Origin of the sequence: Enterococcus canis NBRC 100695, assembly GCF_001544375.1 — a bacterium.
Classification (GTDB): Bacteria; Bacillota; Bacilli; order Lactobacillales; family Enterococcaceae; genus Enterococcus_H; species Enterococcus_H canis.
The window spans coordinates 171479-229149 of sequence record NZ_BCQJ01000001.1 but is presented as its reverse complement, the minus strand read 5'-3'; the positions used below and the strand labels follow the sequence as shown (position 1 = coordinate 229149).

Here is a 57671-nt window from a genome sequence, read left to right as displayed (position 1 = left end):
CTAATCAAAAAACAGTAAAAATCTGTGAAAATTGGTACACTCCCTATGGAAAGCACTAGTTTTCTGTTATCATGCATGGTATAGTAATTACTTGCATAAAAAGCGATAAAGCTAGAGTTTCACACGCTTTTCCAGTATAATTGATGGGAATAGAAGTAAGGAGGACGAACAATGTCCATGTTTTTAGATCAAGTAACGATTGACGTAAAGGCCGGCAAAGGCGGCGACGGAATGGTTGCTTTTCGTAGAGAAAAATATGTTCCAGACGGAGGGCCTGCCGGCGGTGACGGCGGTAAAGGCGGTAGCGTCGTTTTAATGGTTGATGAAGGGTTACGCACTTTGATGGATTTTCGTTATAATCGACATTTCAAAGCGCAGCCAGGCGAAAATGGCATGAGTAAAGGGATGCACGGCCGTGGTTCAGAAGATACAATCGTCAAAGTACCACAAGGGACAACAGTTCGAGACGCCGAAACAGGCGCTCTACTAGGCGATTTGATTGAGAATGGTCAAACGTTGGTGGTTGCTAATGGTGGTCGCGGTGGTCGCGGAAATATCCGTTTTGCTTCGCCACGAAATCCAGCACCAGAAATCGCTGAAAATGGCGAGCCTGGGCAAGAACGTAAAATTGAATTAGAGTTAAAAGTTTTGGCGGATGTCGGCTTAGTTGGTTTTCCATCTGTAGGGAAATCCACCATCCTTTCCGTTATTTCTAAAGCCCGTCCCAAAATCGGTGCTTATCATTTTACTACACTAGTTCCCAACTTGGGTATGGTAACCACCAGTGATGGCCGCAGTTTTGTTGCGGCAGATTTGCCAGGACTGATTGAAGGGGCTTCTCAAGGCATTGGCTTAGGAACACAATTCTTGCGCCATATCGAACGAACTCGTGTCATTCTGCACGTAATTGATATGAGTGGCATGGAAGGTCGCGATCCCTATGAGGATTATTTGGCAATCAATAAAGAGTTGGCTTCCCATAACTTACGTCTGTTAGAACGTCCACAAATCATTGTTGCCAACAAGATGGATATACCTGAGGCGGAAGAAAATCTGAAGAACTTCAAAGCAGCTTTAGCCAAAGAACACGGCGATGATGAATTTAAGGAAGGTATTCCAATCTTCCCAATTTCTGGGGTGACCCGCAAAGGGATCGAACCCTTGCTGAATACCACAGCTGACCTATTGGAAGTGACACCAGAATTTCCACTTTATGAAGATGAAGTGGTGGAAGATACTGTTCACTACGGCTTCCAAAGTGCGGAACCCGAATTTGAAATTTCTCGGGACGCAGATGCTACTTGGGTAATCTCAGGTGAACATATCGAACGTCTCTTCCAGATGACTAACTTTGACCATGATGAAAGCGTGATGCGCTTTGCCCGTCAATTACGCGGTCTTGGCGTTGACGAAAGTTTACGACAACGTGGTGCCAAGGATGGCGACCTCGTTCGAATCGACAGTTTTGTCTTTGAATTTGTTGACTAACAAGATAAACATGAACCCGCTGTTCTTTAATAAGAATGGCGGGTTTTTAGATGTTATCTTTTCCTATTTACCGTGAGACTTGTTACAATGAGGAAAAGAGGAGGAGATTCCATGCCAAAACGAGTGATTATTTTGGATTTCGAAGTATCCAGTCAAGCCTATCAAGCCTTTTCTGAAATTAAACGGCTACAGGTTGCTGGACAAATCAAGGGTGAACAGATGGCTGTCGTGACTCACGAAGATAATGGCAGTCACAAATTTAAGATTGAGGACTTTCTAGATTTCACTGGTAGCAACAAATCTTCAACCGGTGGTTTGATTGGTATGCTGATTGGCGTATTAGCTGGACCATTGGGAATGCTGCTTGGCTGGTTTGCCGGTGGGATGATTGGGGCCAGTCGTGATGCCAAAGAAATCCGCGATGCCCAAACGGTCTTTGAATTTGTAACCAATAAAATTGGTGAAGGAGACACTGGTCTGATTCTGATTGCGGAAGAAGATGACAATCGACCATTAAACCAATTAGTCATGCAAGAATTAGGCGGAGAAATTACTCGCTTAGACTATGAAGAAGTTGAAACGGATGTTAAAGCCGCACAAGACGTGGAAGCAAACGCTAAAAAGACTGTGACCAAGGACTGGCAAGACAAACATCCACAGCCTGAAGTTAAACCAGATGATGCAAATACAGAGGAAAAATAGAAAACGAACGCTTGAAATTTCTTCAAGCGTTCTTCTTTTTGAGAAAACTTGCTCTTTCGTTTGCTTTCAACGGTTTTTTCACCTAAAATTAGGAAGAAGAAAACAGAAAGTCAGGTAGGATATGGAATTACAATTTTTAGGGACTGGCGCAGGCGTCCCCGCCAAACACCGCAATGTTAGCAGTGTGGCGTTAAAGCTATTAGATGAACGAAATGCCGTATGGCTTTTTGATTGTGGAGAAGGTACGCAACAACAGATTTTGCATACTTCGATTCGCCCACGTAAAATAGAAAAAATCTTTATTACACATTTACACGGCGATCATATTTTTGGATTGCCCGGATTACTAAGCAGTCGTTCTTTCCAAGATGGCACAACACCGGTGGCGATTTATGGGCCAAAAGGTGTCGAGACGTTTGTAAAAACAGCCATGCGTATTTCAGGAACACGTCTCGGCTATCCGATTCAATATGTAGAAGTACCGGAAAACGGTGGTGTAATTTTTAAAGACGAACAGTTTACAGTGGAAACACTTCCTCTGGCGCATGGTATCGCCAGCTTTGGCTACCGAATCATTGAAGCGGACCATGAAGGGGAATTACAAGCGGAAAAATTGAAATCCTTAGGGGTCAAGCCAGGTCCCATTTATGGAAAAATTAAGCGTGGGGAACAAGTTACTTTGCCCGACGGTACCGTTATTAACGGTAAAGATTTCGTTGGTGCAAAACGCCGCGGCCGCATTGTGACGATTTTAGGTGATACTCGGAAAACACCGAATAGTATTAAATTAGGGCTCAATGCAGATGTAATCGTCCACGAAAGTACCTATCGTAAAGATGAAGCCCAGATGGCCCATGCACGGTTCCACTCAACAAGTAAGCAGGCGGCTGAAGTCGCGGCCGATGCCAATGCCAAGCAGTTGGTTTTGACCCACATTAGTTCTCGTTACCTTGCCAAAGAAGCCCAGGAGCTTGAAAAGGAAGCCCGCGCTCACTTTGAGGCAACAACATTAGCTAAAGATTTTGATGTTATCGAAATTCCATTTCATGAGGAGGAAGAAAAATGAAGATTTTTCAAGAGTTGACCGATAAAATCGTAGTAATCACGGGCGGTTCTTCTGGTTTAGGTGAACAGATTGCCTATGAAGCTGCCGCAAAAGGCGCAATTGTCGTGGTTTGTGCCCGTCGCATCCAATTGATTGGGAAAGTAAAGCAACGTTGTATGGAAATCAGTGGGAAAGAAGCGTATGCCTTTCAGCTGAATGTGGCGGAACCTGATGATATTGAAGAAGTATCTCAAAAAATCTTAACAGAAGTCGGCGTGCCAGATGTTTTAGTCAACTGTGCAGGGTTTGGCTCATTTGAAGACTTTTTATCTGTAGACATGGCAGCGGCTTATCGGATGTTTGAAGTCAATGTCTTAGGAATGATGGTTCTGACGCAAAAAATGGCGATTGAAATGGCTGAAAAGGGTGCGGGCCATATTATTAATGTAGCCTCAATGGCGGGCAAAATGGCAACCGCAAAATCCACCCTCTATTCAGCTACTAAATTTGCTGTGTTAGGCTTTTCCAACGCCTTGCGTCTCGAATTAAAACCACTGAATATCGGCGTGACAACTGTCAATCCCGGCCCAATCCGGACAGAATTCTTTGATCAAGCGGATCCAAGTGGCGATTATTTGTCTTCCGTTGACTGGGTTGTATTAGATCCAGAAAAACTGGCACGTCAAATCGTGAAAAAAATGGGGACTACGACACGGGAAATCAACAAACCAGAATTGTTGGAGGTAGCAGCTCGCTTCTATACACTGTTTCCTCATATTGGTGATTTTTTAGCCGGTTCATTATTTAATAAAAAATAAGGAGAGGAAATTGTGTGAAAAATCAATGGCGTGTGATTGTTGGGTTTATTTTGGTTATTGTGGTTGTGCTATTTGCTATTTTTAATAATCAGCAAGTTCCTGTCAGCTTTGGGTTCACGGAGATACAGGGTCCGCTGATTCTGATTATTATTGGTTCAGCGCTGATTGGCGCTTTGATCGCTATCTTGACGGCCTCCACTAGTCTATTTAGACAAAAAAAGACCATCAAAGAGCAAGAAAAGGAAATTGCCTCATTTAAAACAGCAAATGAAGCAAAAATCCACGAAGAAGTACAAAAGGTGCAAAGAGAGTACGAAAACCGAATTGCCGAGATACGGGCAACCTACGAAGCCCAATTAGCGGACAAAGAGAATGCGCTGAATCAGCTGACGATGCGGAAACGCAACAATGAACAGCTAGGCGATACACAACCGCTAGATTATTATGACTAACGCAGGGAAGGGAAAATCAAAAGATTTTCCCTTCTTCTTTAGTTTTGGGAAACTCTTTGCTATAATTTCTTGGTTAGGAGTGAGCATGTGAAACTTGCAAAGTATCATTGGCTATTTAATGAAGAACCAGTTTTGCCAGAGGATTATCTTCAGGCAACGGCTGAATTTAACGTGGATCCATTAGCCGCAAAGATTTTGTGGAACAGAGGGATTCAAGAGCCAGAAGCAATTAGAAAATTTTTTCAACCACAGGTAGAGGATTTATATGATCCTTTTTTAATGCATGATATGACTAGAGCGGTTGAGCGTCTGCAACAAGCTGTTGCAGAAGGCCAACGAATCTTGATTTATGGGGACTACGATGCAGATGGGATAACCAGTACAACTGTCATGAAAGAGACCTTAGAATTGATTGGTGCCGAGGTCGAGTATTTTCTGCCTAATCGCTTTTTACAGGGGTATGGACCCAACTTAGCGGTTTATAAAGAAAAAATTGCCGAAGGTGTCCAACTAATTGTAACCGTAGATAATGGTGTTGCCGGTCATGAGGCCATCGCCTATGCCCAGTCACAAGGGGTAGACGTTATCGTCACTGACCATCATGAATTACCGCCAACACTGCCAGAGGCCTTCGCAATCGTTCACCCGCGACATCCAGAGGGAAACTATCCTTTTGGTGATTTGGCCGGTGTGGGGGTCGCTTTTAAAGTTGCGACAGCTTTGTTAGAAGAAGTACCCCAAGAATTTTTTGATTTAGTGGCAATTGGAACAGTCGCAGATTTAGTTTCTTTGACAGACGAAAATCGTATTTTAGTCCAATTTGGCTTGCAGGCAATGCGCATGACCGAACGACTGGGACTAGAGGCGTTGCTGCGCGCTGCAGATATCAAGAAATCTTCATTGTCAGAAGAAAGTATTGGCTTTGGTATCGGTCCGCGCCTAAACGCTTTAGGTCGCCTTGGCGAGGCGGGGCCAGGTGTGGCACTACTAAGTTCATTTGACGAAGAAGAAATCGCCACAATTATTACTTTTATTGAGCAGCAGAACGAGGCCCGCAAAGACCTGGTACAGACGGTCACTGCTGAAGCTATGGCTCAAGCGCTCACTATGACTGACCCAATCTTAGTGTTAGCACAAGAAAATTGGCACGAAGGCATTCTAGGTATTGTCGCGGGAAAAGTCTTGCAACAAACTGGTAAACCAACAATTGTGTTATCCGTTGATCCAGAAAAAGGCACGGCCAAAGGTTCTGGTCGAAGTGTTGCAGCGTTTAATCTTTTTGATGCCTTGAATAGTCGTCGAGAACTCTTTTTGCATTTTGGCGGGCATCATATGGCTGCTGGCATGACGCTCCCCATTGAGAAAGTGGCAGAATTACGCCAGTTTTTAAGTGAGTATGTCTACCAGGAAGAAATCGACTTTACACAAGGACAAGAATTAGTCATTGACGAACGACTACAAACAAGTGAAATTTCTATCCCGTTAATTGAGACAGTTCGTAAATTGGCACCTTTTGGCACAGACAATCAAACGCCGAATTTTCTTATTGATAACGTCGCGATTAAACAAGCAAAACAAATTGGCGGTGATCTCAGTCATTTGAAATTAGTGGTGGGGGATGAAAAACTGGATGCGATTGGTTTCTCTTTTCCTAACAGTGCCCAAGAATTTTCAAGTGATGCTGAGAATGCCCTCGTTGGTCAGCTCTCCATAAACGAATGGAATGGCAATCGTAAGCCGCAACTGATGCTGCAAGACTTTGCGGTTCGTGGCTTACAGCTTTTTGATTGGCGCGCAAAAAATGAGCGTCCCGCAAATCTTTTGATGGAGCGCACGGCTTATATCGTCTTTAATCAAGAACATCGACGCGCGGTACCTGAGAATGGTCAAATAGTAACCCCTGAGGAGCTGTCCGCTTTGTCGTGGTCAGATTTCCAACAATTTGTCTTTGTTGATTGTCCCAGTGATCCCACCCAATTGAAAGAAGTTGTACAGCAATCAAGCTTGGATCGCTTTTACTTGCTTTGTCTATCAGATGATGCGTACCTCAATGGTGTCGGTACCAGAGAGCAATATGCACGACTTTTCACCTTTATTAAGCAGCAGAAGCAATTGGATGTTCGTTATAAAACAGGGCAGATCGCTCAATTTTTAAAGATTCCCGAAAAACTACTGATTTTTATGATTCAGGTGTTTTTTGACTTGAAATTTGTTACAATAGAGGATGGCGTGCTTACTAGCATCGAAGCGCCTGCAAATCAGCCTCTGACCAACAGCGGCGTTTACCAAAAACGATTACAACAAATCAAATCAGAGGAGTTCTTACTGTACTCTGATATTCACACGTTACGAGCATGGCTTTTAACGAAGGAGGAAAATAACAAATGAATTTAGACTTAACTCAGTATATTGCCAGCATCCCTGATTATCCCGAAAAAGGAATCGTATTTCGCGATATCTCACCATTAATGGCTGACGGAGCGGCATATCGTCAAGCAACGCAGGAAATTGTCAATTATGCTAAAGAGAAACGCATCGACATGGTTGTTGGACCAGAAGCACGCGGCTTTATCGTGGGCTGTCCAGTGGCCTATGAATTAGGCGTCGGTTTTGCACCTGTCCGTAAAAAAGGGAAATTACCCCGCGAAGTAATTGAAGCGGAATACCAAAAAGAATATGGCGTCGATATTTTGACCATGCACAAAGATGCCATCCAACCAGGACAACGCGTCCTGATTTGTGATGACTTACTAGCAACCGGTGGTACGATTGCTGCAACCATCGAACTAGTAGAAAAATTAGGCGGTGTCGTTGTAGGCTGTGCCTTCTTGATTGAATTGATGGACCTACATGGCCGTGATAAGATTGAAGGCTATGATATCATTACGCTGATGGAATATTAATCAGATTAGAGCTATCTTGTAGAGGGACGCCCTTCTTCTATAAGATAGCTCTTTTTTTGTTTGATTTGTGATTTGTTGAACAATAAGGCGAAGTTTGCCGAATTAATCTGCAAAATTTGCCATTTTAATAAAAGGGCTTACAAGTTAAGATATTCTTGTAAGCGGGAGGTTCATTATGAGACAAGAAAGATTGATTCGTTACTTAAGTGAACACGAAATCGTGTCAGTTGATGAATTATTAAATGAATTTCATATCTCAGTTCGTACTCTAACCAATGATATCCGGTTTGCTAGTGAACTTGGAGAATCAAAAGGCTTTGCTATTAAACGAATACGAGGACGAGGCTATCGTTTAGAAGTGACTGAGGAAGATACTTTCGCAAGATTCATTCAAGAGATGGAGGTTGAAAACAGTACGAGTGATGATCCAGAGAAGCGTTTAAAAAATTTAGAGTTGACTTTATTGTTCCAAGAAGACTACATCACGCTCCAACAACTAGCAGATTTAATGGAAGTCAGTTTAACTACAATAAAACAAGACCTTAAAAAAACGAACGATTTCTTCACCGCTCAACAGTTAAAGTTACATAGTAAAGCACATTATGGCATCAAGGTAATCGGAAATGAACGAGAAAAACGCCAAACGATTATCGCCCTTTTAAAAAGCAATCTTGAGGTTCCCGTTTCAACCATGCAATACCAAACATTTGAAGCGAATTTCGATGAAGAGAAAATCCGTGCTTTCTTAACCGCTGCCATTGATCGTTATGATTTGAAAACCAATGATGTGGTTTTTGCCAATATTGTCCAACACCTAAAACTGTTGGCTTTCCGTATTGCTCAAAACAATTTAATTATCGAAACTGTTCCTGCAAATCTGGAACCCAGCTCTACAAAGTATCGTGAGTTTACGGAAGATATTAGCGAATTTTTAGCTGAGACCTATCAGATCCAGCTACCTGAAAGTGAAAAGGACTATTTATTAGAGCAATTACGAGGCAAGATTACCGTGTTAGATGATGAGGAAAGTAATCAACGGTTGCGGGCAGCTATCGCAGGGGCTCTAAACCAACTAGATGAAAAATATAAAACGCGCTTTAGTAAAGATCTGGAGTTGCAGAATGCATTATTGCTGCATGTCTCCCCATTACTTCAGCGATTGTATACAGGTCATCAACTGGATAATCCCCTAATTGAAGATATTTATACTCGTTACGCCAACGTGTTCAATTTAGCAATTGAATTTATTGCTTCATTGAATGCAGATTTAAATACCACTATTAGTAAAGATGAGATTGGCTATCTGGCCATCTACTTTACTGCCAGTCTAGAAAAACAATCAGCTCAAGAGCTGGAACAATATCGCAAAATTGCAGTGATTTGTGCGACTGGTGGCGGGGCCTCCTATCTCTTAAAGGTTACTTTGGAGCGGCTCTTCGCGAATGCTAACGTGGAAACATTTTCTGCCATGGAACTGGCGAAAATTGATCAAAGTTATGACCTAGTCATCTCTACAATTCCGTTAGAGAATCCACCTGCTAAGATTCCCATTGTTTACACCAAAGCGGTGTTAACTGATGTAGAAATCCGCAAGATTGAGCAGGACTTAAATCTATTACGAGAAAATAAACTTCAATCAGTGGATGTAAATCAACGACTGCTACAGCTTTTTCGACCAGAATGGTTTGGCATCACAGATAAAGATTATTTAACAACGTTGAAAGATACCGCAATTACCTTAGAAAACGAAGGAGCTGCCGAAAAAGGCTTTTCCGCAAGTGTTTTGGAACGTGAAGAAATGATCGACACCATTTATCGCAATGGCGTGGGTGGTCCCCATCCGATGGAGGCTATGGCGATCCACGAAGGTATTGACGTTCGGCTTTTTCGCCCTAACCAACAATATCAAGGTAAACCCGTCCGAATCTTCTTTTTGATTAACATTGCAAAGGGACACTTGACACTGCATAAAGAAATCAGTCACTTATTAATTCGCATGATGGAAGATCAAGAATTAGAACGACAACTGACAAAAATAACGAATTATCAAGAATTTATGATGTATGTGACACATCTATTAGAGAAAGGACCACGATGATGACTGAAAATGAAATGAATATTTTTAAAATAATCTCTGCCTCTGGCGATAGCCGTGGCGCTGCCTTTGAAGCTTTACGCGCTGCTAGAAAAGGCGACTTCGAGGCAGCTGAAAGCAAGCTGCAGGAGGCCAAGGAAAAAAGTATTGACGCCCATGATGTGCAAACAAAACTGATTACGGCCGAGATTAACGGTGAACAAACGGATTTAAGTCTTTTGATGGTACATGCTCAGGATCATTTAATGAATAGCTTACTAGCAAGAGATTTGATTGAAGAAATGATTGAAATGCTGAAGGAACAAAAAGGGTCAACCCTAAATATCAACTAATTGGAGGAAGCAAAAATGAAAACATTATTAGTATGTGCAGGTGGTTTTTCAACCACTATGATGATGGAAGCTATGAAGAAAGTGGTAAAAGAATCACAAAAATTGGCAGAGGAAGATTACCCAATGGAAGCCATTGGCGTAGACAAGTTAGACCGATATATCAACGATTATGACGTGATTTTAGTAGGGCCTCAATTAAGTCATAAATATGATTACATCAAAGGGGAAGCTGAGAAAGTCAATAAACCAACTGTGTTATTGACTTCGGACATTTATGGTTCAATGGACGGTGCGACCGTCATGAAACAAGCCCTAGTTGCTTATAGAAAACAACAATTAGCACAAGCCTAAGGAGGAGAAAAATGGAAAAGCAGAGTAGTTTTGAGAAATTAGAGAATTTTATTCGCAAAACATTGGTACCGGTTGCAAATAAGGTAGATAGCAATCCTTATTTAACGGCAATCAAAAAAGGGATGGTCGTGATGACTCCCGTACTATTGTTAGGTTCGATTGCGGCTATTTTTCCGTCAATCCCGGAATTTATTAAAACAGCAGCCGTTGCCAATTGGTTTGAAACATATGGGTATATCTTTGGAATTATTTCGAAAGTTTCGTTGGGATTAGTAGGGTTGTATGCAGTGTTAGCCATCTCTTATTTTCTAAGTGAAAGCTACAAGTTGTACACGGTTGGTTCAATGATGCTATCCGCCATTGCTTTTCTGATTGTCGCGATGGATGTGGACGAGAACGGAAATATTATTGCAAGTTATTTAGACTCTAAGGGCTTATTTACGGCTATCTTTGTTGCTATTATCACGGTAAAAATTTATCAATTCTTTACAAAGCATAAGCTTGTGATCAAAATGCCTGAGGGTGTGCCTGACTTTGTGTCTAGCTCCTTTGAACTGATTACGCCAACTGCTACGATTGGTGTATTGTTTATTGTCATCCGTACTTTAGTCGACAGCATGACTGGTGGCGTATTGTTGCCACAAGTGATTATGAATGTCTTAGCACCAGCAATTGGCAGCCTAGATTCTTTATGGGTTATTTACCCAATCCTATGTCTGCGTCTAGTTTTCTGGTTCTTCGGGATTCACTCAGCTGTTTTGTCACCAATTTTGTCACCAATCGCTGTGCAATACCTTTCAGAAAACATCGCTGCGCATGAGGCAGGCCAACCATTAACCCACGTAATCACAAATGGAACCTTATCAGCCTTTGCAAACTTTACTGGTTCTGGCGTTACGATTGGTTTAGTCTTAGCAATGCTAATCAGTAAATCAAAACGTTATAAAAAAGTTGGGGCCGTTGGATTACTGCCTTCACTATTTGGGATCAATGAGCCAGTATTGTTTGGGGTGCCGATTATCCTTAACCCAGTATTGATGATTCCGTTTATTTTTGGCGGAGCTTTCGTGGGAATGTTACCAATGATTGCAATGAAACTTGGTTTACTAAATTATCCAATTTTTGATCCGCCATATGTTCCGGTCTTTATGGAAGGCTTTTTAACCGGCTTTGACTGGCGTGCTATCATTATTCAAGTTATCCAAGTCGCACTTTCTTTTGTCCTTTACCTGCCATTCTTTAAAGTACTAGAAAAGCAAGAACTAGAACAAGAACAGAAAAATGTGGAAGCACATCATACCGTATTATCGGATGAAGATGCCGCTTTATTAGGCGATATTGATTTTTAAAAAAGGTAGGAGGTCGGGTGGCAACATCTGGCCTCTTTTTTTAGAGAAGAGGGAAAACATGCGTATTGAAATTTTACGACAAAAAATGAGGGAAGACGGCTTAGACCTGTTTCTAGTAACGGATAAAATCAATCGTCGCTACTTAAGTGGCTTTACTGGCTCCAATGGTTTATTAGCCATTACCCTCACCCGCACAGTTCTATTCATAGATGGACGCTATACAGTACAAGCCAACCAACAGACTAATAATGTTGAGATTATTACCGTTGCGGTGGGGCGTAGTCTCTGGAACGAATTACAGCAGTTCAATGAGGAAAAACATTGGGGTTATGAGGCTAGTACGATTAGTTTAAGTACCTATCAGCAAATGCAGCAAGCTGCGCAAGAAGTCCGGACAGAACTGATTGCTACTCGCAATTTGGTTGAAAGTATGCGAATGCTTAAAGAGGAAACTGAGATTGCGGCGATGCGTGTGGCAGCGGAACTAAGTGATGCAACCTTGCATCAAGTACTAGATTTGATTAAACCAGGAATGACCGAGCTAGCGTTAGCTAATGAGATTGATTACCTTAGTAAAAAACTTGGCAGTGAGGGACCAGCCTTTGAAACTATTGTGGCCTCTGGTGTGAGAACTGGCCAGCCTCACGCCCATGCCAGCCAAAAAGTCATTGAAGCCAATGAATTGATTATGATTGATTTTGGTTGCATCTATCAAGGTTACTATTCGGATATTACCCGTACATTTGCGCTAGGTAATGTGGCAGAAAAGATTGCGGCGACTTACCAGACTCTGCAAAAAATTCAAGCGGAGGCAATTGAAACGATTCGTTTAGACGAACCATTGTCCGCCATTGATCAGCGAGTTCGAAAACAGCTGGCTAAATCTGATTTGGACGCTTACTTTACGCATAACCTTGGGCACGGCATTGGGTTATCTTGTCATGAATATCCAACCGTTGGACCTGAAGAGACGCAAACCGTTCAAGAATCAATGGTATTTACTGTCGAGCCAGGAATCTACCTACCTGATTTTGGTATTCGGATCGAAGATGATGTGTTAATCAGTGAATCAGGCGAAATAGAGTGTCTTACAAAATTTCCGAAAGAGTGGTTAGTTATATGATTAATACAACAGATCTGTTGCTAGAGCTGAGTAATCTACATGGAATACCTGGTCAAGAAAGACAAGTCGCTAATTGCTTGCAAAACTACTTGCCGGATAGTCAAATTGATGCCTTTGGTAATCTATATCATGGGGATTTAGCTTCGACTAAACCAAAAGTGGCGATTTATAGTCATATGGATGAAGTTGGTTTCTTTGTCAAAACCATCGATTCAAATGGCTTTATTTATTTTGAACCTATTGGTGGCTGGTGGTCACATGTGATTTTGGGGCAACGAGTACAAATCAATTGTCGCCGCAATGGTCGAAGGATTACAGGGATTGTCGGAACCTTGCCCAAAGGAAGTGTTATGGGCCAAAACGTTGTCCCAATTTCTGAGATGTATATTGATCTAGGGGCAGAAAGTAGAGATGAAGTTTTAGAAGCCGGCGTTCAACCTGGTGATATGATTACGCCGATTTCTACAGCAGAAATTTCCTTTAACCAGAAAAAAGTTTTTGGGAAAGCGTTAGATAATCGCGTAGCCTGCACGATTATGACCCAAGTTTTATTGCAAGATAAAAGTGAAAAAATAGCAGTAATTGGTGTGGCCACAGCACAAGAAGAAGCCGGAACTCGCGGCTCAAAAGTGGCTGCCCAGAAAGTAGCAGCGGACGTAAATATTGTGATTGATGTCGCCAATGGGAAAGATACGCCAGCTGCTGCCAATCCACCTACTCGAATTTTAGGGCAAGGTCCCGGGTTGGTATTAGCGGATAAAACGGCGTTAGCACACCTTAATCTGCTTGATTTTGTGAAGGAACAAGCGGAAAAGGCTAATATTCCTTTCCAATTTGATCTTTTCGGTGGCGGAGGGACGGATGCTGGTTCGGTACAGTTAACGAATGGCAAACCTACGATGGTTATTAGTGTACCTGTACGTTACTGTCATTCATGGAATTCCGTGGTGGCAATTCGTGACGTAGAGGCCGCCATTCAGTTAGTCAAAACGGTTATCAGCGCATTAAATCAGGGAGAAGGTGACTTTTTTGGCAAATTTTAATGAAGTCTCTTCCCGTTTAGGTACGTTTTCGACCCAGTGGGATTTTGTGCAAGATCGTTTTGGAGAAAAAGATTTATTGCCATTTTCCATTTCAGATATGGATTTCCCCATACCCGCTGGTACAGCGCAAGTCTTGAAAGAGGCAGTTGATAAGGGATATTTTGGTTATACACGCTGGAATCATATGCCGTTTAAAAGTAGTATTACTCATTGGTTCCAAAGTCAATTTATGACGGCGGTACCAGAAGAGGCCGTTCTTTATAGCCCTAGTGTCATTTATAGTCTATCCGTCTGTTTACAATTACTGAGCCAACCGCAGGATAAAGTAGTGACCTTTACACCTTGTTATGATGCTTTTTTCCACTGCATCAAACAAAATCAGCGTGAATTGATTACTTTTGATTTAACAAATGAGGCCGGAAACTTCACAATCGATTTTGAGCGGTTGGCTCAGGTTTTTCAACTGCAAGCACCTCGTATTTTCTTGCTCTGCAATCCCCATAATCCTACCGGCCGTGTTTTTACCGAACAAGAATTGTTAAAGTTGATTGCCCTTTGTAACGAGTACAAAGTCGCGCTTATTAGTGATGAGATTCATATGGATGTTCGTAGACCAGGATTTATGCATTTACCTATTCTAAAATACAAAGATTATTGTGAGACAGACCTAGTCCTACTTTCGTCACCGTCGAAAACCTTCAATACCCCCGGCTTGGGCGGTTCTTATCTAATCGTAGAAGCTGAAGCATTACGCCAACAATTTTTAGAGGTGTTAAAAGGACGTGATGGACTTTCCTCGGTTCCTTATTTAAGTTTACTTGCAACAATGGATTGCTATCGAAATCAGAGCCAATGGGTAGCCGAACTGAATCAAACCGTCGATGACAACTTTAGCTATTTAAAGACTGAGTTGCAAAAGGATCCACGTATCCAATTTACAATCCCAGAAGCCACTTACTTAGCTTGGATTGATGTCTCCCAGCTGCCAAGTACTATGGATGTCCTGCAAAACAAACTTATTCACGAAGAAAAAGTTGCTATTATGCGAGGGGATACCTATGGTGAGGCTGGGCAAGGATTTTTACGGCTGAACTTAGGCGCTCCTTTAAGCAAAATTAAAGCAGGTACAGCGAAACTGTTACGGGTAGCTAGTAGCTTGTAAAGAAAAAAGTCATTCATATCATCTTTTCAGACAATATGAATGACTTTTTTTACCGTTATCCCACATCGTGGTAACGATAATCATTTTGTTCTCTTTTTACTTTTGTGTAGTCATAGCGGCGCTCATCCCATAAGAACATCCAAATTAGCAACAGTGGTGCAATCAACAACAAGGCAGTCTGCCAACCTAAAGTGCCTAAAAAAATACCAATGAACAAAACAACAAAGAGCGCTCCAGCGCGACGAATGCTTTTCATTTATCTCACCTCAGTTAATTTATCGAACATGTGTTTGTATTTATATTATACGAATATACGTTCGGTTTGTAAAGTGAAATTTGAAAATTTTTGCGTATATATTTTTTCAGCTTGTAAAGTGACGAAAAAAGGCGAATAAAAAGCTCAAACAATTGTTTGAGCTAGCTGATATGATTGCGATACAAACCAACAACTTTTCCTAAAATAGCTACATTGGCAAGAATGATGGGATCCATTGTGTCATTTTCGGGCTGAAGGCGAATATGATCTTTTTCTTTGAAGAATCGTTTACAGGTAGCTTCGTCCTCATCCGTCATGGCAATGACGATTTCACCGTTTGAAGCAGCCGCCTGTTTGCGAACAATGACCTGGTCACCATCAAGGATGCCAGCGTTAATCATACTTTCACCACGAATGGTTAACATAAACAGACTATTTTCTTCAAATTTCAGACTTGGTGGTACTGGGAAAAAGTCTGAAGCTTCTTCTACGGCTAGAATTGGTTCACCGGCTGTGACTGTTCCAAGTACTGGAATAGCAGAGGGCTGAATCCCAATTTTTTTTCGTCCTTCATTGGTTAATTCTAAGGCGCGTGGTTTAGTGGAATCGCGGGTGATCAATCCTTCAGTCTCTAATTTCGAGAGATGACCATGGACCGTAGAGGTTGAGGAAAGGTTCACCGCCGTTCCAATTTCACGTACAGTCGGAGGAAATCCTCTGGCTTCTACTTGCTCATGGATATATTTTAAAATCTCGAGTCTCCGGTCATCTGATTTTTTAGACACGAGGAACACCTTCTTTCCTATCTTTTTTTATAGTGTAGCACATTACTAGTTATCTATCAAACGTTTGTTCGTATTTTGTGAGGTTGTTTTTTCCGAGAAGTTCCGCTAAGATAAAGGAGAAACTGGGGGTGACGAAGTGTTATCTGAAGAAAAAATGAAACGGATCAATGAATTAGCGAAAAAAGCGAAGGCAGAAGGTCTTTCTGAACAGGAAAAAAGAGAGCAAAAAAACCTACGAGAAGAATATTTGGCGACTTTCCGGCAAGGAATGCGTCACCATATTGAGTCTATGAAAGTAGTCGATCCTGATGGAAATGATGTCACGCCGGAAAAATTGAAAAAGATCCAAAAAGAAAAAGGAATTCATGACCGGAAGTAATTAATTGCAAGAAAGCGTTGCAATTTTGAATTAAACGAGCTAAAATGAATTAAGGTAAAAAAAACCTAAATTAGGAGGCTGATTCACTTGTTCGATACGATCGATCAACTAGGTGTGAATACCATTCGCACACTAAGCATGGACATGATTCAAAAAGCAAATTCTGGTCACCCAGGGTTACCAATGGGAGCGGCACCAATGGCATACGCTCTTTGGACGAAATATTTGAAAGTAAACCCTAAAACATCTACTAAATGGGCTGACCGCGACCGTTTCGTATTATCCGCCGGCCACGGTTCTGCATTACTGTATAGCTTATTACATCTATCTGGTTACCAAGTAACAATCGATGATTTGAAACAATTCCGTCAATGGGGTAGTAAAACACCTGGACATCCAGAAGTTCATCATACCGATGGTGTTGAAGTAACAACTGGACCACTTGGTCAAGGTGTTGCTATGGCAGTGGGGATGGCAATGGCTGAAACTCATTTAGCTGCTACTTATAATAAAGAAAACTTCAATGTAGTTGACCATTATACTTACGCAATTTGCGGCGACGGCGACTTAATGGAAGGCGTTTCGCAAGAAGCAAGTTCGATGGCTGGTCACATGAAATTAGGAAAACTAATCGTTTTATACGATTCAAACGACATTTCCTTAGATGGACCAACTTCAAAAGCTTTTACCGAAAATGTTGGGGCTCGTTTTGAAGCATACGGTTGGCAACATATCTTAGTAAAAGATGGCAATGATGTTGAAGCTATTGCAAAAGCAATTGAAGCGGCACAAGCTGAAACGGATAAACCAACTTTGATTGAAGTGAAAACAGTGATTGGCTTTGGTGCACCAAATGAAGGTACCAGCAAAGTCCACGGGGCACCTCTAGGAGCTGAAGGAATCAAAGTAGCCAAAGAAGTTTATGGTTGGGATTACCCTGAGTTTACCGTGCCAGAAGAAGTGGCACAACGTTTCCATGAGCGTATGATCGAAGACGGTGAAAAAGCTGAAAAAGCTTGGAACGATATGTTTGCAAATTACCGTAACGCATATCCTGAATTAGCTGCTCAATTTGTGCGGGCCTTTAATAATGAATTGCCTGAAAACTGGGACGCTGAATTACCTACTTATGAAGTAGGGTCAAGTGCAGCAAGCCGTGTTACAAGTAAAGATACTATTCAAGCACTATCCAAAGCTTTACCAGAGTTCTGGGGTGGTTCTGCTGACTTATCTGCTTCTAACAATACAATGGTAGCCGTAGAAAAAGACTTTGAACCTGGTCAATACGAAGGCCGCAATATTTGGTTTGGTGTACGTGAATTTGCTATGGCCGCTGCTATGAATGGGATTGAAATTCATGGTGGTACCCGCGTATACGGCGGAACTTTCTTCGTCTTCACTGACTACTTGCGTCCAGCGTTACGTCTGTCTGCTATCCAGAAAGCACCTGTTACCTTTGTGTTGACACATGATTCTGTTGCTGTTGGGGAAGATGGTCCAACTCACGAACCAATTGAACAATTGGCAAGCGTTCGTTGCATGCCTAATGTGCGAGTAATCCGTCCAGCTGACGGGAATGAAGTGGTAGCTGCTTGGAAACTAGCAATTGAGTCAACAGATAAACCAACTGTTTTAGTTTTAAGTCGTCAAAATCTACCGGTTATCGAAGGAACTAAAGAGCACGCAACTGAAAATGTTGCCAAAGGTGGTTATGTCATCTCACCAGCTAAGGGAGATACACCTGAAGGTATTTTGATTGCGACTGGTTCGGAAGTAGGTTTAGCGGTAGAAGCGCAAAAAGCGTTAGCGGAACAAGGTAAGGACGTTTCCGTCGTTTCATTACCAAGCTTTGACCTATTTGATGCACAAAGTGCCGAATACAAAGAAAGCGTTCTGCCAACAGCTGTAACAAAACGTGTTGGTATCGAAGCGGCTTCAAGCTTCGGCTGGGCGAAATATGTAGGAGACAAAGGAACAACGATCACCATTGATCACTTTGGCGCTTCTGCACCTGGCGATAAAGTATTAGCTGAATTTGGCTTTACAACTGAAAATGTTGTGAATGTCTTCAACACATTAGCATAATCGAAAAACTCTCTTGAAATTTGTACCGACTCCCAAAGTTAGACCAAAAATCTGACTTTCAAGGGTCGGTATTTTTATAACAAAAAAGTCGTCGAGTTTTGATTCTCGACGACTTTTTTGAAGATATTTTAATGAATATCACCAATGAGTTTTCGAATTGGCTTACGACCTAAGTATAGTAGTATACCGGCTACAACTGCGACGGTTCCCACGATACCATAGTAAGCACCTTCTGTACTTGGCGTATAGAAGCGCGCGATTTGTGCATTGATCGCTTGAGAAGAAGCATCCGCTAATAGCCAGATTGCCAAAGTTTGTGCTTCAAATGCTTTAGGAGCTAGTTTCGTTGTAACAGATAAACCAACGGGGGAAAGGCACATTTCACCAGCAATCATAATCAAGAAGCTAAAGACCAACCATAAAGGAGAAACGGGCTTATCGGTGCCCCAAAGTAAACTTGGGAACATCAAAAGCACAAAGGAAAGACCGGCAAGGACTAGTCCAATCGAGAATTTCACTTCAGTTCGAGGTTGTTTTTTACCTAATTTTGCCCATAACCAAACGAAAACCGGAGTCAAAATTACGACAAATACAGGATTTAATGTTTGATACAAGCTGGCAGGAATATTAATGCCAAAAAGTGTCCGCTGGGTACGTTCATCAGCAAATAACGCCAGAATCGAAGAACCTTGTTCCTCTAGTGACCAGAAAACAATAGCAGATAGAAATAGTGGAATATAAGCTAAGACTTTTTTCTTTTCTTCACCAGTCACATCTTTTGACCGCAGCATAGCAGTAAAGTAGTAAACAGGTAGTAAGATACCTAGCACACTAATAAAGTTGATAAAGAAATCAACAGACATATGGCCTGTTACAGCGGCTGTTCCAAAAATAACTGCTACTATAACTAGCGCAATGACAAAACGACGGAAAAATTTTGTACGTTCCTCACCAACAAGAGGATTGGTGACAACTTCACCGACACCTTTTAAATTTTTCTTGCCTTCAATATAGTATTGCAGCAAGCCGAAGAACATCCCAAAGGCTGCAATAGAGAAGCCTAGGTGATAATTAACTTCTTGACCTAGTGGGCCAACGATAAGTGGCGCCAGCAAGGCACCAATGTTGATTCCCATGTAGAAGATAGAGAAACCGGCGTCTCTTCTTAGGTCGTCAGGCGCATATAAGTGCCCCACCATCCCAGAAACGTTTGATTTCAACATACCTGTTCCGATAACGATCAATACCATAGATAGAAACAACGCCCCAAGGCCAAATGGTGTAGCCAAAACGATATGACCGAACATAATCAGGACGCCGCCGTAGAACACTGTTTTTCTTGAACCTAACAGGCGGTCAGAAATCCAGCCGCCGACAATACTAGACATAAAAACAAGTGAGCCGTAAATAGACATAATGGCAACTGCGGTGGGTTTATCTAAACCTAGACCACCGTTTGTAACGGCATCGTACATATAATAAAGTAAAATTGCCCGCATCCCATAGTAACTAAATCGTTCCCACATTTCGGTAAAGAACAGAGTAGATAGTCCTTTGGGCTGCCCTAAAAAAGTTTTTTCACGTTGCATTTGCAACACTCCCTCAACTAATACTGAAAAATTTCAGAAAATTCATAATGGATAGTTTATTCCTGAAATTGAAAAAATGCAAGGGTAAGTGTCTATCTTTCAGTGTTTATTCATTTTATCGTTTATTTTTTTACGGAAAAACAATTGTTTTCTCATATATAACGAAAATTGACTGCAAATCAACTGATAAAAATGAATGTTTATTAATTTCCTTTTGTAACGATTGCTAAGAGAAAAGTGAGGAGAACATAATAAATAAAAAATAAAGATTGGGGAAAATAAAAGAGAGCTTAGGAAAATACCTAAGCTCTCTTAACGACTTATCATTATATACTAGCGCCGCCGCCGCCGGAAGATCCACCGCCTCCGGAGAAACCACCACCGCCGCCGCCAAAGCCGCCGCCTCCACCGAAGCCACCAGAGCTGCCGCCACCACCCCAATAGAATGGGCCGCCAAAGCCGCCGCGACCACCACCACGTGGACCGCCACGACCGCCTCCGGTCAAGCTGGAAAGGACGAAAAGTCCTACTACTAAAAAGACAATAAGTAAACCACCAAAATCGCCACCATCATCAGAATCAGAATCCTCTGTGAGTTGATCAATTTGTTCTTGGTCTAGCGCATTTTGATCGGCAGGAAAATCATAGCGTTGATCGATCAAGGTCGTGACGCCATTGAACACATAGCGTAGTCCTTGATTGATACGCGCGGCATCCGTCGATTTTAAGTCGTCCTTAGCCTGTTGTAGCAAATTTCCAGCAATACTGTCAGTAATCGTATCCTCAAGGCCATAGCCTACTTCAATACGGACGTTACGATCACCATCATTTAGTGCATAGAGAATCAAAATCCCGTTGTCTTGATCACGATTCCCAATCTGCCATTTTTCGAACAGGTCGGGTGCATAGCTGTCGATACTGTCACCGTCTGTTGAATCAATTACTGCTACTACGACTTGGGGCGCTTCAGAAGTACTTTTATAGACCAGATTTTTTTGTTGAATCAACTCTTTTGTTTGTGTATCCATTACATTCAGTTGATCCAAATAAAAGCTAGTGGGTGCTTCTGGCAGCGATTCTGCCTGCGCAGTAAAGGGTAAGAAACAAACAGCGGCGAACAGCAGCGAGAACCATAAAAGAAATTTTCTCACGAGAATTAGTTACTAGAGTCGGTGCCGAAGTCAACAGTTGGTGCTTGATCGGCGCCTTCCTGTGCTTCAAAGTATGGCTTCTTACCTAAGCCCATCATATTGGCAAAGATATTTTTAGGGAAGGTCACAACTTGTTGATTGTAGGTTTGAACTGCGTCATTATACCGTTTCCGTTCGACGGAAATACGATTTTCAGTTCCTTCCAATTGCGTCATCAGTGTTTGAACATTTTCATTTGATTTAAGGTCTGGGTAATTTTCATTGATTACATTAATCAACGTCCCAACAGATTGATCCAATTGTTGTGCTGCTTCAACTTGTTCTTCTGAGCTGCCGGCTTTTCCGTATGCTTCACGTGCTTTGGCAATATCGCCAAATACCTTTTGTTCTTGATTCATACTTCCTTTAACGGAGTTCACCAAGTTAGGAATTAAGTCAGCACGACGTTGATAAACATTTTCTACTTGGCTCCAAGCAGACTCGACAGTCTGTTCCTGTTTGGCTAATCCATTATATTGGGTGACACCGAAGATGCCTAGTAACACAACGATCGCTAAGACGACGAGACCGATGTTTAACTTTCCACGTTGTTTCATTTAAACAACCTCCTTTATGGTTTAAATTGTAACATAGCTGTAATATAAAAATCTCATTCTAAAGACTGATTTTCGTGGATTTCTCGCTGATTTTCGCTTAATGAGCCTTTTTCAGATTTTTACAATTAGATGAAAACGAGTGAGAATAATTGTCTTTCTTCTTCTCAATCGATAGAATAGGACTATACGAGGAGGAATCGAGATGAGAGAAACGAGAAGTGCCCGTCATCAGAAGAAGGCAAAAAGTAAAGGGGTATGGGCTGCGCCGGCAGTGGGATTATTGGCGCTACCTTTTGCGATGCCTTTGACTTCACAAGCGACGGAATTAGGGACAGTAGAAACGACTAACCAAGCAGCTTTTATTCAACAAATAGCGCCCTACGCAATGGAAGTAGCACAGGCTAATGACTTGTATCCTTCTGTCATGATTGCTCAAGCGCTTTTAGAGACTGGTTATGGTTCTTCTGCTTTATCACAAGCTCCTTATTATAATCTATTTGGTGTAAAGGGCTATGACGGACAGAATGTTGTCTATTTGCCTACCTCTGAATATTTGAATGGCGAATGGGTCATCATGAATGAACCTTTCCGTCAATATTCGTCTTATTATGAATCATTCCAAGACCAAGCAAATGTCTTGTTAAGTACGATGTGGGGTGCAAACCATCATTATCAAGGTGTTTGGCGGAGCAATACAAGCAGCTATATGGATGCGACTGCTTGGCTGACAGGTCGCTATGCTACTGATCCAGGGTACGGCAGCAAGCTTAATTCCTTGATTGCATCTTATAATCTGACACAATACGATGGCGGTTATTCGGCACCAGTTGAAGAGACTGCAGCGGCAGAAGTTTATCAAGATGAAGCAACGACTGAAGCTGCTGATACTACAGTTGTCGAAACTGGTACAAGCGAGGTTGCGACAGTTGGTGGAACACATACTGTTGTTAGCGGCGATACACTGTGGGATATTGCGACAAATAATGGTTTGACTGTTGACCAGCTAAAAGCACTGAATGGTTTAACAGAGGATACGATCTATGTGGGAGAAATTTTAGCTTTAGGCTAAACCGGTAAGTCGTTTTCCAAAAATTATCTTATATCCTTCAAAAGACACCTAAATGGTGTCTTTTTTAGTTTTATGTTTTAGTATTTTAGATAAATTTATTCAAAAAACATAAAAAGCGAGAACTTGTATTTAAATCATAATAACAGTTATTTTATAACTTTTGTCATTATTCGGAATAAATATTTTTAGTTTTGGTGAATAGAGGACAAAGTATTGATTTTAGCAACTATTTCAATTGAAATGTGTGAAAATTTAGCAATTATCATAAAAAAGTCAACAACAAAAATAAAAAATATCAGTTATTTATAAGGTATAGTGTAAGCGTATTCAATAAGAGGAGGAGAAAGAATGAAGAAAAGCAAATTTTTGTATGTCTCTTTAGCTTCATTGACACTTGCACCGTACGTATCCGGGGTTGGATTAGCGGCCAATAGTTTAACAGCTCATGCGGAAGAAAAAACAGAAGCTACCGTTAGCAGCGAAACTGAGACTGTTAACAGCACTCAAGAAAGTTCACAGACAGAGATGAGTACTGAGAAATCTGAAGCCAGCTCTGAAAAAGCTACTGAAACTACTGAAGAGGCAACAACGACCTCTACTGAGTCCAAGAGTTCTTCAAAAGAGGCGAATCAAAAAGACGCAGAAGTCAAACCAGCTTGGAGTACGGCTTTCCAAGACGGTCAGATGGGTAGCTGGACGGATGTTGTGGGTGGGAATAAACGCACATTACAAGATGGCGCCTTAGATTTTATACGCGAAACTAGTAAGGGCAATAATTCCGTTTCACTTCTTCAAGATTCTCCTGAACAAGCCGATGGTGAAGTCGAAGCTGCTTTTAAAATAAAAAATGGGGAAGGGCGTGTAGGGGTCATTGTCCGTGGTGTTGATGCTGATCATTGGGTCTTTGTCGGCTTTAATACGGGTAAGTGGTTAATTGAAGTTCCTGGAGCATGGAAAGATGATATTACTGGCCCGGCAATTGCAGCGGATACGCTCTATATCTTAAAGGTTCGGTACGAAGGTGAAAAAATCACGATTTGGCTAAATGGTGAAAAATTCTATGAGGATACACCAACTTTAGCCGGTGGTAAAAAAATTCAGACCCAGGCAGGGCATGTTGGTGTGCGCAACTGGTATGACACCAAAACAATTTCCTATAATTACTTTAAAAATGGGGCAGTCGGCTCGATACCGGAAATTGTTCCCGAAATTATACAAGTTGATCCCGTCCACGTGTTCACTGAAATCGGAGAAGAACCAAGTCTACCAACACAAGTGAATACGGTCTACAATACTGGGGAACAGAAGAAAGCTGACGTTACCTGGGAACAAATTCCTGCTGAGAACCTTGAGAAAGAAGGTACTTTTACAGTCAAAGGTCAGGTGGCAGGTACCGAGATTCAAGCCGTAGCAACCGTTGATGTGGTAGGAGAAGGCGAACAAGAAGCCGGCGATGTGATTGGTACGAAGGAACTAAAAGCAGTCCTTGACCCAACTTTCCCACGGGTGATTCGCTATCAAGATGGCGAAGGGAACAAACTGTTTAGCGGCCAATCTGAAAAAATTAACAAAGTAGCTGTCAACGGGAAAAACTATGAAGCCACTGCTACCAAAGAAAAAACGAATGAAAATGATACAAAAGCGGTCTACCATGTAAACGTTGAAGAGCTAGGTTTGACCTTCGATACAGAATTCACAGTGGAAGATAATCAGGTTTTCCATATGAAACTTACAAATATTAAAGAAGCCGCGCAATTAATCAATACAATCTCCATTCCTAATCAAGGTTTGGTCTCAGTTGCTAGCACAGAAAAGGGCGCCGCTTTCGCTGGTGCTAAAATGAATACCGGTACCAATGCCAATAATGGCAACAAAAATGGTGATACGTTCCAAAACCTAAATCACTATTCTACTGAAGGTACGGACCCTTATATGTACGCATTTTTATCAAAAGATAAAGGAGCCGCTAGTATTTGGACTAACGCTTATGGTGATCAGACTGTCGATAACAGTGACAGCAGTCGTTTATACAAGCAAACAGCTAAAACGGACCGGGGGTATGTGACAAGTCTGTGGAGTGGCGCTTGGACTATCCGGCCATTCGGTGCACCGGCTAATTATAAAACAACAGATACACCTGAGTTGAAAATCAAGTTTTCTGCTGATTTGAATGATGATAAACAAGTTGACTGGCAAGATGCCGCAATTGGGTTCCGTGATATTATGAATAATCCAGTTGGTGCTGAAAAAGTGCCCGAACTCGTGAACCAACGGATTCCATTCAACTTCGCTAGTCAAGCTACCAATCCATTTTTAGATACGCTGGATGAAACTAAACGCATCTACAATTTAACTGACGGTCTGGGGCAAATGGTTCTATTAAAAGGCTATCAAAATGAAGGACACGACTCGGCCCATCCTGATTATGGACCAGTTGGGAAACGACCTGGTGGCGAAGCCGACATGAACGCTTTGGTAAACAAAGGACATGATTTGAATGCCATTTTCGGGGTGCATATCAACGCAACCGAATCCTATCCTGAAGCGAAATCTTTTAATGAAGAGCTAGTCAATGTCGATCAAGATCGTTGGGATTGGTTAGATCCGTCTTACGCAATCAACCAACGAAATGATGCTCTTTCTGGTAACCGTGGGAAGCGGTTAGATGAGCTGAAACAAAATGTGCCAAACTTGGATTATATCTATTTGGACGTTTGGGGTAATCAAGGAGAAGCCGGCTGGATGAGCCGCGAAATGGCTAAAGAAGTCAATGACCGGGGATGGATACTAGCCAACGAATTTCCAAATGCGATGGAGTATAGCTCTATTTGGAACCATTGGTCAGCTGAAAAAGCTTATGGCGGTACTTCAACTAAGGGATTCAATAGTAACATCGTCCGCTTCATTCGAAATCATCAAAAAGATACTTGGGTTATTTCAGATAATCCGCTTCTAGGAGGAGCAGAGTTTGAAGCCCATGAAGGTTGGGTCGGAAAGACAGATTTTAACAGCTATGAAGAGGTCACATTCCGTACCAATATCCCAACTAAATTCTTGCAACACTACCAAATCACAAATTGGGATACTACGACTGCTAAAAGTGGTCAAATCTACGGCACAATCAAGTTAGGCAATGAAAAAGGTAAGGTCGTTGTTACTCAAAATGAAGGGGAAGAACGGACAATCACCCTAGATGGCCATGAAGTATTAAAGGGCGACAGTTATTTGATTCCTTGGAATATTGAAGGCGAAAACAAAGCGTATCACTGGAACGAAAATGGCGGAACCACTACTTGGGACCTGCCAAGTGCGTTACAAGATAAAAATAATCTTCATGTTTATCAATTGACCGATCAAGGGAGAATTGATCTGGGTGGCGCAACCGTTTCAGGCAATCAAGTAACGATTGAGGCCAAGGCTAAAACACCATACGTGATTGCTGAAGGAGCCGAGGTCAAACAAGTAGAATTTGGTATTGATACACCGTTTAAGGACCCTGGATTCAACGGCAAAGATACTTTGCAAAACTGGGATGTATTAGCTGGAAAACCGCAAGTGACGCGTAATCCAAATGGCGATTATGTGCTTGAGCCAGGAAATGATGCGTTAGAAATGACACAGACATTGAAAAAACTTGAAGCTGGCGATTATAGCTTCTATGTAAATACAGAAAGCCATGGGCGTAAAGTCAAAGCTCGTATTCAAGTGAACAATAAGCTGTATGTTCGCGAATTTGAAAACTCAATGGTCCAAAATTATATTCAAGCAGATGTTAATCACACAAGTACTGCCTACCCACAATACATGCAAAAATTGCGGTTAGACTTTACTGTTCCAGAAGATGCGACTGTTAAAGTTTCTCTATTAGCGGATAAAGGAGAGGAAACTGCCCGTTTTGATGATTTGCGAATCGTTTCTCGCAACACTGAAGTTCAGAATTTGAAGAAGAACTTGGTTATTACTCAGGACTTCGAAGACGAACAAGCTATTGGATTGTTCCCGTTTGTCAAGGCTCAAGCTGGTGGTGTAGAAGATCCGCGGGTCCATTTATCTGAGCTGCATGATCCTTACACCCAATATGGCTGGAACGGCAATAAAGTCTCCGATGTGTTGGAAGGAAAATGGTCTCTGAAAGCCCATAAACAAGGGGCAGGTATGATGCTACAAACGACTCCGCAGAATGTCGCTTTTGAACCAAATGTGAAATATACAGTCAGCTTTGATTATCAAACAGATGGAGCTGATAATTTCTATGTAGGTAGTCTGGATCAAGAATTCACAGCTGGTAACGATGAAAATATTCAAAAAGTGAATTGGTCAAAAGATTCTATTTCTTCAACTGCAGCAGATGGCAAGACTAAGCATTTCAGCATGGATGTGACTGGTGCTGAAAGCGGCAAGACAACGGTTGGTATCTACACCAATGGTGGTGCGTACGACTTGATTATCGACAACTTCAAAGTTGAACGAGAAGCGACACATGATGTGAAACAGCTAGAAAAAGCAATTGCAGAAGCCAAAGATAGCATGAAGGACCAACCTAATATTGCTAGACTACGTCTATTTGCTGCGACACCGAAAAAAATCTACACAGAGGAGTCACTGGCAGTCTTAAGCCAACAGTTGCAGGACGCTGAAAAAGTCGCCAAGGATACTGATGCTTCACAACTAGAAATTGATGAGGCAACCAAGACATTGAATGAATCCATTGAAATGCTAGTAGTGGAAGGAACCGAGAACGACACAAGTGAACTAACCAAACTGATTGACCAAGCAAAGGACGTAACCCCATCTGAGGGCCATATCTTTACCGCTGAAAGTCTAGAGAAATTGCAAAAAGCTTTAGAAAAAGCGCAAGCAGTCTTAGGGAATGAAGCTGCGACTCAAGAAGAAATCAATCAAGCAACAACTGATTTAGCTGCTGCAATTGATGGTTTGGAAGAAACGGCAATCACTACTGATGTGGATACAAAAGACTTACAAGCAGCTCTTAAAAAAGCCAAAGAAAGCAAACCACAAACAGGCTATCAATACACCGCTGCCACACAAAAAGCTTTGTCCGCTGCAATCGCAAAGGCAGAAAAAGTTTTAGCGGATTCGCAAGCAACACAGGCAGCTGTTGATGAAGCAACTACGGCCCTTGAAAAAGCAGTCGCAGAGTTGAAAGAGGAAAAAATTAAGGACTCTAGTGAAGAATCCACTTCTTCTACGGATGATTCAACTGGAACAACAGATTCCTCAAGCAATAGTACAGATGATTCTACCAGTGGTACCAAGGACTCTACCGAAGCTACTTCAGACAGTCAAAAAAATGGTGCCGGCAGTAATGGATCCAACAATCAATCCAATCATCAAAATCAACAAAATAGTACGAATGTTACAGTGAAACAAGAGCAAAAAGGACTGTTGCCGCATACTGGTGAAAATCGTAGTATCAGCGCCCTAATTGCAGGGATTGGCTTGGCCTTATTGGGAATTGCTGGTCTCATCTTCTACCGGAAAAAATCAACAAAATAAGAAATTGCTCGCATATGGGCAGGAATTTCCTGCTCATACGTGAGTTTTAGGAAAGGGAGATCATCATGAAAAAGCAAAAACTTGTCTCGCTGCTGACACTTTGTTCTCTTAGCTGGACGAGCTTGGCACCCATGATGTCAGTCTATGCCAATCAGGAAGAGCAGGTTGAACCGACTATTACAGAGACGTCTGCCAAAGAAACGCAAGCGCCGACTGAAACGACAGCCGCCTCCAGTAATGACCGCGAGACAGCCAATGAAACAACAGAAACAACGGAGCCAATTGAAACAAGCGAGACAAATGATATAAATACCTCTGAAACGACGGGGACCAGCGTAATTGAAACCAGTGAAACGACCTCGGTCACTAGCGATAGTAGTGGTAGTAGCGCTGAATCAACGGCAACGACGGAAAGTACCACAGAGAGCACCCAATCAACAACAAGCTCGTCAACGCCAGCAGCCTCACATGATAGTTCTGAGAACAGCAAGCCCACAACTAGTGAGACTACTAATGATAGTAAGGGGCCTTCTGGGAAACCAGTAACTCCAACAAAACCAGAACCAGGAAAAAAGGAACCTTCAAAAGAAGGCACTGTATCCCAAAATCCTGCGATAGCTGACATTTCTGGGTTCGTTGGCGCGAAATCAGAGAGTTCAAAAAATGATATTCTCTTCTCAAACACCATTTTCGGACAATATGAGTTGCCGATGCTAGCCGAATTGTCCAACCAAACGCGCGGCGCTTTATTGTTTAGATTATTGAGTTTAACGGAAGATCAGCAAAAGGAAAAGAAGCTGTCCGTCACTAAACTAAGTAGTATTTACCGCGAAGTATTTCAGCTGGATAAAAAAGCCAAAGTAGTCTCCTTTGACAAGGCTCAGCCGGGTGACCTGCTTCAATGGCAAGAACCTAATAGCCGAGGTATCAAGGAAGGAATCTATTTGGGAAATGGCTTTTATTATGCTCAACCTATGAAAAAACAAGATAAAAAGCAACGTCTCTTTATTTTCTCATTGGGATTGCGTGAAAAGCCAGATACTGTTTGGAATGTGATTCAAAAGGCAGAGCTGACAAAGGCTGGGCAAAAATTTCTCCGAGAATATCCCGCGAACGTTGCCATCAAGCCAAGTAAAGAAACGCAGAGATTTATTGCTGAAATAGGCGAAACTGCCCGCAAATTAGGACAGAAGAATGATCTATTTGCGTCGGTAATGATTGCCCAAGCAATCCTGGAAAGTGGTTCTGGTCAAAGCAAGTTGAGCCAAGCACCGTTTTACAATCTCTTTGGAGTGAAGGGAAGCTACCAAGGACAAAGCGTTTCTTTCGATACTATCGAAGAGCGGACGAACGGTGAAAAATACCATATTACCGCGGCTTTCCGCAGCTATGGCAACTACCAAGGTTCTTTAGAGGACTATGTTGGATTATTACGTAAGGGAATTGACGGCAATGCTCATTTTTATCAGCCAGCTTGGCGATCTCAAGCTAAAAACTATTTGAACGCAACACGCTCTTTGACTGGATCGTATGCAACAGATTCAGAATATGCGAATAAATTAAACTCATTGATTGCGGCTTACCATTTGACGCAATATGATCAAGCCAAAAGTGATCATATTGATATGATCAGCTTGAAACAATTGCCAGAAAAAGTACGAGCAGCTTTGACATTAGGCTACTATGATGGTGTCGAACGGAATCGTTCTGGCTCTTATCCAGCAGGGCAATGTACTTGGTATGTGGCAAATCGTTTGGCACAACTTGGGAAGCCCGTAGATGATTTCATGGGGAATGGTGGCGATTGGGGCTCGAAAGCGCAACGCTTAGGTTATGAAGTCCAAGCGAAACCTTTTGCCGGAGCCGCAGTTTCCTTTTCGCCAGGTGTTTTAGGTGCTGATGCCAATTATGGACACGTAGCTTTTGTTGAAGCGGTCACTGATCAGGGTGTGTTGATTTCTGAAAGTAATGTGAAGGGCTTAGGGAAGATTTCTTATCGCCTGCTTACTGCGAAAGAAGCACAGCAAAAGGGTGTCACTTATTTTTTCCCAAAATAAATTTAAAATAAAGAGATTCTTTTCATATTCAAGAGAAGAATCTCTTTTTTTCAGTATCTTGAGCGTGTGATGTTGCAAATTAAATAATGAAAAATCAACAAAATCGAAGAATGATTAAAACAAGTTCCTTTTCTTTCCTTGTAAGATGATGATATAGTAGCTCCGAAATGATAGCGCTTTTTTAGGAGGGAAAATATGCAACAAGATCGATGGACAAATCAAACGATTCGCAACATGACCCAGGTGGTAGATGGTAATAAGGTACCGACTTTAGTATTGAAAAATGCCACTTATCTCAATACATATTTAAAAAGATGGGACCACGCAAATATTTGGCTAGTAGATGACCGCATCGTGTATGTGGGGGAACGACTCCCAGAATCAACAGAAATTGAAATTGTAGACTGTCAGCCATACGTGTTAGTGCCTGGCTATATTGAGCCGCATAGTCATCCGTTTATGCTGACAAATCCCGTTCATTATAGCGCTTTTGCCGCAAAGCATGGCACGACTACTATGATTCATGATAATTTGCCGCTTTTCTTACAGCTGGAGAATGAGCAAGCCTTTCAGTTTATCGAAAAAATGAATAAGCTGCCTTATAGCGCCTATTGGTGGGCTCGTTTGGACGGACAATCTGCTTTCAAGGAAGAACCTTTCAAGGATCCGAAAGTTTCTCAATGGATTCAACATCCTAAGGTGGTACAGGTCGGCGAATTAACCGGGTGGCCTCAATTGATGCAAGGGGACGAACAAATTCTTTCATGGATTCAAGAGGCACGCCACTTAAGTAAAAAAGTCGAGGGTCATTTTCCTGGAGCTTCTGAGAAAACCTTAACCAAATTAGCACTTTTGGGGGCTGAGGGGGATCATGAGGCGATGAACGCCGAGGAAATTTTACGACGTTTAAACCTAGGTTATATGGTGACGATGCGGGAGTCTTCGATTCGTCCTGATTTACGCGAAATTATACGGGGACTTCAGCAAGAAAAGATTACCCGTTTTGACCGATTTATGGTCACGTTAGACGGTGCGCACCCTTACTTTCATGCCGAGGGGCTGACGGACCACCTCATCAAAATTATGATAGAGGAAGGGATTCCTTTAGAGGATGCCTATTTAATTGCTAGCTATAACGCGGCCGTTTATTATGAATTGGAAGCACTCCATGGTTCAATCGCAGTGGGCCGCATCGCCAACATTAATTTTCTGTCAGCGAAAGATCAGCCAACGCCGGTCGCTGTTTTGGCCCAAGGCAAATGGGTGGATCTAGCACCGGAGGCTCCCGTTGACTTTGACTGGGAGGCAAGTCCTTTTCAAAAACGTCAGCTAGACTGGACGTTAAGCGAGGTCGATTTGGAATTTGAGGGCCAGCTAGGTATCGAATTAGTCAATAACGTCATTACAAAAAGCTATGAACGAGCGGGGGATTTACTAGAAGGTGAGGCTTATTTAGCGCTCTTTGACCAAAACGGTAGCTGGCGCGTCAACAGTTTCGTTAAAAATTTCGTCAGCGACTTAGGCGGACTAGCCAGCTCATACTCTGGGACAGATGATATTTTACTTTTGGGCCAAAATAAGCCTGATATGCAGTTAGCCTTCCAACGAATGAGGGAAATTGGCGGGGGGATTGTTGTAGTTGATAAGGGACGCATCCTTTATGAATTATCCTTGCCTCTAAATGGGCATATGTCAACTTTACCAATGGAAAAATTAATTGAAGAAAATCAACGACTACAAGACTTGTTAGCAGCTCGCGGTTATGCGTTTGCGGATGCTGTGTTTACGATCCTCTTTTTTACTGCGACTCATCTACCCTTCGTGCGGATTACCCCACAAGGAATCGTCGAGGTTAAGAGCAGCCAAGTCATTCAACCTAGTATTGAGCGCTAAAGTGATGAAGGCACCTTTCTATAAGGTGTCTTTTTTTGTTATATTTCACAAAAAAATGAGAAAGATAAGTGCAGCTTATAGGGAGCATGATCTATCAATCGTCAAAAATAAACTTTTTTTAGTGAATTTTTGATGTTTTTTTAAAACAGAAATCCTATCAAATCAACGTTTATATCTTATCTATAAGTTTAGCTAATAGGTTGCTTAATTATTCATAAGTTTTTTTCTAACCGAAATGCCCTTAAACTAGATATTGAAAAGGCTTACAAAATGTGAGCAAAAAAATAATAGGAGTGATGAACGATGACAAAGATCAATGCAAAGGAATTTTACCCGTCTGACCTGTATGAATTATCCCATGAGCTAACAACTGGTGAATTAGAAGTATTGAGTGATCTAAGAAAAACTTTAGATGAAACCATTATGCCAGTAGTTGATGAACACTGGGAAAAGGCGGAATTTCCTTTTGATCAATTTACCTCATTAGCCCCATTGCAATTGTTAGATAACGACAAACTATTTGAAGAACGACCTGGTAAAAAAGTCTATGACAAAAATTTTGTAACCGCTACAAGCCCTGTCTATAACGTCTTTAAAACAGTTGAGCTTGCAAAACATGATGCGTCAATCGCGACTTTCTATACTGTACACACAGGCCTATTCTTACAAACAATTCTACAAGGCGGCTCGCCAGAACAAATCGATCGTTGGGCGAAAAAAGCCATGGACTTTGAAATTCAAGGCTGTTTCGCTTTAACAGAGCCTGAGCATGGGTCAGATGTTGCTGGTGGCTTAGCGACTACCGCTGAAAAAATTGGTGACGAATGGGTAATCAATGGTGAAAAACGCTGGATTGGTGGCGCAGCAACTGCCAATGAAATGGCTGTTTTCGCTCGTGACGTAGCAGACGGAAAAGTCAAAGCCTTCATGGTACCTGGCGATTCAGAAGGTATCACCGTTGAAAAAATTGAAGAAAAAATTGCGTTACGTTTAGTACAAAATGGTCACATTACCTTTAAAGATGTAAAAGTGACAGATGACCGCCGCTTAGTAAATGTCAATTCATTTAAAGATGTTGCTCATATCTTGGGCATTACTCGCGGTTTCGTAACCGACTTAGCAACTGGTATCACAATGGGGGCCTTCGAATATGCCTTGAAATACGTGAAAGAGCGTGACCAATTCGGCAAGAAAATTGCTTCTTACCAATTAGTTCAAGAAAAATTAGCTCGCATTCAAGCAAATGTGGTGGCGAACCTTTCTTACTCTATCAACTTAGCAAAATTACAAGACCGCGGCATCTTCGCAGAACAAAATTCTTCTATCGGGAAGATGCACAATGCGATGCGGATGCGTGAAAGTGTGGCGCTAGCTCGTGAATTGTGTGGTGGTAACGGAATCACGCTTGAGACAGGTGTGGCGCGGATGTTTGCTGATGCGGAAGCCATTTATTCTTACGAAGGAACTCATGAGATCAATGCATTGATCATCGGTCGTTTCTTAACAGGCAAGCAAGCATTTGTTTAAACCCAACCATTAGGGTCTGTGGCAATCATGCCACAGCCCTTCTTTCAAGGGAAATAGCAGATTTGAAGGTAAGCCGGAATTCGTAACAATCTTTCGCCAATTACTGCTTATCTTTAAAAAAGCCAAGGATGGAGGAAATTTTTCATGACAATCAAAAAAGCAATGGTGATCGGCTCAGGACAAATGGGGTCAGGTATCGCACAGGTATTAGCTCAAAGCGACATTGAAGTGATTTTGAATGACATCAGACAAGAATTTGTCGAAAAGGGTTTTGCAAAGATCAAAAAGCAAGTGGAGCGCCTGGTAGAAAAAGAAAAAATCACAGCTTCTGATAAAGACACAATTTTAGGCAACATCAGTTTATCAACGGATTACCAAGATGCGAAGGACGTTGATATCGTCATTGAAGCTGCCACCGAGAATAAAAAAATCAAATTGGAAATCTTCCGTCAACTAGATGAAATTACGAAGCCTGAAGCAATCTTAGCTTCTAATACATCAAGTCTGTCAATTACTTCCATTGCAGCGGTGACACAGCGACCTGAACAAGTCGTGGGCATGCACTTCTTTAATCCAGTACCTGTGATGAAATTAGTCGAAATTGTTAGCGGCTTGAGAACCAGTGATGAAACACGAAAGGTAATCGCAGATTTAGCTGAAACCATGAAAAAAGTCTCCATCGACGTGAAGGATTCACCAGCCTTTGTGGTAAACCGCATTTTGATGTCCATGATTGGCGAAGCGATGTTCACTGTTTACGAAGGCATTGCAACAGTGGAAGAAGTCGATGAAGCCATGCGTTTAGGCGCTAATATGCCAATGGGACCTTTACAGTTAGCGGATTTCGTCGGACTGGATGTCTGTCTGGCTGTTTTCGAAGTAATCTATCAAGGATTTGGCGATTCAAAATATCGCATTTGTCCGTTACTCCGTCAGTACGTTGAGGCTGGCTGGTTAGGTAAGAAGACTGGTCGCGGCTTTTATAACTACGAATAGGAGGAACTGGTATGAAATATGAAACGATTTTAGTTTCTGTTGAAAACGAAGTTGTCACGATTACCCTGAACCGTCCTAAGATTCTCAATGTTCTCAGTCAGCAAGTTATGACAGAATTAGAGACTGCGTTGGATGAATTGTATAGAGCGGATATCAGACTATTATTAGTTCGCGGGGCTGGGGACAAAGCTTTTGCCGCCGGGGCAGATATCAAAGAATTTGTCGGACGAGAACCTGAAGCAGCTGCCAGCTTGTCCGCAATGGGCAATCGAGTACTGCTGAAGCTTTCGCGTTTTCCAGCACCAACCATCGCCGTTATCCAAGGCTTTGCACTGGGCGGTGGAATGGAAATCACGTTAGCATGTGATTTGCGTATTGGTACACCTAACGCCAAAATGGGCTTACCTGAAGTGGGCTTAGGCATCATGCCTGGCTACGGTGGTACCCAACGTTTAGCCCGTTTGATTGGTCCTGGCAGAGCCAAAGAATTAGTCTTTACCGGGAAAAATATTGACGCCGAAACGGCCTTTAACATGGGGATTTTAAATCAAGTGGCGCCAGAAGAGGAATTAGAGAGTGTTTTGAAAGAGTGGACCGTTAAACTCTTAGCCAACGCACCAATTAGTCAAGCCACCGCTAAAAGAGTGATGGATCAAGGCTTAGAAACGACGCTAGAAGAAGGCCTCAAGTTAGAAGCAGCAGGCTTTGGTAAGCTATTTGGAACTGAAGATGAAACAGAAGGTGTAAATGCCTTTATTGAACGTAGAAAACCGCACTTTACCAATAAATAGAAGGAGCGAACTGACATGAAAGAGCAATATCAAAAAATGTACCAAGAACGGTTAACGACACCTGAACTGGCAATTAAAGAAATCGAACCAGGCGATGCCATGTTCCTAGGAGGAGTGGCTGCTGAGCCGCCAACCATTTTGAATGCTTTGCGGGAATACGATGGGTTGAAGGACAACCGGATGTATCGGACCTTGTCGACTTCACCAGGCTTTGATTTACCAGCAAATGTCTTGAAACAATATACCTTCTTTATGTCTGGTTTTGACCGGGCAGAACGGAAGAAAAATCCCGGTATCATTGATGTGATCCCTAATCATTTATCCGATATTGGACGGATCATGCAAAACCGTGAAAAGGAACCAATTTTTATGGCAACGGTTTCGCCAATGGATGAGGACGGCAATTTTTCGCTAGGAACAACGGTTAACGGAAGCGCTGAGGTATTAGAGGTAGCCAAAAAAATCATTTTGGAAGTCAATCCCAATATGCCCCGAACATTTGGCTATGAAAACAAAATCCACATTTCGGAAGTAACGGCTTTAATTGAGTCTAATGCTAAAATTCCCGAATTACCGGTAATCGAGCCAAACGAAAAAGACTTAGCTATTGGTAAAACGATTGCAGACATGGTTCAAGATGGCGATACAATCCAATTAGGAATTGGCTCCATGCCAAGTGCTGTTGGGAAGTTCTTAGCTGACAAAAAAGATCTGAGCTTCCATTCGGAAATGATGATTGATACCTTTGTTGATTTGTACGAGCAAGGGGTTATCACTAACAAGAATAAGAAATTAAACCCAGGTCATTCTGTGGCTAACTTTGCCGCAGGAAGCCGCCACCTCTATGATTTCATGGACAACAATGAAGAAATTCATATGCTGAGAACTGATGAAACCAATGACCCGCATATCGTAGGTCAGTTAGAAAACTTTATCAGTATCAACGCTGCGGTTGAAGTGGATCTTTACGGACAAGTCAGCTCAGAAATGATTCGCGGTACGTATTATTCCTCGACTGGTGGTCAAGCCGAATTTGCCCGCGGTGCCCATCGTGCTAAAAACGGGAAGAGCGTGATTTGCTTGTATTCCACGGCCAAAGATGATCAATTTTCTAAAATCGTGCCCACATTTGTGCCAGGCACTATCGTGACGACCTCTAAAAATGACGTAGATATGATTGTAACAGAATACGGGAAAGCCGTTCTGAAAAACCGGAGTCTGCAAGAACGCGCTGAAGCTTTGATTGCCATCGCCCATCCTAATTTCCGGGAACAGCTATGGGAGGATGCCGTTACTATGAAAATCATTCCCGCAGGATTTAAAAATCCTTACATGACCGAAACTGTCGAAGAGTTAGCATAATATAGGAGGAATTTATTTATGAAAGAAGCAGTAATCGTAGCATACGGACGTTCAGCCATTGCCAAAGCGCGGAAAGGGTCATTAGCGAATGAGCATCCGGTAGACTATTCTGCCGAGGTTTTAAATGGTGTTTTAGATCGCGTAAAGGAATTAGATCCTAAGGAAATTGATGACATTATCGTGGGTGTTGCCTATCCTGAAAAAAAACAAGGTCATAATATGGCGCGGATTATTGCACAGCGCGCGGGTATTCCAGACACGGTATCCGCACAAACAATCAACCGTTTCTGCTCGTCTGGCTTACAATCAATCGCAACAGCCGCCAATGCGATTATGGCGGACCAAGCCGATGTGATCGTAGCAGGTGGTGTGGAAGCCATGACGCATATCAATATGTTGCCAGAGGAGTCTGACAAGAGTGACTATTTGGTAGAAATCAATAGCGACATTTACTTGCCAATGGGGATGACAGCGGAAAATGTGGCTGCCCAACGTAATATTTCGCGTGAAGATATGGATCGTTATGCCGTAGAAAGCCATCATAAAGCGCAAAAATCACAGGAAACTGGCGTATTTGAAAAGGAAATTATTCCAGTGACTTACACAGATGCTGAAGGCAAGAAACAAAAACTAACCAAAGATGAAAGTATTCGTTACAACAGCACTGTTGAAGGGATGCAAGGCTTGAAGTCGCCATTTAAAGAAGACGGCGTCGTAACAGCCGGGACTTCTTCACCAATGAATGATGCGGCAGCCTTTGTTGTAGTGATGTCGTTAGATAAAGCACGGGAGTTAGGCATCAAACCAATCGCAAAATTCGTCGGCTTCCAAACAGCCGGCTTAGATCCTGCCATCATGGGGCTAGGTCCCGTCCATGCAATTCCTAAAGTAATGGAACGCAGCGGCTTAACCTTAGATGATATGGATTCCATTGAATTTAACGAAGCTTTTGCGGCACAAGTGTTGGGTACAATCGATGAATTAGGTCTAGATGTTGAAAAAGTGAATCCTCGCGGAGGCGCACTGGCATTAGGCCATCCACTAGGGGCTTCTGGTGCAGTCTTGACCTCACGCTTACTTAACTATCTGGAAGATACAGACGGGAAATACGGTCTAGTCACTATGTGTATTGGTGGCGGTATGGGGGCAGCCGGTATCTTTGAAATGATGTCAGAATAAGCAGCGAAGGGGAGTGGGAGAAGACTGCTCCCCTTTTCTCTTGTGAAATTTGCTATTTTTATGAGAAAATTATTAAAAATAGCAGAATTTTTTGCTATGATAATAGTAGCAAAAAGAATGGAAGTGACCGATATGCTTACTTGTAAAGAAACAAAGGCTGTCCAAAGCCATATTATTATGTACCCTCACCTAAATGCTCATCGAACTTTGTTTGGTGGTCAGTTGATGCAATGGTTAGATGAATCTGGTGGCATTTCAGCAGTTCGTTTATCCCGTAGCGGCGTAGTAACCGCCTCTATTGACCATCTGGATTTTCTTCATCCCTTAGAGCATGGTCATGCGGTTTGTATTGAAAGTTATGTCTCAGGTGTCGGACACCGTTCCATCGAAGTTTTTTCAAAAGCGATAGGGGAAAACTTGATCACTGGCGAACGATATTTAGCGAATACCAGCTTTATGACCTTTGTAGTAAAAGAAAAAGGTTTAGCATTACCAGCCATCCAGCCAGAAACCGAAGAAGAAGTTTATATTTGCAGTGGTTATAACGAGCGCCGCGCAAAACGTGAAACACAAATTAAACAAAGCATCGATTTAGCTAAAAATATTTCACTAAAGTTGAAGTAAACTAAAGGCAGAATAGGCCGAAAGGAGGAAGCTCATGGATATCACGCAGCTGCATTATTTTATTCAAGTGGTGGAATCAGATTTGAATCTTTCACAAGCTGCTCGTAAAATTCATATTACCCAGTCAGCCTTGAGTCAGATGATTTCGAACTTTGAATCAGAGGAAGAATTGTTACTGTTTGAACGGAAAAACGGTCGATTAGAGAAGCTAACCTCGGCTGGGCGTCAATTATACGAGTACGCCGTGGAAATTGTTGCCAAATATGCTGAAATGCGCGAGATGATTCAGCGCGAGTCCTTGAAACAAAAAGGAACTATCCGAATTGGTATGCCCTCAGCAGTGCTCCGTATCTATTTTCTTTCCTTTCTGCCGCAGTTTATATTGGATCATCCGGAACTTAGAATCGAAATTGTTGAGGCTGGCGCCAAAGAACTACAAGAAAAACTGTTGCAGCATGATTTAGATTTAGCGGTGTTAGTTGATCCTGCTAATTTAAATCCCCATGAGTTTGAAGAACACGTTATTCAAATTGATGAATATGTTGCCTATACGCGTAATGGCCATCCACTAGAAAAGAAAGGGGCTGCTATTAGTTGGCGTAGTTTGAAGCCATACCCCATCGGGACCTTCCAGAAGAACTATACAACCTATGACTTGGTAGCCGAGCGACTAGCTAAGCGGGTTCCTGGCGGGAAGATTCGTTTCACTAGTGATTCACTAGAATATCTGCTGGATCTGACTGATCATTCAGATACCGTCATTATTTTGCAAAATTCAATGTATCAATACGCCGAGAAAAAGAATATCCACCGGAGCTTCTTTAAGGAGACCCTGCAATTTGTCTTGTTGCTGTGCCGACCTAAAAAACCTTTTTATACTCCTGAAGAGAAATTCCTCTATGAAGCGATATTGGAATACTTTTACCAGCCGGTAGAATAGGAGGAACTCATTTGGATGCATTAGCGTATGTGGACTGGCTCAGCAAAGGAACGCTTGTCCAACAGGCGGCTGACTTTGACCAAACAAGTAAATTTCCAGAAGAACTGGTCCAAGAATTAAGTAAGCGGGGGATTTTTCGTATTGGTATCGCCAAGACGTATTGGGGAGATGGCGATGAAATGCAAGTGTTTTTAGAAATGATCCAAAAAGTCTCGGAAAGTTTTCCGGCCTTGGCTAGTATTTTATTTACCCAATCCTCTTTTGCCATTTGGCCATTGCTTAGATTTGGGACAAAAGAACAACGCGAGGAGTATCTTGTTGACTTTTTCAATGGTGAACGTTGGGGCTCCTTTGCGCTAAACGAAGCTACTGGTAGTTTTTTAGATGATTTACATACAATTGCAACGGAAAAAGAAGATCACTGGGTATTGACAGGAGATAAGGTCTCCATCTCCAATGCACCGATTGCTGATCTTCTCTTTGTCGTGGCCCGTACCCACTGTCTTGATGAATCAGAAAAGTATGGAGTCTTTTTAGTCGATGCCAAGAGTCCAGGGGTGACTATCAGTGAACCTGTTGAAAAGGTGGGCTTAAAGGCCTTACCCGTTGCGGATATCCAATTAAAAGATGTGCAAGTGCCAAAGGAAGCTATTCTCGGCGGCAGCTTGGCAGCCCAGCAACAAATAATTAGCATTATCAACCGGATCCGAATTTGTATCTCCGCGCAATCAATTGGGATTGCCAAGGGTGCTTTAAAAGCCGGCTTACAATACGTTACCAAGGAACGTAAATTCGGCCTGCGTTTAATCAATCTGTTAGAGACCCAACGGATTTTGGCCGAAGTAGACACAGCAATAAGTGCTGCAGAGGTTTTTTTAACACAAGGGTTAACGGAAGGCATGACCGATTTAGATGCAACAAAAAGCCGACAAATCGCTAAAATCAAATTATTCTGTACGAATACCTCGATTCAAACCACCGAATCACTGGTTGCCATGACAGGGGGTTATGGTTATACCCGTAGTAATCAAATGGAACGTTTGAGTCGTGATGCTAAAATTACCGGTTTATACGGTGATTCCGCCGATGCTCAGAAACGAATAATTGCAGCTAAATGGTTGCACGAAAGAGAGGAAAATAAATGATTACAGAATTGTTGGGAATCAAATATCCCTTGTTTCAAGGAGCCATGGCCCAAATTTCACGACATGAATTAGTCATAGCCGTTTCTAACGCTGGCGGCTTAGGTGTTTTAGCTTCTGGTTCTATGGATGCAAGTACATTACGGGCAGAGATTAAGGCTTGTAAAGCCGGGACTGATCAACCATTTGCGGTTAATTTGATGCTGATGATGCCTAACATTGCGGAATTGGTGGAGGTTGTCATTGAAGAAAAAGTACCAATTGTCACGACTGGCGCCGGCACACCCAAAGCGTTTATTCCTCAGTTACAGGCAGCGGGCATCAAAATATTCCCAGTAATCGCAACTGTAGCGCAAGCTCTTAAAATGGCACAATTAGGGGTGGATGGTGTCGTAGCAGAAGGTACTGAAGCAGGCGGGCATGTGGGTGAAACTGCCACTTTTCCCTTAGTCCGCCAAGTAGCACAAGCGGTTACGATTCCCGTGATTGCTGCCGGTGGTATCGCTGATGGGCATGGGCATCGTGGCCAGCTTTGCATTGGGGGCCTCTGGTGTTCAGATTGGCACTCGCTTTTTAGCTTCGGTAGAAGTACCGATTCCTGAAAGTTATAAACAGGCAGTCGTGACTGCGCGAGATACTGATACAGTAGTTACTGGTCGCAGTAACCGTGCACCAGTCCGGGTAATTAGTAACGCAATGGCAGAAAAATACTTGCAGATGGAACATGATCAAATGCCGCGAGAAAGGCTAGAAGAATTGACGATGGGTTCACTGCGCAAAGCCGTTTTTGAAGGAGATGCGGAGAATGGCTCTTTGATGGCTGGACAAATTGCCGGAATCATCCATGAGGTACAACCTGTCGCAATAATTATAGAAGAAATGTTCAATGAAGCAGACGAGGTCAGAGCAAAGCTACCGCTAAGTTTTCTCCCTAAATAAGTCAGCGGTTGGGACAAACATCTAACTCCGAGAAATAAGAAGGCGTTGCTTCTGCCTCCACCGTTTATTGGGATACTGAAGAGACTGGGATATAACTTTTTGAGTTTATAGACCAGTCTCTTTTAGTTTTTTAAAAGACTAAAAGTAGAAGCGGTATTTCCTTAACTTCGAGTAGACAGTCGTCGGGATCGCGAAAATCTTTTAAAGGTTTTTTAGTTAACGAATGACTTTTTTCCTTCATGGGACTGTTTAGTTGACAGTCTAATGAACGAAATCTATGGTTAACGTAATGAGACTCAGAGTGGAGGAGATATTATGGAAGAAATGAAAGCAATCGGCTTTTATGCGGGACATCCTATTGAACACGCCGATAGTTTTATTGAACAAAAGCTGCCGATTCCCGTTCCTACAGGTCATGATTTGCTAGTGAAAATTAGCGGAATCTCGGTCAATCCAGTGGATACTAAGCTAAGAAGTACCGCTAAGAAAGAGGAGTCTTTTAAAATACTGGGTTACGATGCAGTTGGTACAGTAGTCGCCAGCGGGTCAGAGGTGAAGGACTTTCAGATAGGAGATCGCGTCTTTTATGCGGGAACTACGAAAAGAGCGGGTTCTAATCAAGGATTCCAGTTGGTTACCGAAGAAATTGTTGCCTTAGCTCCTGAAAATTGGACTGATGCAGAAGCAGTAAGTATCCCTTTAACAGGTTTGACGGCTTTTGAACTTTTATTTGAAAAGTTTGGACTACTGCCTCAAGCACAAGCAAATGAAGGAGATATCTTAATCATTAATGGGGCGGGAGGCGTCGGCTCGATTCTAAGTCAGTTAGCGTCATGGGCTGGCTTGACTGTATATAGCACCTCGAGTCCAGCCAAGTTTTCCTGGCTGAGACAGATGGGCAGCGCTCACGAACTGGATCATCATGTCCCTTTGCAAGATTCATTGCGAGACTTGCCTCGGCAGAGCTTTGATTATATCGCGGTTTTGTATGACGTGACGCAATACTTTGAACAGTTGACCGCCTTGATCAAACCCTTCGGACATATTGGGACGATTGTTGGTATTCAAGAGGCACTGCCACTAGGAGCTTTAAAAAATCTCTCAGTCAGCTTTGATTGGGAGTATATGTTCGCGAAGACCGACCATGATTATCGCATCGCGTCACAAGGGGCTATTTTGCAGCAGTTGGCACAATTAGCAGAAGCAAATAAGCTTAAGCCAACGGTGACTAAAACCTATCAAGACATCACGGTAGAGCATCTAAAACAGGCCACGCGGGACGTAGAAGCCGGACATATGCAGGGGAAAGTCGTGTTAGTCGGTGATTTTCGCTGAAAAAACCGCCTAGTCAAAAGCTGACTAGGCGGAGCGTTTTATCGTTTACCTTCACGGAGATCAGCTAATCGCTGTTCTCTTTTTTTAGTAAGATCCTTTTTTCGTGGCCGAGGTAGAATGGTATCTGCCGGGACAGCTGACTGTTTATGCCAAGTTTCTGGGTCTTTAGGATCAAAGCTTTCTAAATATTGAACGACCTCTCTGACGATAGGCGTTGGCGTTGAGGCGCCCGCTGTAACGGCGACACGCTCCACTTCCATGAGCCATGCCGGATCAATATCTGCTACATTGCCAATACGATGAGCAGATGTTTGGGCCTGCTGGATGGAAACTTGTGCCAGGCGATTACTATTATTACTGCGAGGATCGCCTACAACTAAGGTTAAATCACAATCACCAGCTTGTTCAGCTACGGCTTCTTGCCGAACTTGCGTGGCTAAACATATTTCTTTATGTATTTCCACTTGCGGGTAGCGCTCTTGAATCGCTGACATTAAATCGCTGACATCCCATTGACTCATTGTTGTTTGATTCGTTAAAAACAGTTTTCTTTCAGATAGGTCAGGCAGCTGTTCCAAATCAGCCAAGTTGCTTAGTAAAAAAACGTGCTCCGGTGCGACGCCCATAGCGCCTTCTGGTTCCGGATGGCCTTTTTTACCAATATAAAGGACCTCATAGCCTTGATCGACATGTTGTTTGATCAACTCATGAGTAATCGTGACATCTGGGCAAGTCGCGTCAATGGTCACCAAGCCTTTTTCAATAGCCCGCGCTTTGACTTGCGGAGAAATGCCGTGGGCGGTAAAAATGACTGTTCCTTCGGTTACCTGCTCTAAAATTGCGAGGCGATTGGGGCCATCTAGGGTGATGATACCGGCTTCTTCAAAAGCAGCTGTCACATGCTCATTATGAACGAGCATTCCCAATAGATAAATAGGACGGGGCAAATCAGTATCTAAACTGGCATTGCGGGCAATAACCATGGCATCTACGACCCCATAACAGTAGCCGCGTGGGCTTATATGAATGATTTCCATAAAGAACCTCATTTCTGATAATTTAGTGAAAGGCAGAACCTATCACGATCGTCATTTCAAAAGAAATTGAAAACGATCTCGTTTTTGGCGTATGATGAAAACATATTATTGGTAACTTCCCTTTGGTTACTTTATCATAAAGAAGAGAAAGAAAAAAGGAGACGAAAGACCATGACAAAAATTTATAACAATATTACAGAGTTGATTGGGAATACACCAATCGTTAAGTTGAATCGGGTGGTTCCCGACGGCGCAGCCGATGTTTATGTAAAGCTGGAATTTTTCAATCCTGGCAGTAGTGTAAAAGATCGTATCGCCCTCAGTATGATTGAAAAAGCAGAAGCAGATGGCATTTTGAAACCTGGTGACACCATTATCGAGCCAACTAGTGGGAATACAGGGATTGGCTTGTCAATGGTTGGGGCAGCTAAAGGGTATAAAGTGATTATCGTAATGCCCGACACCATGAGTGTAGAACGCCGCAAATTGATGCAAGCTTATGGCGCTGAACTGATTTTGACACCGGGAGCTGAAGGTATCAAAGGTTCTATCAATAAAGCGACAGAATTAAGTCAAGAACATGGTTACTTTATGCCATTACAATTCGATAATCCAGCCAATCCAGCGGTTCATGCGAAAACCACTGGGGTTGAAATCGCGAACACCTTTGGTCAAGCAGGACTTGATGCTTTCATTGCTGGCGTCGGTACAGGTGGTACTATCAGCGGTGCTGGCGAAGAACTGAAACGGGTTTATCCTGAAATCAAAGTAGTGGCGGTTGAACCAACAGAATCTGCCGTTTTAGAAGGCGGACAACCTGGTCCACATAAAATTCAAGGAATTGGGACTGGTTTTATTCCGAAAGTATTAGATACGAAGGTCTATGATGAAGTCATTGGCATCTCTAGTGATGATGCTATGGAAATGGCTCGTCGCGTGGCAAAAGAAGAAGGCTTTTTAGTGGGAATTTCCTCTGGGGCAGCGATTGCCGCCGCTTTGAAAACAGCAGAAAAGCTTGGTGCTGGCAAGAAAGTCTTAGCCATCGTACCAGATAATGGAGAACGCTACCTATCTACCGCGCTTTATCAATTTGATGCTTAATAAATGAAACAGGGCCGAGCTTTTGCTCGGCTTTTTTGCTGTAATGAAATGACAAAGCTTAACAACTGCTTAAGAACGAGCGCTATTTTACTGAAAAACGGCCATCCGTTTGGTTTCCGATTGGATTTTGTTTATAATAGAAAAAAAGCACGAGGGGGTAACTATGTCAAAGAAGAAGAAAATCATACTGAGTGTCTTTAGTGTGTTATTGATTCTAGTAATCGCAGTTTGCGGCTATGCAGCCAAGGTTTATTTCGATGTTAAAAATTCAGCAAACACGATGTATGAAAAAGTGGATCATGATAATCAAGCCACGGTTAAAGCCGGAGAACCATTCTCCGTGCTGCTTTTAGGAATCGATACCGGCGATTTAGGCCGGACTGATCAAGGTCGTTCGGATACAATGATGGTGGCTACTGTGAATCCTAAAAAGAATGAAACAACTTTAGTTAGTATCGCCCGCGATACTTATACTGAAATCGTTGGCCACGGCACAGAGGATAAAATTAACCATGCCTATGCCTTTGGCGGCGCAGCTATGAGTATGGCCAGTGTCAGCAAATTATTGGACATTCCCATCAACTATTATGTGACTGTCAACCTCAAAGGATTGCAAGAACTAGTTGATGCCGTTGGCGGCATTGAAGTCGACAATAAATTGGACTTTAGCCAAGATGACCATCACTTTGCTATTGGGAAGCTTTCATTAAATGGCGAGGAAGCCTTAGCTTATTCAAGAATGCGTTATGAAGATCCTAATGGCGACTACGGTCGGCAAGAACGGCAACGTCAAGTCGTAGCGGCGATTGCGAAAAAAGCTCTTTCAATCAATAGTGTCACCAATTACCAAAACATCTTGAAAGCCATGGAAGGCAACATCAAAACAGATATGACCTGGGACGAGATGCAAAATATTGCGTTAAATGACCGCGACTCTTTTAGTTCGATCAAGAGTGATCAACTACAAGGGGACGGCTTCATGCAAGATGGTGTTTCTTATCAAGGGATTTCTGATGAGGAATTAGCACGGGTTCGAACTGAACTGGATCAAGCATTAGACCTAGACTACGTGAATAATAGTTCAACTGACTCTTCCAGTGTGACCGAATAAAAAAAGCCGCAGTATCCGTTAGCAGGCCTTGAAGTTGGCTGAATCAGCAACTTTGGCTTGCCGTAGGATGACTGCGGTTTTTCCTTAGGTTAAAGATTTTTGATACAATTTCATGGGCCGGTCAAAAATATCCTGGACAGGTTTAATCAGGTGATAGCCCATTTTTTCATAGAAATTTTCTAAGCTAGTGACTAGAAAAACGGTTTTGTAGCCCGCTTTGATCAAGGCATGTTCGGCCTGTGCGACGAGTGATTTAGCTAAAAAGCGACCACGAAAGTCAGGGTTGACGTAAACCGTTGCAATAAACGGCGTATAATCACCTTCTTTCAAAATGTCCTTTTCCACGAAGGACGTAAAGCCGGCTAGCTGGTCATTTTCAGTGGCAATAATCACGCCTTCCCAGTCTTTAAGTTGCCGTTCCTGCATACGTTTTGCTAAAAATTGAGCAGCTGACCATTCTTGCTGCTGAATCATTTCAGCTGCTTGATCCCAGTCAGCATCTTCTTGATACATCGTCTTGATTTCCATTTTCTCACCTCATATACAGTATACTCAAAAAATCAAATTGGCTGTGAGAAGAGACTTGGAAATTGCAATTTTTATAAAGGTAAGCTAATCTAAACTGAAAAGGAGGCAGCAACGTGAATCCAATATGGCAATACGAATCTGGTCCCAATGGTCCAGAAAATTGGCATCACTTGTGTGAACAGTTTGCTTGCGGTCGTGATTTTCCTGATCAATCGCCTATCGAACTGCTGGAAGCACAATGTGTTGTCGATCCAGAAAAAATCCAACTAAAATTTCATTATCAAAGAGAACGTTTCTTCGCGCAACGTTTTAATCACGCTGCCCATTTTGTTCCACCAGAACGAGAAAGCTTCGTGAATTATCAAGGAGTACGTTACGTCTTATCAGATATCCATTTCCATACTCCTGGTGAACATATTGTCGAAAAGCATTCCTATCCTATCGAGTGTCATTTGGTGCATACTCATGAGCAGCAAAACTTAGTGATCGGTATTTTGCTAGATTTGGATGAGGATCGTGGCTTACGCTTAGGAGATATTGAGGCGGGCGTCAATAAAGGCGAGTTTTTCTTCAACCCGGAAATGTTCTTGCCAGAGCTACTAAGCTATTATCAATACGAAGGCTCCCTGACCACACCACCGACAGTCGGACCGATTCCGTGGTTCGTTATGAGCGAACCAGGTTTAATCGCCAATGAGCTGTACATGGAATTGCAGGGGGATAATGGTCATAATAATCGTCCTATCCAGCCTTTAAATGGGCGAAAAGTCTACTTTGTGGAGTGAGCTAAATGAATTTTCAACAATTGAAATACGTGACTGCCATTGCCAATAGCGGCAGCTTTCGAGAGGCTGCCAGAAAACTTTATATCTCACAACCCAGCTTATCCAGCGCTGTGAAAGAGTTGGAAGAAGAGCTGGGCACAAAGCTGTTTATTCGAACCAATAAAGGGGTTAGCTTGACGAAAGCGGGTAGCGAATTTTTAGATGACGCGCAGCGTGTTCTGAATCAAATCGAGTTAATGGAGTTGCGCTTTAAGCAGGAGGAGCGGAAGACCCAATTTTCGGTTGCGGCACAACATTACGATTTTCTCGGAAACGCCTTTGCCACAATCGTCAATGAATGCCAGTCTTTGTTTCACAGCTTTCGTTTGTTTGAAACAACCACTATGAAAGTCGTTGAAGAGGTGCAGAAGGGGCAGAGTGAATTAGGCGTACTGCATCTAAGTGAGGCAAATGAACTAGCACTGTTGCGCTTTTTGGAAAAAGCCGATTTAGCTTATGAAATCGTAGGCAGCTTTCAAACACATATTTTTCTCGGTCAGCAACACCCGCTGGCAAATAAAGAAGTGCTTGAGGTTGCTGATTTAAATGCCTATCCGCAAATTCGTTTCACTCAAGAGGCGGGGAACTCCGCTTATTTCGCGGAAGACCTGCTGGATATCCCAGATCAAGAGAGTGTTATCTACACCAGTGATCGCAGTACTTTAATGAATTTGTTAGTTAATACCAATGCTTATGCCTCAGGGTCAGGTATCGTAACTCGCGCGGCTGAAAAAGGACTGGTTCTAGTCCCGCTGGCCCATAGCCCCGAGAATCGTTTAATCGTGGTATACCCAGCTACTAGTCATTTATCGCAAAGTGCTCGCCAATTTATCAGCGTTTTACGCAAAATAATAGCCGTATGAAGAAATTCTTCATACGGCTATTTTTCTATTCTAGGCTATTGTTTCAAAGCCGCTATTTTTTCAGCATCTGGTGTCACAAAAAGCGTCCGTTGATTTTTGTAGATGACATAGCCCGGCTTGGCACCATTGGGTTTATGGATATACTTAACTTGCACATAATCCACCGGCACTTGGCTAGAAAGCCGATATTTAGAATAGTAGCCTGCCAATTGTGCCGCCTCCTGCAGCGTTGTGTCACTGGGTTCACTAGAGCGCACGATGACGTGGCTACCAGGAATATCCTTCGCATGGAGCCAATAATCGGTTTTGCGAGCTGTTTTTAAGGTTAGCTGGTCGTTTTGAAGATTATTTTTACCAACCAAGATCTCGGTACCGTCGCTGGCATGAAACACCTCAGGCTGACTCTTTTGAGCTTTTCGCTTAGCGCCGCGTTTCTTGATATAGCCTTGCTCTTGCAACTCTTCTCGAATCACTTGCAAATCAGCAGGTGCCGCGTTTTCTAAAAGGGTCAGAATAGAGTCGATATAGGCAATTTCTTCTTGTGTGTGCAGGATTTGCTCCTGTACGATTCGAACAGCGTTTTTCAGCTTTTGATACTTTTGAAAATATTTCTGGGCATTCTGATTGGGACTTAAAGCTGGATTCAATTTGATGGTCAGCAGCTTGTCTTCTTCATAGTAGTTTGGCAGTTCTACAGAGGCAGCACCTCGGGGAACTTGATGTAAAAAGGTAGTTAAAAGCTCACCATCACGACGATATTCCTCCGCATTTTCCGTCTCAGCCAAGGTTTGTTCTAATTTCGTTAGTTTTGTTTGATTCTTCTTAAATTCATTGTCCATTTTGCGAATGAGTTCATTTCCTTGCTGCTTCACACGATCTTTTTCGGCTTTTTGTCCGTAAAAAGCATCTAACAGCTCACTATAAGTCGCAAAAGTTGTTTGTTCGCCCATTGCTAAGGAATCGTAGGGGATAGGGGTGAAAAATTCTTTTCCGTTTACCACACTAAGCGTTGGCGTGCCTGTTGCTAAAGTTTGCCAGAAAGTATGCCAAGCAGCCATTTTTTCATTTGGCCGTTCTTGAAAACGAAAGGATAACTCTTCAGCGGTATCACGACCTAAGCCTTGGAAATGCTGTTGCAGGTAGCGAGCATTTAGTTCAGACGCTTGGGATAGGATATGGAAAACTGCCGGGTCTTCCGCTGTCATTGGGTTCAGCACCTCTTGTTTAGGTGGTGCGATGTAGAGGGCACCAGGTAAGAGTGTGCGATAACTATTTTGACTACTGCCCACATGTTTGACAGTGTCCAAGATTTTACCGGTAGTTCGGTGAATCAACACAATTGTACTATGTCGGCCCATCAATTCAACAATCAAACGTAAATCCTGTTGATCCCCCAAATCATCTCGTTTCATAAAATCAAAATGAATCACGCGATCATTCGCCACTTGCTGAATATCATTCAAAATAGCGCCATCTAAGTATTTCCGCAGCATCATCACGAAATTCGGTGGAGAGTCGGGATTCTGGTAGCCAATCTCGGTCAATTGAACACGAGCGTAGCTGGGATGTGCGGAGAGTAATAATTTTTTGTTTTTACCTCGTGCTCGAATCACGAGAATCACTTCATTTTCATACGGTTGGTGGATTTTAGCAATACGTCCAGAAATCAATTCTGTTTGTAGCTCTGCCACCATTTTATGGGTAAATACACCATCAAAGGACATCTAGCTCCCTCATTTCTTTCCTAAGTCTATTTATTATAACAAAAATCATGCAGAGAAGATAATCGCGGCACTTACAAGGACTGACCACAAAAAAAGCTCCTTGCTTCAAGCAAAAGAGCTAAAAAAATTTAAGCGCTAGACGCCATAAATCAGACTACTCCTTATCATTCCCTAAGGCATCCTCAATCTCACGATGGAGGAAGTAGGAGATGACTGTTCGAATCACGACAAGCAAGGCTAACTTCATAATATCTTGGAAGGTAGGATTAATGATGGATTCGATAATATCAGCCGCAATCAGGACTTCCAAACTTAGTAATACATAACTACCTAGATAATTTTTAATAAGGTTATTATGGCGGGCAGCCTCGATTCGATTACGGTTTTTACACTCGTTGACGATGAAATCCCAACCAGCGATTAAGACACCCCATAAAAGAATCACGATGGATAAAATATTCAGTGCTAAAATAAATAAATCAAAAAATGGCGTTAAGGTTTCCATTAAGGAATGGGCTAAATCATGCATAAGTTCTCCTTTACCAGTTTAATATCAAGATAATTATACCAATCCTACCAACATTTTTCTAATTTTATTGCCAGTTTTTCATAGTCAGATTTGCTAAATATCGGTATAATGAACGAACGGGGGGAAGGAATATATGGACTTATGGACAAAATTCAAAGAGCGCGTTCTTTTTTATTGGGATCAAACGGTCACAACCGTTTTGACTTATAAGAAACAGTCAGTGATCGGTGGACTGGTGGTCATTATCGCCTTATTTGTAATCGCATTTTTTATCCCAAGTGTACAAGCAAATATTCGGCGTTCGCAAATCGATGCCTTAGTAACGAAGCCATCATCTGAAAAAATCGTTTATTTTGATTACGATGAGGGCGATCAAAAGATCCGCTCAGCTAAAGGCGTATCCGTGATTTTTGTACAGCCTAATGGGGAGAATTACGATGAACTTATCAAAGTACTTTCCAATGATAAAAAATTGGCTGAATTAAATCGCCCAATCTACATCTATCCAATTCTTTATCGCAAAGATGACATTGTACAGAAATATAAACTAGAACAGCCCATCACCGCTATCTTTTTTGAAAACGGCAAAGAGGAAAATCGGTTTGAAACAGCAGATACAAGTAAGCTAGCGGATGAATTGATCCCTGAGTTGAACCGCTTGCCAATGGCCAACATCAAAGAGCTCCAAGAAGAGGCGAAAGACGGAAAATAAAGATAGACGGCGTTTTTTTTATTTCTTGCTTGACCTTTATTAAAACTTGGCGTAAACTTTTTGACAACAACTAGACGAGGAGGAATCAACATGACACTATTTACCAAGCAAGTCCAATCATGGCAAAACTGGCGTAGATAGTTGTATGTATGATTTCAATCATAGATACAACTTTTAGAGAGCATTCTAAAGCTTGTATCTATGCTGGTAATGAATAAAGACACCGCATAGAGCAAAATCTATGTGGTGTTTTGCTTTTTTTAGGGCAGTCTCCACAAAAAGGGGGACTGCTCTTTTTTTGATACAAGCTGAAAGTTACCAGAAATATATTACGTAAACTAAGGAGCGGAAATAATGAAAAAAAGTAAAGTTTTATACAGTTTTGTTTTGTTAGCACTAGTCTTGATCATTTCTTTCCTAATGGATCCCAGCTCTAAGGCGACTACTGAGGAAGAACGACCAGTCGTTGGGGTGTTACAGTTTGTGTCGCATCCTGCTCTCGATGAAATCTATCGCGGTGTCAAGGCCGGCTTAGCCGAAAATGGGTATCCCGCAGATAAAGTGACGATTGCTTTTCAAAACGGTCAAGGTGATCAAAGTAAATTACAAACCATGAGCCAGCAATTAGCTCAAAAGGCCGATGTCTTAGTGGGTATCGCTACACCGGCGGCTCAAGCGTTAGCGAATACGACCCAAGAATTGCCTATCGTCTTAGGTGCCGTTTCAGATCCTGTGAGTGCCGGCTTAGTGAAAAATGAAGAAAAGCCTGGCGGTCTGATTACGGGAGTCAGTGATAAATCCCCGGTGGATGCCCAGATGAAATTAATCCAAGACCTATTGCCGCAAGCGAAAACAATGGGCATCCTGTATTCATCGGCGGAAGACAACTCCCGCTATCAAGCAGAACAGATTCAAGGGGAAGCCGAAAAGGCTGGCTTAAAAGTCAAAACTTATCCAGTTCCTTCAACTAACGAAATTGCTCAGACCGTTCAAGTACTGTCTCAAGAGGTGGATGTTCTTTATATCCCCACTGATAATACGATTGCCAGTGCTATGCAGACCGTTGTTAGTGAAGCAGATAAAGCCAAGCTGCCCATCATTCCCAGCGTTGACACGATGGTGAGTGAAGGTGGTTTAGCGACAGTGGGTATTAACCAATTTGAGTTAGGCAAGCAGACTGGTAAGATGGCGGCGGAAATCCTACAAGGAGCCGACCCCGCTGAAATGCCGATTTACACTTTTTCATCAGGAGACATTATCTTAAATGAAGCAAAAGCTGCACAGTTAGGGATTACCATTCCACAAGCAATAAAAGAAAAGGCGCAGCTTGTCAGTAACGACTAGCAAGGAGGAGGAACAATCATGATCGTTTCAGCAATTGGACAGGGATTTTTATGGTCTTTACTAGGTTTAGGAATTTTTATGACATTTCGGATGTTGAATTTTCCCGATATGACAACCGAGGGCTCTTTTCCGTTGGGTGGCGCCGTATGTGTTACCGCCATTACCCAAGGGATTCATCCACTATTAGCGACTTGTCTTGGGGTACTGGCTGGCATGGGGGCTGGCCTCGTGACTGGTTTATTATTTACAAAGGGAAAAATTCCCGTGATTTTAGCAGGTATTCTAGTCATGTCTGGTTTGAACTCGGTGATTTTGTTTGTGATGCAGACACCTAACTTATCCCTTTTGCACCAGCCGCGTATCCAAGATGTTTTCTCAAACATGGCGTTACCGCCGTATTTTGATATTGTCTTTTTAGGAATTATCGTTTTAGCGGTTATCGTAGCACTACTGCTGTTTTTCTTTTATACCGATTTAGGGCAGGCCTATATCGCTACTGGCGACAACGAGGAAATGGCGCGTTCATTTGGTATTCATACCGACCGCATGAAAATTTTAGGGTTGATGTTATCAAATGGGGTCATTGCGCTTTCTGGTGCATTGATCGCCCAAAATGACGGCTATGCTGACGTAAACAAAGGAACTGGGGTCATTGTTATTGGCTTAGCTTCCATCATTATTGGCGAAGTAATCTTTGGAGAATTGACATTACCTGAACGCTTAGGTGCTACGATTATTGGTAGCGTCATCTATCAATTGTTGATTTTATTAGTTATTCGCTTAGGCTTTGACACGACCTACTTAAAAATCTTTTCTTCGGCAATCTTAGCAGTTTGTCTAATGGTGCCAAGCCTGAAACAAAAATTACATTTGAACTTGTCACCAAAGGAGGCTCGTAAATCATGAACGTTTTAACAATTAAGGATGCTACAAAAGTCATTCATCATGAAGGGATAGCAGAGCGCACGATTCTTGATGGCGTCGATTTAACCATTAAAAAAGGGGATTTTGTCACCGTGCTTGGCGGCAATGGGGCTGGTAAAAGTACACTTTTCAATACCGTCGCAGGAACCTTAAGTTTAACTAGTGGGCGTGTTGAATTGATGGGAGAGACAATCACCCATTGGAATGAAGAGAAACGGGCCCGTTATATTGCGCGGGTATTTCAAGATCCTAAAATGGGGACGGCTCCTCGCATGACAGTCGCTGAAAACTTACTATTAGCTTTGAAACGCGGCCAGAAACGACGGTTGTCGCTACGGAAAATGGCTGCCTATCATCAACACTTTTTCGAATTGTGCCAGCAAGTTGGCAATGGGTTGGAACAACATTTAGATGCGCCGGCAGGGACTTTGTCTGGCGGGCAAAGGCAAGCCCTCAGTCTTTTAATGGCGACGGTGCAACGGCCCGAGCTTTTGTTATTAGATGAACATACCGCTGCCCTCGACCCTAAAACGGCGAAGCAATTGATGACGCTGACAGATCAACGCATTAAAGAAGAGCAGCTGACCTGCCTAATGATCACTCACCGCATGGAAGATGCGCTGCGCTATGGTAATCGCCTAATCGTCCTCAAAAAGGGTCGGATTTACCGTGAATTCAATGCGCAAGAAAAAGAAAAATTAACTCTGGCTGACTTATTACTTTTCTTTGAAGAAGAAGAGGAATTAGCTGTTTTATAGAATAATGGAAAAAATAAGCGTTATGGACTTCGGTTCATAGCGCTTTTTGGTATAATCGAGCTAAGGAAAGCAGGTGGATTTTTTGAAAAAAATGGTCATTATCTCGGTAGACGCAATGGGCGCCAGCGACTTAGTAGGTGATTTGGCGGATACGCCCACCTTTGAATGGTTGCGTCGTGAAGGGACCCATATCCAAAATATTGAAGCAATTTATCCCTCTTTAACATATCCTTCCCATACAACGCTAGTGACAGGAGAATACCCTAAAACTCATGGAGTAATCAATAATACAAAGATCCAATCTAATCGAATGTCGCCAGATTGGTATTGGTACAAAAAAGATGTGCTGGTGCCTACTTTATATGAGTTAGCGCAACAAGCCGGTATGACGACAGCCGCCTTTTTATGGCCAGTGACTGCTAAAAGCGGCATTGATTATAATATTGCAGAAATTTTTCCAAATCGAATTTGGACCAATCAGGTCTTGGTATCATTAAATGCTAGTTCGCCGCGGTTTTTATTGGAAATGAACCATAAATATGGGCACCTTCGGCAAGGAATTAAGCAGCCTTATCTGGATGACTTCATTACAGCCTGTGCGGTGGATACGCTAGTAACGAAAAAGCCTGATTTAACTTTGATTCATTTGGTAGATATGGATAGTATGCGTCATGCGCATGGCGTGCTTTCACCCGAGGCTGAAGCGGCCTTTTTAAGGCAAGATCGGCGCATCAAAGATATTATCAACGCAACAAAACAGGCGGGAACTTTTGACGAAACCGTTTTTGTCGTGCTAGGAGATCATTATCAAATTGATGTGAACAAAATGATTCGTCTCAATCATTTGTTTGCTGAAAAAGGCTGGTCAAAAGTGAAGAAAGACGGCACAATCCAAGCAAATTGGCAAGTTTATGCCAAAAGTTGTGATGGCTCTTGTTATATCTATGTCGATCAAAAAGCCAGCGTTAATCCAGCAGAGCTTTTCAAGGAATTGGAAAAAGTGGAGGGCGTCGCAAAGGTATATTCAACTGAAGAAGCAACAGCTCAAGGTGCAGCCCCCAACGTGACTTTTATGGTGGAAGCTAAACGTGGCTACTACTTCATTGATGATGCAGCTGGACCAGTAAACGAACCGGTAAATTCGAAAGATATTGGCCAACCAGAACGTTATCGGGCAGTCCATGGCTACTCGCCTCAAAAACAAAATTATAAAACAACGGTGCTTTTCTTTGGGCCAGGGATTCGCAGCGGCAAAGTAATTGACCAAGCGCGTTTGATTGATGAAGCACCAACCTTCGCAAAAATTTTGGGACTGACCTTCCCCAATCCAGTCGCTGGTCAAGTGTTGCATGAAGTCTTTGAACGTGAGGAAGGGGAGCCGCCTAGTGAAGTTTTGGAATAGTTATTCAAAAGAAGAGAAAAGTTGGATCCTATATGATTGGGCCAATTCGGCTTATTCGTTAGTGATCGTTACGGCTATTTTACCGATTTACTTCAAATATGTAGCCGGTAATGCTGGTGTAAGCGATTCGGTTTCCACTGCTTTTTGGAGCTACGCCAGTTCAGCTGGAACGTTGATTGTTTCCCTTTCTGCACCTATTTTAGGAACGATTGCTGATTTTCGCGGCTACAAAAAGAAATTATTCAATTTATTCGCCTTATGCGGCATTATCATGACCTTTGGCTTAGCCCTGATTCCTGAGAATAGTTGGGTTGCGCTACTGGCAGTTTACATTTTATCCCACGTGGGTTTCCAAGGTGCCAATATTTTTTATGATGGCTTTTTAGTGGATGTCACCGAAAATGATCGGATGGATGACGTATCTTCCACCGGTTATGGCCTGGGGTATATTGGCAGTGCGTTACTGTTCGTGGTGGTGATGATTCTACAAGTCACTAATGGGTTTGGCTTGATGTCGACTGATTTAGTAACCAAAGTCTGCTTTGTTTTGACTGGGCTTTGGTGGCTCCTATTCAGCTGGCCGTTTTTCAAAAACGTTCATCAGCGCTTTGCACTGGAAAAAGTGGCACATCCAATCCGCCACAGCTTTACACGTTTAAAAAATACCTTGCTGGAAATCAAGCAATACAAGCGAATCGTCTATTTTTTGATTGCTTATTTCTTTTATATTGATGGTGTCGATACGATTTTTACTATGGCGACAGCTTTTGGTGTCGATATGGGTATTGATTCTAACATGCTGATTATTATCTTATTAGTCATCAATTTTATTGCCTTTCCTTTCACCATTCTTTATGGAAAATTAGCCAGCAAGTTCGGGGCGAAACCGTTGATTCTAGTTGCCATTGGCGTCTATACCTTTATCTGTATTTATGCACTTTTCATGGATACTGTGTTGGATTTTTGGGTCTTAGGAATTTTAGTAGGGACTTCTCAAGGAGGGATCCAAGCACTGAGTCGGTCTTATTTTGCGCAAATGGTACCTAAAGAAAAAGCCAATGAGTTTTTTGGCTTCTACAATATTTTTGGCAAGTTTTCCGCCATTTTAGGGCCTTTATTATTCGGGGTTATTACGCATCTAACCGGCCGTTCGCAATTGGGAATTACTAGTTTAATCATTTTGTTTATTCTAGGTGGCATATTATTTGCTCGTATGAAAGAAGAACCTACGGTAGGGTAAACTGGCCTAAAAAACAAAAAATCGTTGACAAAGCATTTTTAACGGCATATACTTAGTGCAATCTTAAGTTAGGAAGTGAGTCCAATGAACAACCATTGTCATTCACAACTAAATAATTATTACTTTAGCTATTTTAGGTAAGTTTGTATTCATGAACTCATGGGTGCAAACAACTCGTTTGTATCTATGATGGCTAGGGTGTTTTGAGATGACTTTCAGCCACGTAGATGAAAATCTATAGTGGCTTTTATTTTTGGTTATGTATGAAAGGTATTCACTGTAGGTTTTCTGTAACTTTACGTGAATACCTTTTTTATGTTCTCAGGAAAGTAGGGATGTTTATGATCACCGGTTCTACTCGGCTAGCGGCTTTATATGCCACGCCGGCCAGACACAGCGTTTCTCCTTTGATGCACAACACGGCTTTCCAAGCATTAGGGATTGATGCTGTCTACTTGGCTTTTGAAGTGGGCACAATAGAGTTGCCACAAGCAATTCA

49 protein-coding genes and 2 pseudogenes (1 of these 51 cut by a window edge) are annotated in these 57671 nt (G+C 42.4%); 42 read left to right on the top strand and 9 right to left on the bottom strand.

All coding sequences use genetic code 11. The features are described from left to right. Nucleotides 1-171: 171 nt before the first annotated feature. From obgE to ECA01S_RS01100, 14 genes are all read left to right on the top strand, one after another. A complete protein-coding gene (gene obgE, locus ECA01S_RS01165; protein ID WP_067389830.1) occupies nucleotides 172-1488 on the top strand; it encodes a GTPase ObgE in 1317 nt (438 codons plus the stop codon). Nucleotides 1489-1599: 111 nt separating this feature from the next. Next, nucleotides 1600-2190: a hypothetical protein gene (locus tag ECA01S_RS01160; RefSeq protein ID WP_067389827.1), complete on the top strand. Its 591-nt coding sequence runs from the start codon at nucleotides 1600-1602 to the stop codon at nucleotides 2188-2190. 121 nt (nucleotides 2191-2311) lie between these two features. Continuing rightward, on the top strand, nucleotides 2312-3256 hold the full coding sequence (gene rnz, locus ECA01S_RS01155) for a ribonuclease Z (RefSeq protein WP_067389825.1): 945 nt from the start codon (nucleotides 2312-2314) through the stop codon (nucleotides 3254-3256). Beyond that, nucleotides 3253-4053 (top strand): SDR family NAD(P)-dependent oxidoreductase, encoded by an 801-nt coding sequence (locus ECA01S_RS01150; protein ID WP_067389822.1) that lies wholly within the window; start codon nucleotides 3253-3255, stop codon nucleotides 4051-4053. The genes rnz and ECA01S_RS01150 overlap by 4 nt, the downstream gene beginning before the upstream one ends. A gap of 14 nt (nucleotides 4054-4067) precedes the next feature. Beyond that, nucleotides 4068-4505: a LapA family protein gene (locus tag ECA01S_RS01145; protein WP_071858922.1), complete on the top strand. Its 438-nt coding sequence runs from the start codon at nucleotides 4068-4070 to the stop codon at nucleotides 4503-4505. An 87-nt stretch (nucleotides 4506-4592) separates the two neighbouring features. Continuing rightward, a complete protein-coding gene (gene recJ, locus ECA01S_RS01140) occupies nucleotides 4593-6893 on the top strand; it encodes a single-stranded-DNA-specific exonuclease RecJ (protein ID WP_067389819.1) in 2301 nt (766 codons plus the stop codon). Beyond that, nucleotides 6890-7408 carry an adenine phosphoribosyltransferase gene (locus tag ECA01S_RS01135; RefSeq protein ID WP_067389816.1) on the top strand — a complete coding sequence of 173 codons (519 nt, stop codon included), beginning with the start codon at nucleotides 6890-6892 and terminating at the stop codon, nucleotides 7406-7408. The genes recJ and ECA01S_RS01135 overlap by 4 nt, the downstream gene beginning before the upstream one ends. A 175-nt stretch (nucleotides 7409-7583) precedes the next feature. Continuing rightward, nucleotides 7584-9506, top strand: coding sequence for a BglG family transcription antiterminator (locus ECA01S_RS01130; RefSeq protein WP_067389814.1), 1923 nt, complete (start codon nucleotides 7584-7586; stop codon nucleotides 9504-9506). Beyond that, nucleotides 9506-9835, top strand: a complete 330-nt coding sequence (locus tag ECA01S_RS01125) for a PTS lactose/cellobiose transporter subunit IIA (protein ID WP_067391066.1) — start codon at nucleotides 9506-9508, stop codon at nucleotides 9833-9835. The genes ECA01S_RS01130 and ECA01S_RS01125 overlap by 1 nt, the downstream gene beginning before the upstream one ends. Before the next feature lie 15 nt (nucleotides 9836-9850). Next, entirely contained in the window at nucleotides 9851-10186 is a 336-nt protein-coding gene (locus ECA01S_RS01120) for a PTS sugar transporter subunit IIB (protein ID WP_067389811.1), read from the top strand. Between the two features lie 11 nt (nucleotides 10187-10197). Beyond that, nucleotides 10198-11535, top strand: coding sequence for a PTS sugar transporter subunit IIC (locus tag ECA01S_RS01115; RefSeq protein ID WP_067389808.1), 1338 nt, complete (start codon nucleotides 10198-10200; stop codon nucleotides 11533-11535). 58 nt (nucleotides 11536-11593) lie between these two features. Next, on the top strand, nucleotides 11594-12658 hold the full coding sequence (locus ECA01S_RS01110; protein WP_067389805.1) for a M24 family metallopeptidase: 1065 nt from the start codon (nucleotides 11594-11596) through the stop codon (nucleotides 12656-12658). Further along, nucleotides 12655-13701 carry a M42 family metallopeptidase gene (locus tag ECA01S_RS01105; RefSeq protein WP_067389802.1) on the top strand — a complete coding sequence of 349 codons (1047 nt, stop codon included), beginning with the start codon at nucleotides 12655-12657 and terminating at the stop codon, nucleotides 13699-13701. The genes ECA01S_RS01110 and ECA01S_RS01105 overlap by 4 nt, the downstream gene beginning before the upstream one ends. Beyond that, nucleotides 13679-14863: a MalY/PatB family protein gene (locus ECA01S_RS01100; RefSeq protein ID WP_245631180.1), complete on the top strand. Its 1185-nt coding sequence runs from the start codon at nucleotides 13679-13681 to the stop codon at nucleotides 14861-14863. Before ECA01S_RS01105 ends, ECA01S_RS01100 begins: the two co-directional genes overlap by 23 nt. A 55-nt stretch (nucleotides 14864-14918) precedes the next feature. Here the strand turns inward: ECA01S_RS01100 and ECA01S_RS01095 are convergent, their stop codons facing one another. Together ECA01S_RS01095 and lexA are read right to left on the bottom strand one after the other, a co-directional pair. Beyond that, entirely contained in the window at nucleotides 14919-15119 is a 201-nt protein-coding gene (locus ECA01S_RS01095) for a hypothetical protein (RefSeq protein WP_067389798.1), read from the bottom strand. A 161-nt stretch (nucleotides 15120-15280) separates the two neighbouring features. Next, entirely contained in the window at nucleotides 15281-15904 is a 624-nt protein-coding gene (gene lexA / locus ECA01S_RS01090; protein WP_067389796.1) for a transcriptional repressor LexA, read from the bottom strand. A gap of 136 nt (nucleotides 15905-16040) precedes the next feature. On the opposite strand from lexA, the gene ECA01S_RS01085 reads away from it, so the two are divergent. After that, nucleotides 16041-16283 carry a DUF896 family protein gene (locus ECA01S_RS01085; RefSeq protein WP_067389793.1) on the top strand — a complete coding sequence of 81 codons (243 nt, stop codon included), beginning with the start codon at nucleotides 16041-16043 and terminating at the stop codon, nucleotides 16281-16283. Between the two features lie 87 nt (nucleotides 16284-16370). Continuing rightward, nucleotides 16371-18368: a transketolase gene (gene tkt / locus ECA01S_RS01080; protein WP_067389790.1), complete on the top strand. Its 1998-nt coding sequence runs from the start codon at nucleotides 16371-16373 to the stop codon at nucleotides 18366-18368. A 128-nt stretch (nucleotides 18369-18496) separates the two neighbouring features. Here tkt and ECA01S_RS01075 read toward each other — a convergent pair whose 3' ends face one another. From ECA01S_RS01075 to ECA01S_RS01065, 3 genes are all read right to left on the bottom strand, one after another. Continuing rightward, nucleotides 18497-19957 carry a peptide MFS transporter gene (locus ECA01S_RS01075; RefSeq protein ID WP_067389788.1) on the bottom strand — a complete coding sequence of 487 codons (1461 nt, stop codon included), beginning with the start codon at nucleotides 19955-19957 and terminating at the stop codon, nucleotides 18497-18499. A 326-nt stretch (nucleotides 19958-20283) separates the two neighbouring features. Beyond that, on the bottom strand, nucleotides 20284-21108 hold the full coding sequence (locus ECA01S_RS14680; protein ID WP_067389785.1) for a TPM domain-containing protein: 825 nt from the start codon (nucleotides 21106-21108) through the stop codon (nucleotides 20284-20286). Nucleotides 21109-21113: 5 nt separating this feature from the next. Further along, complete coding sequence (locus ECA01S_RS01065; RefSeq protein WP_067389782.1) at nucleotides 21114-21704, bottom strand: LemA family protein; 591 nt, start codon at nucleotides 21702-21704, stop codon at nucleotides 21114-21116. Between the two features lie 196 nt (nucleotides 21705-21900). Between ECA01S_RS01065 and ECA01S_RS01060 the strand changes: the two genes are divergently transcribed. The 15 genes and pseudogenes from ECA01S_RS01060 (at nucleotide 21901) to ECA01S_RS00995 (ending at nucleotide 43075) form a co-directional block, all read left to right on the top strand. After that, a complete protein-coding gene (locus ECA01S_RS01060; protein WP_245631192.1) occupies nucleotides 21901-22773 on the top strand; it encodes a glucosaminidase domain-containing protein in 873 nt (290 codons plus the stop codon). A 525-nt stretch (nucleotides 22774-23298) separates the two neighbouring features. Continuing rightward, a pseudogene (locus ECA01S_RS01055) lies at nucleotides 23299-27249 on the top strand (endo-alpha-N-acetylgalactosaminidase family protein); the annotation flags it as partial. 51 nt (nucleotides 27250-27300) lie between these two features. After that, nucleotides 27301-28290 (top strand): LPXTG cell wall anchor domain-containing protein, encoded by a 990-nt coding sequence (locus tag ECA01S_RS14505; RefSeq protein ID WP_306304202.1) that lies wholly within the window; start codon nucleotides 27301-27303, stop codon nucleotides 28288-28290. A gap of 65 nt (nucleotides 28291-28355) precedes the next feature. Then, nucleotides 28356-30347: a glucosaminidase domain-containing protein gene (locus ECA01S_RS01050; protein WP_067389776.1), complete on the top strand. Its 1992-nt coding sequence runs from the start codon at nucleotides 28356-28358 to the stop codon at nucleotides 30345-30347. Nucleotides 30348-30542: 195 nt separating this feature from the next. After that, the gene (locus ECA01S_RS01045; RefSeq protein ID WP_067389774.1) at nucleotides 30543-32240 is read left to right on the top strand and encodes an adenine deaminase C-terminal domain-containing protein; all 1698 of its coding nucleotides are present in this window, start codon (nucleotides 30543-30545) and stop codon (nucleotides 32238-32240) included. 303 nt (nucleotides 32241-32543) lie between these two features. Further along, complete coding sequence (locus ECA01S_RS01040; protein ID WP_067389771.1) at nucleotides 32544-33767, top strand: acyl-CoA dehydrogenase family protein; 1224 nt, start codon at nucleotides 32544-32546, stop codon at nucleotides 33765-33767. A gap of 144 nt (nucleotides 33768-33911) precedes the next feature. After that, nucleotides 33912-34763, top strand: coding sequence for a 3-hydroxybutyryl-CoA dehydrogenase (locus ECA01S_RS01035; RefSeq protein WP_067389768.1), 852 nt, complete (start codon nucleotides 33912-33914; stop codon nucleotides 34761-34763). An 11-nt stretch (nucleotides 34764-34774) separates the two neighbouring features. Beyond that, nucleotides 34775-35554 (top strand): enoyl-CoA hydratase/isomerase family protein, encoded by a 780-nt coding sequence (locus ECA01S_RS01030; RefSeq protein WP_067389764.1) that lies wholly within the window; start codon nucleotides 34775-34777, stop codon nucleotides 35552-35554. Nucleotides 35555-35569: 15 nt separating this feature from the next. After that, nucleotides 35570-36916, top strand: a complete 1347-nt coding sequence (locus ECA01S_RS01025) for an acetyl-CoA hydrolase/transferase family protein (RefSeq protein WP_067389760.1) — start codon at nucleotides 35570-35572, stop codon at nucleotides 36914-36916. Nucleotides 36917-36934: 18 nt separating this feature from the next. Then, complete coding sequence (locus tag ECA01S_RS01020) at nucleotides 36935-38095, top strand: thiolase family protein (RefSeq protein ID WP_067389757.1); 1161 nt, start codon at nucleotides 36935-36937, stop codon at nucleotides 38093-38095. A gap of 132 nt (nucleotides 38096-38227) precedes the next feature. Continuing rightward, entirely contained in the window at nucleotides 38228-38719 is a 492-nt protein-coding gene (locus ECA01S_RS01015; RefSeq protein ID WP_082703235.1) for an acyl-CoA thioesterase, read from the top strand. Nucleotides 38720-38753: 34 nt separating this feature from the next. Then, nucleotides 38754-39659: a LysR family transcriptional regulator gene (locus tag ECA01S_RS01010; protein ID WP_067389750.1), complete on the top strand. Its 906-nt coding sequence runs from the start codon at nucleotides 38754-38756 to the stop codon at nucleotides 39657-39659. An 11-nt stretch (nucleotides 39660-39670) separates the two neighbouring features. Beyond that, nucleotides 39671-40804, top strand: coding sequence for an acyl-CoA dehydrogenase family protein (locus ECA01S_RS01005; protein WP_067389746.1), 1134 nt, complete (start codon nucleotides 39671-39673; stop codon nucleotides 40802-40804). Next, nucleotides 40801-41740 (top strand): annotated as a pseudogene (locus tag ECA01S_RS01000) (nitronate monooxygenase). Before ECA01S_RS01005 ends, ECA01S_RS01000 begins: the two are co-directional and overlap by 4 nt. A 315-nt stretch (nucleotides 41741-42055) precedes the next feature. Continuing rightward, complete coding sequence (locus ECA01S_RS00995) at nucleotides 42056-43075, top strand: zinc-binding alcohol dehydrogenase family protein (RefSeq protein ID WP_067389743.1); 1020 nt, start codon at nucleotides 42056-42058, stop codon at nucleotides 43073-43075. 38 nt (nucleotides 43076-43113) lie between these two features. Here ECA01S_RS00995 and ECA01S_RS00990 read toward each other — a convergent pair whose 3' ends face one another. Next, nucleotides 43114-44112, bottom strand: coding sequence for a 4-hydroxy-3-methylbut-2-enyl diphosphate reductase (locus tag ECA01S_RS00990; protein ID WP_067389740.1), 999 nt, complete (start codon nucleotides 44110-44112; stop codon nucleotides 43114-43116). A gap of 171 nt (nucleotides 44113-44283) precedes the next feature. Between ECA01S_RS00990 and cysK the strand changes: the two genes are divergently transcribed. Together cysK and ECA01S_RS00980 are read left to right on the top strand one after the other, a co-directional pair. Next, nucleotides 44284-45213 carry a cysteine synthase A gene (gene cysK, locus ECA01S_RS00985; protein ID WP_067389737.1) on the top strand — a complete coding sequence of 310 codons (930 nt, stop codon included), beginning with the start codon at nucleotides 44284-44286 and terminating at the stop codon, nucleotides 45211-45213. Nucleotides 45214-45376: 163 nt separating this feature from the next. After that, nucleotides 45377-46324: an LCP family glycopolymer transferase gene (locus tag ECA01S_RS00980; RefSeq protein ID WP_067389734.1), complete on the top strand. Its 948-nt coding sequence runs from the start codon at nucleotides 45377-45379 to the stop codon at nucleotides 46322-46324. 84 nt (nucleotides 46325-46408) lie between these two features. Here ECA01S_RS00980 and ECA01S_RS00975 read toward each other — a convergent pair whose 3' ends face one another. Continuing rightward, nucleotides 46409-46852, bottom strand: coding sequence for a GNAT family N-acetyltransferase (locus ECA01S_RS00975; protein ID WP_067389731.1), 444 nt, complete (start codon nucleotides 46850-46852; stop codon nucleotides 46409-46411). Between the two features lie 113 nt (nucleotides 46853-46965). Here ECA01S_RS00975 and ECA01S_RS00970 point away from each other — a divergent pair, with 113 nt between their 5' ends. Continuing rightward, complete coding sequence (locus ECA01S_RS00970) at nucleotides 46966-47637, top strand: carbonic anhydrase family protein (RefSeq protein ID WP_067389728.1); 672 nt, start codon at nucleotides 46966-46968, stop codon at nucleotides 47635-47637. A 5-nt stretch (nucleotides 47638-47642) separates the two neighbouring features. Further along, nucleotides 47643-48539 carry a LysR family transcriptional regulator gene (locus ECA01S_RS00965; protein ID WP_067389725.1) on the top strand — a complete coding sequence of 299 codons (897 nt, stop codon included), beginning with the start codon at nucleotides 47643-47645 and terminating at the stop codon, nucleotides 48537-48539. A 35-nt stretch (nucleotides 48540-48574) separates the two neighbouring features. Here ECA01S_RS00965 and ECA01S_RS00960 read toward each other — a convergent pair whose 3' ends face one another. Further along, a complete protein-coding gene (locus ECA01S_RS00960; RefSeq protein ID WP_067389722.1) occupies nucleotides 48575-50263 on the bottom strand; it encodes an NFACT RNA binding domain-containing protein in 1689 nt (562 codons plus the stop codon). Nucleotides 50264-50417: 154 nt separating this feature from the next. Continuing rightward, nucleotides 50418-50792 (bottom strand): DUF1622 domain-containing protein, encoded by a 375-nt coding sequence (locus ECA01S_RS00955; protein ID WP_067389719.1) that lies wholly within the window; start codon nucleotides 50790-50792, stop codon nucleotides 50418-50420. A gap of 133 nt (nucleotides 50793-50925) precedes the next feature. Between ECA01S_RS00955 and ECA01S_RS00950 the strand changes: the two genes are divergently transcribed. The 7 genes from ECA01S_RS00950 to aroE all read left to right on the top strand — a co-directional run. Continuing rightward, nucleotides 50926-51504, top strand: a complete 579-nt coding sequence (locus ECA01S_RS00950; protein WP_067389717.1) for a hypothetical protein — start codon at nucleotides 50926-50928, stop codon at nucleotides 51502-51504. A 354-nt stretch (nucleotides 51505-51858) separates the two neighbouring features. Continuing rightward, nucleotides 51859-52848, top strand: a complete 990-nt coding sequence (trpX, locus tag ECA01S_RS00945; protein ID WP_067389714.1) for a tryptophan ABC transporter substrate-binding protein — start codon at nucleotides 51859-51861, stop codon at nucleotides 52846-52848. An 18-nt stretch (nucleotides 52849-52866) separates the two neighbouring features. Beyond that, entirely contained in the window at nucleotides 52867-53754 is an 888-nt protein-coding gene (locus tag ECA01S_RS00940) for an ABC transporter permease (protein ID WP_067389711.1), read from the top strand. Beyond that, nucleotides 53748-54530: an ABC transporter ATP-binding protein gene (locus ECA01S_RS00935; protein WP_143139558.1), complete on the top strand. Its 783-nt coding sequence runs from the start codon at nucleotides 53748-53750 to the stop codon at nucleotides 54528-54530. Before ECA01S_RS00940 ends, ECA01S_RS00935 begins: the two co-directional genes overlap by 7 nt. A gap of 91 nt (nucleotides 54531-54621) precedes the next feature. Further along, a complete protein-coding gene (locus ECA01S_RS00930; protein ID WP_067391063.1) occupies nucleotides 54622-55932 on the top strand; it encodes an alkaline phosphatase family protein in 1311 nt (436 codons plus the stop codon). Then, nucleotides 55916-57172, top strand: a complete 1257-nt coding sequence (locus ECA01S_RS00925; protein WP_245631178.1) for an MFS transporter — start codon at nucleotides 55916-55918, stop codon at nucleotides 57170-57172. The genes ECA01S_RS00930 and ECA01S_RS00925 overlap by 17 nt, the downstream gene beginning before the upstream one ends. 341 nt (nucleotides 57173-57513) lie before the next feature. Beyond that, nucleotides 57514-57671 carry the 5' portion of a shikimate dehydrogenase gene (gene aroE, locus ECA01S_RS00920; RefSeq protein ID WP_067391060.1) on the top strand. 691 nt of this gene lie beyond the right edge of the window, so the window shows 158 of its 849 coding nt (coding positions 1-158); its start codon is at nucleotides 57514-57516; its stop codon lies beyond the right edge, outside the window.

Coding starts and splice junctions, on each gene's coding strand:
- obgE (WP_067389830.1), top strand. CDS start 172: ATGTCCATGTTTTTAGATCAAGTAACGATTGACGTAAAGGCCGGCAAA.
- ECA01S_RS01160 (WP_067389827.1), top strand. CDS start 1,600: ATGCCAAAACGAGTGATTATTTTGGATTTCGAAGTATCCAGTCAAGCC.
- rnz (WP_067389825.1), top strand. CDS start 2,312: ATGGAATTACAATTTTTAGGGACTGGCGCAGGCGTCCCCGCCAAACAC.
- ECA01S_RS01150 (WP_067389822.1), top strand. CDS start 3,253: ATGAAGATTTTTCAAGAGTTGACCGATAAAATCGTAGTAATCACGGGC.
- ECA01S_RS01135 (WP_067389816.1), top strand. CDS start 6,890: ATGAATTTAGACTTAACTCAGTATATTGCCAGCATCCCTGATTATCCC.
- ECA01S_RS01130 (WP_067389814.1), top strand. CDS start 7,584: ATGAGACAAGAAAGATTGATTCGTTACTTAAGTGAACACGAAATCGTG.
- ECA01S_RS01125 (WP_067391066.1), top strand. CDS start 9,506: ATGACTGAAAATGAAATGAATATTTTTAAAATAATCTCTGCCTCTGGC.
- ECA01S_RS01120 (WP_067389811.1), top strand. CDS start 9,851: ATGAAAACATTATTAGTATGTGCAGGTGGTTTTTCAACCACTATGATG.
- ECA01S_RS01115 (WP_067389808.1), top strand. CDS start 10,198: ATGGAAAAGCAGAGTAGTTTTGAGAAATTAGAGAATTTTATTCGCAAA.
- ECA01S_RS01110 (WP_067389805.1), top strand. CDS start 11,594: ATGCGTATTGAAATTTTACGACAAAAAATGAGGGAAGACGGCTTAGAC.
- ECA01S_RS01105 (WP_067389802.1), top strand. CDS start 12,655: ATGATTAATACAACAGATCTGTTGCTAGAGCTGAGTAATCTACATGGA.
- ECA01S_RS01095 (WP_067389798.1), bottom strand. CDS start 15,119: ATGAAAAGCATTCGTCGCGCTGGAGCGCTCTTTGTTGTTTTGTTCATT.
- ECA01S_RS01075 (WP_067389788.1), bottom strand. CDS start 19,957: ATGCAACGTGAAAAAACTTTTTTAGGGCAGCCCAAAGGACTATCTACT.
- ECA01S_RS01065 (WP_067389782.1), bottom strand. CDS start 21,704: ATGAAACAACGTGGAAAGTTAAACATCGGTCTCGTCGTCTTAGCGATC.
- ECA01S_RS14505 (WP_306304202.1), top strand. CDS start 27,301: ATGAAGGACCAACCTAATATTGCTAGACTACGTCTATTTGCTGCGACA.
- ECA01S_RS01050 (WP_067389776.1), top strand. CDS start 28,356: ATGAAAAAGCAAAAACTTGTCTCGCTGCTGACACTTTGTTCTCTTAGC.
- ECA01S_RS01045 (WP_067389774.1), top strand. CDS start 30,543: ATGCAACAAGATCGATGGACAAATCAAACGATTCGCAACATGACCCAG.
- ECA01S_RS01040 (WP_067389771.1), top strand. CDS start 32,544: ATGACAAAGATCAATGCAAAGGAATTTTACCCGTCTGACCTGTATGAA.
- ECA01S_RS01035 (WP_067389768.1), top strand. CDS start 33,912: ATGACAATCAAAAAAGCAATGGTGATCGGCTCAGGACAAATGGGGTCA.
- ECA01S_RS01030 (WP_067389764.1), top strand. CDS start 34,775: ATGAAATATGAAACGATTTTAGTTTCTGTTGAAAACGAAGTTGTCACG.
- ECA01S_RS01025 (WP_067389760.1), top strand. CDS start 35,570: ATGAAAGAGCAATATCAAAAAATGTACCAAGAACGGTTAACGACACCT.
- ECA01S_RS01020 (WP_067389757.1), top strand. CDS start 36,935: ATGAAAGAAGCAGTAATCGTAGCATACGGACGTTCAGCCATTGCCAAA.
- ECA01S_RS01015 (WP_082703235.1), top strand. CDS start 38,228: ATGCTTACTTGTAAAGAAACAAAGGCTGTCCAAAGCCATATTATTATG.
- ECA01S_RS01010 (WP_067389750.1), top strand. CDS start 38,754: ATGGATATCACGCAGCTGCATTATTTTATTCAAGTGGTGGAATCAGAT.
- ECA01S_RS00995 (WP_067389743.1), top strand. CDS start 42,056: ATGGAAGAAATGAAAGCAATCGGCTTTTATGCGGGACATCCTATTGAA.
- ECA01S_RS00990 (WP_067389740.1), bottom strand. CDS start 44,112: ATGGAAATCATTCATATAAGCCCACGCGGCTACTGTTATGGGGTCGTA.
- cysK (WP_067389737.1), top strand. CDS start 44,284: ATGACAAAAATTTATAACAATATTACAGAGTTGATTGGGAATACACCA.
- ECA01S_RS00980 (WP_067389734.1), top strand. CDS start 45,377: ATGTCAAAGAAGAAGAAAATCATACTGAGTGTCTTTAGTGTGTTATTG.
- ECA01S_RS00975 (WP_067389731.1), bottom strand. CDS start 46,852: ATGGAAATCAAGACGATGTATCAAGAAGATGCTGACTGGGATCAAGCA.
- ECA01S_RS00965 (WP_067389725.1), top strand. CDS start 47,643: ATGAATTTTCAACAATTGAAATACGTGACTGCCATTGCCAATAGCGGC.
- ECA01S_RS00960 (WP_067389722.1), bottom strand. CDS start 50,263: ATGTCCTTTGATGGTGTATTTACCCATAAAATGGTGGCAGAGCTACAA.
- ECA01S_RS00955 (WP_067389719.1), bottom strand. CDS start 50,792: ATGCATGATTTAGCCCATTCCTTAATGGAAACCTTAACGCCATTTTTT.
- ECA01S_RS00950 (WP_067389717.1), top strand. CDS start 50,926: ATGGACTTATGGACAAAATTCAAAGAGCGCGTTCTTTTTTATTGGGAT.
- trpX (WP_067389714.1), top strand. CDS start 51,859: ATGAAAAAAAGTAAAGTTTTATACAGTTTTGTTTTGTTAGCACTAGTC.
- ECA01S_RS00940 (WP_067389711.1), top strand. CDS start 52,867: ATGATCGTTTCAGCAATTGGACAGGGATTTTTATGGTCTTTACTAGGT.
- ECA01S_RS00930 (WP_067391063.1), top strand. CDS start 54,622: ATGGTCATTATCTCGGTAGACGCAATGGGCGCCAGCGACTTAGTAGGT.